At 71.5% G+C, this 53986-nt stretch carries 57 protein-coding genes and 6 tRNA genes (1 of these 63 cut by a window edge); 21 read left to right on the plus strand and 42 right to left on the minus strand.

The window, feature by feature from the left end; all coding sequences use genetic code 11:
• Window positions 1–52: 52 nt before the first annotated feature.
• Together ACZ3I3_RS31360 and ACZ3I3_RS31365 are read right to left on the minus strand one after the other, a co-directional pair.
• Window positions 53–124, minus strand: a tRNA-Val gene (locus ACZ3I3_RS31360).
• Between the two features lie 79 nt (window positions 125–203).
• On the minus strand, window positions 204–662 hold the full coding sequence (locus tag ACZ3I3_RS31365) for a TIGR02611 family protein (protein WP_356925630.1): 459 nt from the start codon (window positions 660–662) through the stop codon (window positions 204–206).
• A 191-nt stretch (window positions 663–853) separates the two neighbouring features.
• On the opposite strand from ACZ3I3_RS31365, the gene ACZ3I3_RS31370 reads away from it, so the two are divergent.
• Together ACZ3I3_RS31370 and ACZ3I3_RS31375 are read left to right on the plus strand one after the other, a co-directional pair.
• Window positions 854–1267: an SsgA family sporulation/cell division regulator gene (locus tag ACZ3I3_RS31370; protein ID WP_004002642.1), complete on the plus strand. Its 414-nt coding sequence runs from the start codon at window positions 854–856 to the stop codon at window positions 1265–1267.
• Between the two features lie 314 nt (window positions 1268–1581).
• Entirely contained in the window at window positions 1582–2142 is a 561-nt protein-coding gene (locus tag ACZ3I3_RS31375) for a CGNR zinc finger domain-containing protein (RefSeq protein ID WP_399412100.1), read from the plus strand.
• Between the two features lie 83 nt (window positions 2143–2225).
• Here the strand turns inward: ACZ3I3_RS31375 and ACZ3I3_RS31380 are convergent, their stop codons facing one another.
• Window positions 2226–2402 (minus strand): hypothetical protein, encoded by a 177-nt coding sequence (locus tag ACZ3I3_RS31380; RefSeq protein ID WP_467370596.1) that lies wholly within the window; start codon window positions 2400–2402, stop codon window positions 2226–2228.
• Between the two features lie 152 nt (window positions 2403–2554).
• The gene (locus tag ACZ3I3_RS31385) at window positions 2555–2992 is read right to left on the minus strand and encodes a hypothetical protein (protein ID WP_467370598.1); all 438 of its coding nucleotides are present in this window, start codon (window positions 2990–2992) and stop codon (window positions 2555–2557) included.
• A 163-nt stretch (window positions 2993–3155) separates the two neighbouring features.
• Here ACZ3I3_RS31385 and ACZ3I3_RS31390 point away from each other — a divergent pair, with 163 nt between their 5' ends.
• Window positions 3156–3698, plus strand: a complete 543-nt coding sequence (locus ACZ3I3_RS31390) for a DsbA family protein (RefSeq protein WP_467370599.1) — start codon at window positions 3156–3158, stop codon at window positions 3696–3698.
• 221 nt (window positions 3699–3919) lie between these two features.
• On the opposite strand, the gene ACZ3I3_RS31395 is transcribed toward ACZ3I3_RS31390, so the two are convergent.
• The 3 genes from ACZ3I3_RS31395 to ACZ3I3_RS31405 are packed head-to-tail and all read right to left on the minus strand — an operon-like array spanning window position 3920 to window position 6660.
• Window positions 3920–4744 carry a GNAT family N-acetyltransferase gene (locus ACZ3I3_RS31395; RefSeq protein ID WP_467370600.1) on the minus strand — a complete coding sequence of 275 codons (825 nt, stop codon included), beginning with the start codon at window positions 4742–4744 and terminating at the stop codon, window positions 3920–3922.
• A gap of 54 nt (window positions 4745–4798) precedes the next feature.
• Window positions 4799–5620 (minus strand): aminotransferase class IV, encoded by an 822-nt coding sequence (locus ACZ3I3_RS31400; protein ID WP_467370602.1) that lies wholly within the window; start codon window positions 5618–5620, stop codon window positions 4799–4801.
• On the minus strand, window positions 5617–6660 hold the full coding sequence (locus ACZ3I3_RS31405) for a chorismate-binding protein (protein WP_467370604.1): 1044 nt from the start codon (window positions 6658–6660) through the stop codon (window positions 5617–5619). Before ACZ3I3_RS31405 ends, ACZ3I3_RS31400 begins: the two co-directional genes overlap by 4 nt.
• Window positions 6661–6837: 177 nt before the next feature.
• Here ACZ3I3_RS31405 and ACZ3I3_RS31410 point away from each other — a divergent pair.
• The 5 genes from ACZ3I3_RS31410 (at window position 6838) to ACZ3I3_RS31430 (ending at window position 7305) form a co-directional block, all read left to right on the plus strand.
• Window positions 6838–6910: transfer RNA gene (locus ACZ3I3_RS31410), tRNA-Gly, on the plus strand.
• Window positions 6911–6946: 36 nt separating this feature from the next.
• Window positions 6947–7020 (plus strand) — tRNA-Cys (locus ACZ3I3_RS31415).
• A 1-nt stretch (window position 7021) separates the two neighbouring features.
• Window positions 7022–7093, plus strand: a tRNA-Val gene (locus ACZ3I3_RS31420).
• Window positions 7094–7118: 25 nt separating this feature from the next.
• A tRNA-Val gene (locus ACZ3I3_RS31425) sits at window positions 7119–7190 on the plus strand.
• A gap of 43 nt (window positions 7191–7233) precedes the next feature.
• Window positions 7234–7305, plus strand: a tRNA-Val gene (locus tag ACZ3I3_RS31430).
• A gap of 64 nt (window positions 7306–7369) precedes the next feature.
• On the opposite strand, the gene ACZ3I3_RS31435 is transcribed toward ACZ3I3_RS31430, so the two are convergent.
• The 4 genes from ACZ3I3_RS31435 to ACZ3I3_RS31450 form a co-directional block, all read right to left on the minus strand.
• A complete protein-coding gene (locus ACZ3I3_RS31435; RefSeq protein ID WP_467370605.1) occupies window positions 7370–7660 on the minus strand; it encodes a TFIIB-type zinc ribbon-containing protein in 291 nt (96 codons plus the stop codon).
• A 79-nt stretch (window positions 7661–7739) separates the two neighbouring features.
• Window positions 7740–8681, minus strand: a complete 942-nt coding sequence (locus ACZ3I3_RS31440; protein ID WP_467370607.1) for a phosphotransferase family protein — start codon at window positions 8679–8681, stop codon at window positions 7740–7742.
• Window positions 8682–9086: 405 nt separating this feature from the next.
• The gene (locus ACZ3I3_RS31445; protein ID WP_467370608.1) at window positions 9087–9296 is read right to left on the minus strand and encodes a hypothetical protein; all 210 of its coding nucleotides are present in this window, start codon (window positions 9294–9296) and stop codon (window positions 9087–9089) included.
• 234 nt (window positions 9297–9530) lie between these two features.
• A complete protein-coding gene (locus ACZ3I3_RS31450) occupies window positions 9531–9770 on the minus strand; it encodes a hypothetical protein (RefSeq protein WP_184981801.1) in 240 nt (79 codons plus the stop codon).
• Between the two features lie 195 nt (window positions 9771–9965).
• Between ACZ3I3_RS31450 and ACZ3I3_RS31455 the strand changes: the two genes are divergently transcribed.
• Entirely contained in the window at window positions 9966–11408 is a 1443-nt protein-coding gene (locus ACZ3I3_RS31455; protein ID WP_467370610.1) for a serine/threonine-protein kinase, read from the plus strand.
• Between the two features lie 39 nt (window positions 11409–11447).
• Here the strand turns inward: ACZ3I3_RS31455 and ACZ3I3_RS31460 are convergent, their stop codons facing one another.
• The 10 genes from ACZ3I3_RS31460 to ACZ3I3_RS31505 all read right to left on the minus strand — a co-directional run bounded on the left by ACZ3I3_RS31460 (window position 11448) and on the right by ACZ3I3_RS31505 (window position 24451).
• A complete protein-coding gene (locus ACZ3I3_RS31460) occupies window positions 11448–11840 on the minus strand; it encodes an NUDIX domain-containing protein (RefSeq protein ID WP_467370611.1) in 393 nt (130 codons plus the stop codon).
• 10 nt (window positions 11841–11850) lie between these two features.
• A complete protein-coding gene (locus ACZ3I3_RS31465; protein WP_307174128.1) occupies window positions 11851–12669 on the minus strand; it encodes a TrmH family RNA methyltransferase in 819 nt (272 codons plus the stop codon).
• A gap of 63 nt (window positions 12670–12732) precedes the next feature.
• Entirely contained in the window at window positions 12733–13974 is a 1242-nt protein-coding gene (gene cobA, locus ACZ3I3_RS31470; RefSeq protein ID WP_467370613.1) for a uroporphyrinogen-III C-methyltransferase, read from the minus strand.
• Window positions 13975–14105: 131 nt separating this feature from the next.
• The gene (cobT, locus tag ACZ3I3_RS31475) at window positions 14106–18257 is read right to left on the minus strand and encodes a nicotinate-nucleotide--dimethylbenzimidazole phosphoribosyltransferase (RefSeq protein ID WP_467370614.1); all 4152 of its coding nucleotides are present in this window, start codon (window positions 18255–18257) and stop codon (window positions 14106–14108) included.
• 366 nt (window positions 18258–18623) lie between these two features.
• Complete coding sequence (gene cbiE / locus ACZ3I3_RS31480) at window positions 18624–19844, minus strand: precorrin-6y C5,15-methyltransferase (decarboxylating) subunit CbiE (protein WP_467370615.1); 1221 nt, start codon at window positions 19842–19844, stop codon at window positions 18624–18626.
• Window positions 19845–20022: 178 nt separating this feature from the next.
• Window positions 20023–20655 carry a GNAT family N-acetyltransferase gene (locus ACZ3I3_RS31485; RefSeq protein WP_467370617.1) on the minus strand — a complete coding sequence of 211 codons (633 nt, stop codon included), beginning with the start codon at window positions 20653–20655 and terminating at the stop codon, window positions 20023–20025.
• A 141-nt stretch (window positions 20656–20796) separates the two neighbouring features.
• Window positions 20797–21615: a MetQ/NlpA family ABC transporter substrate-binding protein gene (locus ACZ3I3_RS31490; RefSeq protein ID WP_467370619.1), complete on the minus strand. Its 819-nt coding sequence runs from the start codon at window positions 21613–21615 to the stop codon at window positions 20797–20799.
• Between the two features lie 60 nt (window positions 21616–21675).
• Window positions 21676–22383: a methionine ABC transporter permease gene (locus tag ACZ3I3_RS31495; RefSeq protein ID WP_467370620.1), complete on the minus strand. Its 708-nt coding sequence runs from the start codon at window positions 22381–22383 to the stop codon at window positions 21676–21678.
• Window positions 22380–23414, minus strand: a complete 1035-nt coding sequence (locus tag ACZ3I3_RS31500; protein WP_467370622.1) for a methionine ABC transporter ATP-binding protein — start codon at window positions 23412–23414, stop codon at window positions 22380–22382. The genes ACZ3I3_RS31495 and ACZ3I3_RS31500 overlap by 4 nt, the downstream gene beginning before the upstream one ends.
• 386 nt (window positions 23415–23800) lie before the next feature.
• Window positions 23801–24451 carry an HAD family hydrolase gene (locus ACZ3I3_RS31505; RefSeq protein WP_467370623.1) on the minus strand — a complete coding sequence of 217 codons (651 nt, stop codon included), beginning with the start codon at window positions 24449–24451 and terminating at the stop codon, window positions 23801–23803.
• Window positions 24452–24520: 69 nt separating this feature from the next.
• Between ACZ3I3_RS31505 and ACZ3I3_RS31510 the strand changes: the two genes are divergently transcribed.
• Together ACZ3I3_RS31510 and ACZ3I3_RS31515 are read left to right on the plus strand one after the other, a co-directional pair.
• Window positions 24521–24880, plus strand: a complete 360-nt coding sequence (locus tag ACZ3I3_RS31510) for a hypothetical protein (RefSeq protein WP_356925610.1) — start codon at window positions 24521–24523, stop codon at window positions 24878–24880.
• Window positions 24861–25292, plus strand: a complete 432-nt coding sequence (locus tag ACZ3I3_RS31515; RefSeq protein ID WP_467370625.1) for a hypothetical protein — start codon at window positions 24861–24863, stop codon at window positions 25290–25292. The genes ACZ3I3_RS31510 and ACZ3I3_RS31515 overlap by 20 nt, the downstream gene beginning before the upstream one ends.
• 66 nt (window positions 25293–25358) lie before the next feature.
• Here ACZ3I3_RS31515 and ACZ3I3_RS31520 read toward each other — a convergent pair whose 3' ends face one another.
• The 3 genes from ACZ3I3_RS31520 to ACZ3I3_RS31530 form a co-directional block, all read right to left on the minus strand.
• Window positions 25359–25856, minus strand: a complete 498-nt coding sequence (locus tag ACZ3I3_RS31520) for a GNAT family N-acetyltransferase (protein ID WP_467370775.1) — start codon at window positions 25854–25856, stop codon at window positions 25359–25361.
• Window positions 25857–25913: 57 nt separating this feature from the next.
• Window positions 25914–26408 carry an RNA polymerase sigma factor gene (locus ACZ3I3_RS31525; protein WP_467370626.1) on the minus strand — a complete coding sequence of 165 codons (495 nt, stop codon included), beginning with the start codon at window positions 26406–26408 and terminating at the stop codon, window positions 25914–25916.
• Window positions 26409–26496: 88 nt separating this feature from the next.
• Window positions 26497–27678, minus strand: a complete 1182-nt coding sequence (locus ACZ3I3_RS31530; protein ID WP_467370628.1) for a glycerophosphodiester phosphodiesterase — start codon at window positions 27676–27678, stop codon at window positions 26497–26499.
• Between the two features lie 414 nt (window positions 27679–28092).
• Between ACZ3I3_RS31530 and ACZ3I3_RS31535 the strand changes: the two genes are divergently transcribed.
• The gene (locus tag ACZ3I3_RS31535; protein WP_020269491.1) at window positions 28093–28767 is read left to right on the plus strand and encodes a lysophospholipid acyltransferase family protein; all 675 of its coding nucleotides are present in this window, start codon (window positions 28093–28095) and stop codon (window positions 28765–28767) included.
• A gap of 106 nt (window positions 28768–28873) precedes the next feature.
• Here the strand turns inward: ACZ3I3_RS31535 and ACZ3I3_RS31540 are convergent, their stop codons facing one another.
• The 5 genes from ACZ3I3_RS31540 to ACZ3I3_RS31560 all read right to left on the minus strand — a co-directional run bounded on the left by ACZ3I3_RS31540 (window position 28874) and on the right by ACZ3I3_RS31560 (window position 34837).
• Window positions 28874–30397, minus strand: a complete 1524-nt coding sequence (locus ACZ3I3_RS31540) for an MFS transporter (RefSeq protein ID WP_467370629.1) — start codon at window positions 30395–30397, stop codon at window positions 28874–28876.
• A complete protein-coding gene (locus ACZ3I3_RS31545) occupies window positions 30394–30945 on the minus strand; it encodes a TetR/AcrR family transcriptional regulator (RefSeq protein WP_381039583.1) in 552 nt (183 codons plus the stop codon). Before ACZ3I3_RS31545 ends, ACZ3I3_RS31540 begins: the two co-directional genes overlap by 4 nt.
• An 82-nt stretch (window positions 30946–31027) precedes the next feature.
• Window positions 31028–31999, minus strand: a complete 972-nt coding sequence (locus ACZ3I3_RS31550) for an aldo/keto reductase (RefSeq protein WP_467370631.1) — start codon at window positions 31997–31999, stop codon at window positions 31028–31030.
• A gap of 137 nt (window positions 32000–32136) precedes the next feature.
• Window positions 32137–33570: an argininosuccinate lyase gene (gene argH, locus ACZ3I3_RS31555; protein WP_467370632.1), complete on the minus strand. Its 1434-nt coding sequence runs from the start codon at window positions 33568–33570 to the stop codon at window positions 32137–32139.
• 70 nt (window positions 33571–33640) lie between these two features.
• Window positions 33641–34837, minus strand: coding sequence for an argininosuccinate synthase (locus ACZ3I3_RS31560; RefSeq protein WP_467370633.1), 1197 nt, complete (start codon window positions 34835–34837; stop codon window positions 33641–33643).
• Between the two features lie 218 nt (window positions 34838–35055).
• Between ACZ3I3_RS31560 and ACZ3I3_RS31565 the strand changes: the two genes are divergently transcribed.
• The 6 genes from ACZ3I3_RS31565 to ACZ3I3_RS31590 all read left to right on the plus strand — a co-directional run bounded on the left by ACZ3I3_RS31565 (window position 35056) and on the right by ACZ3I3_RS31590 (window position 40860).
• Window positions 35056–36009, plus strand: coding sequence for a hypothetical protein (locus tag ACZ3I3_RS31565; RefSeq protein WP_467370635.1), 954 nt, complete (start codon window positions 35056–35058; stop codon window positions 36007–36009).
• A gap of 117 nt (window positions 36010–36126) precedes the next feature.
• Window positions 36127–36714: a pyridoxamine 5'-phosphate oxidase family protein gene (locus ACZ3I3_RS31570; RefSeq protein ID WP_467370636.1), complete on the plus strand. Its 588-nt coding sequence runs from the start codon at window positions 36127–36129 to the stop codon at window positions 36712–36714.
• A 3-nt stretch (window positions 36715–36717) separates the two neighbouring features.
• Entirely contained in the window at window positions 36718–37416 is a 699-nt protein-coding gene (locus ACZ3I3_RS31575) for a L,D-transpeptidase family protein (RefSeq protein ID WP_467370638.1), read from the plus strand.
• 136 nt (window positions 37417–37552) lie between these two features.
• Window positions 37553–38935 (plus strand): ferredoxin reductase family protein, encoded by a 1383-nt coding sequence (locus tag ACZ3I3_RS31580; RefSeq protein ID WP_467370639.1) that lies wholly within the window; start codon window positions 37553–37555, stop codon window positions 38933–38935.
• A 40-nt stretch (window positions 38936–38975) separates the two neighbouring features.
• Window positions 38976–40064 (plus strand): FMN-binding protein, encoded by a 1089-nt coding sequence (locus ACZ3I3_RS31585; protein ID WP_467370641.1) that lies wholly within the window; start codon window positions 38976–38978, stop codon window positions 40062–40064.
• Window positions 40057–40860, plus strand: coding sequence for an FAD:protein FMN transferase (locus ACZ3I3_RS31590; RefSeq protein ID WP_467370643.1), 804 nt, complete (start codon window positions 40057–40059; stop codon window positions 40858–40860). Before ACZ3I3_RS31585 ends, ACZ3I3_RS31590 begins: the two co-directional genes overlap by 8 nt.
• 97 nt (window positions 40861–40957) lie before the next feature.
• Here the strand turns inward: ACZ3I3_RS31590 and ACZ3I3_RS31595 are convergent, their stop codons facing one another.
• The 6 genes from ACZ3I3_RS31595 to ACZ3I3_RS31620 form a co-directional block, all read right to left on the minus strand.
• Window positions 40958–41503: an arginine repressor gene (locus tag ACZ3I3_RS31595; protein WP_059422875.1), complete on the minus strand. Its 546-nt coding sequence runs from the start codon at window positions 41501–41503 to the stop codon at window positions 40958–40960.
• A gap of 7 nt (window positions 41504–41510) precedes the next feature.
• Entirely contained in the window at window positions 41511–42713 is a 1203-nt protein-coding gene (locus ACZ3I3_RS31600; protein WP_467370776.1) for an acetylornithine transaminase, read from the minus strand.
• Window positions 42714–42721: 8 nt separating this feature from the next.
• Window positions 42722–43651 (minus strand): acetylglutamate kinase, encoded by a 930-nt coding sequence (gene argB, locus ACZ3I3_RS31605; protein ID WP_467370645.1) that lies wholly within the window; start codon window positions 43649–43651, stop codon window positions 42722–42724.
• Window positions 43648–44799 (minus strand): bifunctional glutamate N-acetyltransferase/amino-acid acetyltransferase ArgJ, encoded by a 1152-nt coding sequence (argJ, locus tag ACZ3I3_RS31610; protein WP_467370647.1) that lies wholly within the window; start codon window positions 44797–44799, stop codon window positions 43648–43650. Before argJ ends, argB begins: the two co-directional genes overlap by 4 nt.
• Window positions 44796–45824: an N-acetyl-gamma-glutamyl-phosphate reductase gene (argC, locus tag ACZ3I3_RS31615; RefSeq protein WP_467370649.1), complete on the minus strand. Its 1029-nt coding sequence runs from the start codon at window positions 45822–45824 to the stop codon at window positions 44796–44798. The genes argJ and argC overlap by 4 nt, the downstream gene beginning before the upstream one ends.
• 227 nt (window positions 45825–46051) lie before the next feature.
• Window positions 46052–46444: an ester cyclase gene (locus ACZ3I3_RS31620; RefSeq protein ID WP_467370651.1), complete on the minus strand. Its 393-nt coding sequence runs from the start codon at window positions 46442–46444 to the stop codon at window positions 46052–46054.
• 125 nt (window positions 46445–46569) lie between these two features.
• Between ACZ3I3_RS31620 and ACZ3I3_RS31625 the strand changes: the two genes are divergently transcribed.
• Entirely contained in the window at window positions 46570–47148 is a 579-nt protein-coding gene (locus ACZ3I3_RS31625; RefSeq protein ID WP_467370652.1) for a PadR family transcriptional regulator, read from the plus strand.
• 20 nt (window positions 47149–47168) lie between these two features.
• Window positions 47169–48149 carry an NADPH:quinone reductase gene (locus ACZ3I3_RS31630; protein WP_467370654.1) on the plus strand — a complete coding sequence of 327 codons (981 nt, stop codon included), beginning with the start codon at window positions 47169–47171 and terminating at the stop codon, window positions 48147–48149.
• A 138-nt stretch (window positions 48150–48287) separates the two neighbouring features.
• Here the strand turns inward: ACZ3I3_RS31630 and ACZ3I3_RS31635 are convergent, their stop codons facing one another.
• The 7 genes from ACZ3I3_RS31635 to ACZ3I3_RS31665 form a co-directional block, all read right to left on the minus strand.
• Entirely contained in the window at window positions 48288–48737 is a 450-nt protein-coding gene (locus ACZ3I3_RS31635; RefSeq protein WP_467370656.1) for a 2OG-Fe(II) oxygenase, read from the minus strand.
• A gap of 190 nt (window positions 48738–48927) precedes the next feature.
• On the minus strand, window positions 48928–49644 hold the full coding sequence (locus ACZ3I3_RS31640; RefSeq protein ID WP_467370658.1) for a hypothetical protein: 717 nt from the start codon (window positions 49642–49644) through the stop codon (window positions 48928–48930).
• Between the two features lie 5 nt (window positions 49645–49649).
• Window positions 49650–50378 carry a hypothetical protein gene (locus ACZ3I3_RS31645; RefSeq protein ID WP_467370659.1) on the minus strand — a complete coding sequence of 243 codons (729 nt, stop codon included), beginning with the start codon at window positions 50376–50378 and terminating at the stop codon, window positions 49650–49652.
• A 220-nt stretch (window positions 50379–50598) separates the two neighbouring features.
• The gene (locus ACZ3I3_RS31650) at window positions 50599–50937 is read right to left on the minus strand and encodes a hypothetical protein (protein WP_467370661.1); all 339 of its coding nucleotides are present in this window, start codon (window positions 50935–50937) and stop codon (window positions 50599–50601) included.
• A 254-nt stretch (window positions 50938–51191) separates the two neighbouring features.
• Entirely contained in the window at window positions 51192–52265 is a 1074-nt protein-coding gene (locus ACZ3I3_RS31655; protein ID WP_467370662.1) for a sensor histidine kinase, read from the minus strand.
• Window positions 52258–52935: a response regulator transcription factor gene (locus ACZ3I3_RS31660; protein ID WP_467370663.1), complete on the minus strand. Its 678-nt coding sequence runs from the start codon at window positions 52933–52935 to the stop codon at window positions 52258–52260. Before ACZ3I3_RS31660 ends, ACZ3I3_RS31655 begins: the two co-directional genes overlap by 8 nt.
• 9 nt (window positions 52936–52944) lie before the next feature.
• Window positions 52945–53631 (minus strand): VanZ family protein, encoded by a 687-nt coding sequence (locus tag ACZ3I3_RS31665; RefSeq protein ID WP_467370665.1) that lies wholly within the window; start codon window positions 53629–53631, stop codon window positions 52945–52947.
• A gap of 111 nt (window positions 53632–53742) precedes the next feature.
• Between ACZ3I3_RS31665 and ACZ3I3_RS31670 the strand changes: the two genes are divergently transcribed.
• Window positions 53743–53986, plus strand: the start of a protein-coding gene (locus ACZ3I3_RS31670) for a VOC family protein (protein WP_467370667.1). Its footprint extends 500 nt past the window's final position; only the first 244 of its 744 coding nucleotides appear in the window; it begins with the start codon at window positions 53743–53745; its stop codon lies beyond the right edge, outside the window.

Genomic DNA, 53986 nt, shown 5'->3' on the forward strand with positions numbered 1-53986 from the left:
GGGCGGGGCGCCCCCCCCCCGGGCGTGCGGGGGGGCCCCCCCCCGATCCGGGTGGGCGATACTGGGTTCGAACCAGTGACCTCTTCGGTGTGAACGAAGCGCTCTCCCACTGAGCTAATCGCCCGGACGCAGGAAGAACATTACCCCATGTCAGGGGGTGCCTGTGACCAGCGCCGGGCCGGCCTCGGCACCCCCGCCGCGGCTCACTGGTCCTTGATCTTCCACGGCATGACGATGCCGAACTTCCACAGGTAGATACCGACCAGTACGGCCACGATCACCAGCCCGATGCTCGTCAGGATGATGTTCCGGCGCCGCACCTTGGGATCGAGGGCGCGCTGCGCGGCCTCCGTGACCTTCCGCTTGGTCCAGCGCAGCACCAGCTGGGCCCACACGAATTCGGTCGCCCAGATCGCCATGCCGCCGAAGATCACCACCCAGCCCGGTCCGGGCAGGGGCAGCATGATGATGCCCGCCACGACGACCGCGAGCCCGATGATGAAGATGCCGACCTGCCAGCTCACATGCAGCAACCGGCGCGCTTTGACGAATTCCGGTGCCCGCGAGCCGAGCGCCCGCTCCTGCTCGCTGCGCGCCTCGTCCGTCCCCGTCTCGTCCGCCGCCACGGCCACCTCGCCCGGCTCGTCACTCCCCGTATTCATACGGCCAAACACTACCCGAGCGAAACCAGTCACCGGAATGGACGCACGGCGCGAACGATCTCTCGGCCGGAAGAGTTACGTAAAGGCACGCAAAACACTCAGAGGGGTTTACAACGGCACCGTAGGTGGCATGTCGATTTCGCCGACGTGCGAATCCCCGAGCGCACACTGAGCGAAAGGCCCTGGCGCTTATGAACACCACGGTCAGCTGCGAGCTGCACCTGCGCCTCGTTGTGTCGAGCGAGTCCTCCCTGCCTGTCCCCGCAGGCCTGCGGTACGACACGGCCGACCCCTACGCCGTGCACGCCACCTTCCACACCGGAGCCGAGGAGACCGTCGAGTGGGTGTTCGCCCGCGACCTCCTCGCCGAGGGACTTCACCGCCCTACGGGCACCGGCGACGTCCGCGTCTGGCCGTCGCGCAGTCACGGTCAGGGCGTCGTGTGCATCGCCCTGAGCTCACCGGAGGGCGAGGCCCTGCTCGAGGCCCCGGCACGGGCTCTGGAGTCCTTCCTGAAGCGGACCGACGCCGCCGTGCCGCCCGGCACGGAACACCGGCACTTCGACCTCGATCAGGAGCTCTCGCACATCCTGGCGGAAAGCTAGGGCGAGGCGCTCACCGAGCAGCCCGGCGCCGTCGACTCGGGGAGACGGCTCGGGCCAGAACAACCGCATACGGGATACACCGGCGCCGGCACCGCGGATCACGCGGTGCGGCGCCGGCTCGCGTGGGCCGCCGGGTGGAGGCCCGCGGCGGGAGCCCTTCGCCGCCCCAGAGGCGGGGCGGGAACGATGGCTTGCCCGGCGTCGTTGTATTCGAAGCCATGTACGGGCATGAGGGCGGTCCGGCGGGGGTGGAGCCGTTACCATCGGCCAGCATCGGCGGGCGCCCGCCCGACCCCCAGGCCAGGGAGCGAATCGTGCTGATCACCCACGACACCCGGTGCGCCCTCGACACCGTGGTCGATCTGGTGAACACCGCACCGGACGACGACACGGCGCCGGACGGGCTGCCGGACGTGGCGACACTCGCGGATTTCGTACGAAACCACGAGATCAGCGATGTGGGAGTGCTGTCGGAGTTCGATCTCTCGGCGGTGCGGAAGATCCGCGGGCGGTTCGCCGCCGTCTTCGCCGCCCCCGACGCCCGGGCCGCCGCCGGCCAGATCAACGAGCTGGTCGCCGCCGCGGGCACCACACCCCGGCTCACGGACCACGACGGCTACGACTGGCATGTCCACTACTTCGCACCCGGCGCCTCCATCGCCGACCACCTGGCCGCCGACTGCGGGATGGCCCTGGCCTTCTTCGTGGTCGCCGGGGAGCAGGAGCGGCTGCGGCGGTGCGAGGCGCCCGACTGCCGGCGGGCCTTCGTCGACCTGTCCCGCAACCGCTCGCGGCGCTACTGCGACAGCCGGACCTGCGGGAACCGCCTGCATGTGGCCGCGTACCGGGCGCGGCGCAAGGAAGCGGCGGGCTGACCGCCACCGGCGGGGCGAGCGGCGGGCGGATCATCGATGCCGACGCGGTCCCGGCGGGTGGCGCCGGGTACCGCGGGTACGGCTCACAGCAACAGCAGATCGTGCAACGAGGCCATGAGCAGCAGAGTCCCGATCACCGCAAGGAAGATCATGAGCGGTGGCTGGGATAGGGCGAAGAGGCAACCACGTGGCTCGTCCTGCCGGGGACGTGGCTCGTCCTGCGGCGGCGCGTGATCGCTCTGTTCCGTCGTGTCCAGCATCTCGCGGCGATGATGACGCAGTCGCCCGGCCGGACGCGATCAGCGGCCTCGTTCCGTACGGGTGTGCGCCGATTCCGCGAGGTCCGGGTCAGGTTGTGATCGCTTCCGCGCGCCCTCGGACGCACTGTGACGATTCGGCCGACACGCGGTCGTCATATGCCGTGCTTCTTGAGGATGGCCTCGATGTCGCTGAAGTCTTCGTCGCCCCGGGACGACGCGGCGGGCCGGGCGGCCGGGCCGGCCCCCTGCCCCAGGGAGGGCGCCGAGGCCGCCGGAGCCACCGCCTCCGGCCGGGCCGCCGCGCGGGCCGCCCTGCGCTCCTTGCGGGTGCCGCCGCGGCGGCGCTCCACGACACGTGTGGTCATGAACAGCACCCACGCCACACCGAGCACCCCGAAGCCCGCCCAGGCGGTCAGGCTCAGCGCGGTGTCGGCCAGCCACTCGATGACGCCCGTCATCACCAGGCCGATCGGCACGAGCGAGTACGCCGCGATCCGGGTCGCCGCGAGGAAACGCTTTCGGTACGCCGTCACGGCCGCGATGCCCAGGCCCGCCGCGGACACGGCGGAGCAGACGGTCTCGGCAATCATCCGGTCCTCCAGGCGTGGCGCGGTCGGGAAGGGGCACTTCGTCCCTTCCATCCTGCACCCGCCGCACCCCGGGCGGCCATGCCCCGGCCCGACATCAGGGAGATCTCCGGGTCGTCTCCTCCGCAGGTGCCGGTGCGGGTGTACGGCCTGGAAGAATGTCGGCATGAGTGACTCCTCCCCTGCTCCTGCCGCCGCCCCCGTCCTCGAGGTCTGGTGCGACCTCCAGTGCCCGGACTGCCGCACCGCGCTGGACGACCTCCGTGCTCTGCGCGCCCGTTACGGCCACCGTCTGGAGCTGCGGCTGCGGCACTTCCCCCTGGAGAAGAACAAGCACGCCTTCGCCGCCGCCCAGGCCGCGGAGGAGGCCTGGGAGCAGGGCCGGGGATGGGAGTACGCCGAGGCGCTCCTGGGGCGGGTCGAGGAGCTGGGCCGTAAGGGAGAACCCTTCCTGGTCGAGCTGGCCCGCGAACTGGACCTGGACGCCGAGGAGTTCGACACCGCCCTGATCGACGGCCGGCACACCCTGATCGTGGACGCCGACCAGGCCGAGGGCAAGGCGATCGGCGTGACCGGCACCCCGACGTACGTCATCGGCGGTGAGCGGCTCGACGGGGGCAAGAGCCAGGAGGGGCTGCGCGAGCGGATCGAGCAGATCGCGGACGGGCTGCTGGGCGGGCCGGAGCAGGACCAGGAGCAGCAGGGCTGACCCGACGGCCCGTGGCCCGGCCGGTTCGGGGCCTGCCGGAGCCGCAGGGCGGGACCGACGAGTTCCGCGACCCGGCACGTCCGGAATCCGGGCCGGGCGGGTGACGGCGGGGAGCGGCGGGTCAGCCCAGTGCGTCGCCCCCACTGGTCCGCGAGCCCAGCTCCGGCCCTGAAGCGTCGACGGCGTCCCGCAGGCCCCGTTCCTGCCCGGCCGCCGGGCCGTTACAACAGCGGCTTGTACATCGCGTACAGCTTCGTCTCGTAGCCGAGCGACGCGTAGAGGCGTTCCGCCGGGGTGTTGCCGGCGAAGACGTTGAGGCCGATCGTGCGCCTGCCCTCGACGATCGTCTGGGCCTCGGCCAGCAGCATGAGGGTGCGGCCGTGTCCCTTGCCGCGGTGGGCGGCGTGGACCTCGACGTCGAAGACGAAGGAACTGTCCGCGCGCAGCGCGAGCCACAGCTCGCCCACCGCCGTCCCCTCGTGTTCCAGGACGCTGATGAGCGTGCCCGGGGTGGCGAGGCCGTCGGGCAGCAGGGTGGCGTGGTCCCGCTCCGACTTGGCGCGGGCCTCGGCGTCCGGGACGCCCCGCTCGATCCAGCTCTGCGCGTAGTCCTCCTCGCCCTTCTCCAGCCAGGGGCCGAACTCCGCCTCGGTCATGGGACGGGCGCGGCTGCCCTCAGGCAGCTGTGGCGGCGTGTCGCCGAGGGGTTTCTCCATGCTGCGGTTGCGGACGACGTAGCCGAGGGCGGTGGCGAGCCGGAACGCCGCTTCGGAGTCTGCGCGCACGGTCGCCTCGATGCGGCGGCACCCCCAGCCGCGCGCCACCTCCTCGGCGGCCAGGGCGGCCACCGTGCCCCGGCCGCGCCTGCGGTCCGGTTCCTCGATGCGCAGCTTCATGATCCGGGCCACGGCGTCGCCGAACACGGGATGCGTGCCGAGGTGTATCGCCCCTACGGGACGGCTGTTCACGCACACCTGGTAGCGGCGTGAGCGCGTCCCGTCGGCGTTCTGCTGAAGCGGCTCGGTCGGCCGCAGGGTCGTGGTCATCAGGGGTGTTCTACCCGCAACCACGGCCCTGGTCAGCCGAATAAGCGGCAGCGGTCAGGGGTCGAGGTCGTCCCCGGACCGCTCCTCGAAGATCCGCATGGCCTTGGCGGTCACCGGACCGGGCGCGCCGGGCAGCTCGCGGTCGTCGACCCGGTGCACGGCCTGCACGTCCCGCAGGGTGGACGTCAGGAAGACCTCGTCGGCCCGCTCCAGGACGTCCAGCGGCAGGTCGGTCTCCTCGGCGCCGGTCCATTCGATCGCGAGCGCGCGCGTGATGCCCGCGAGGCAGCCCGAGGCGAGCGGCGGGGTGCGGATCTCGCCGTCGAGGACGACGAAGACGTTGGACCCCGTGCCCTCGCAGAGCTGTCCCACGGTGTTGCCGAACAGGGCCTCGGAGGCGCCCTGTTCGCGGGCGCGGGCGAGGGCGACGACGTTCTCGGCGTACGAGGTGGTCTTCAGGCCGGTGAGCGCGCCGCGCTCGTTGCGCGTCCAGGGAACCGTGATCACGGCGGTGGAGTCGGGGCGGCGGGTCGTCTCGCCGAGGGCGACGACGAGGGTCGGGCCGTGCTCGCCGCGGTCGGAGCCGAGCGGACCGTGGCCGCCGGTGTAGGTGATGCGCAGGCGTCCGAGCGGCATGGGGTTGGCCTCCAGGACGGCGGCACAGGCGCGGCGCACCTCGTCGTGGTCCGGGTCGGGCAGTCCGAGGCCGCGCGCCGACCGGGTCAGCCGGTCGAGGTGCCGCGTGAGCGCGAACGGCCGGCCGTCCACGGCCTTCACCGTCTCGAAGATGCCGTCGCCCACGGTCAGCCCGTGATCGAAGACGGAGACGCGGGCGGACTCGATGTCCTGCAGCCCGCCGTCGAGCCAGATCTTCACGTCAGGTCCTCTCCACTCACCTCATACGCTCCCGACGCTATCGCGAGCAGCCGGGCAGCCTTCAGCTCGGTCTCCCGCCACTCCCCCTCGGGATCCGAGCCCCATGTGATGCCGGCGCCGGTGCCGAAGCGCAGCATGCCGTCGGCCCGGTCGATCCAGAAGGTACGGATGCCGACGGCCAGCTCACCGGCCCGCCGGTCGGCGTCGACCCACCCGATCCCTCCGCAGTACGGTCCTCTGGGCGCGGTCTCCAGCGCGTCGATGATCCGCAGCGCGCTCGACTTGGGCGCGCCGGTGACCGAGCCGGGCGGGAAGGCGGCGGCGAGCAGCTCGGCCCAGCCGGCCCCCTCTCCCAGCTCACCGCGGACCGTCGACACGAGATGGACCAGTCCGGGGTGTTTCTCGACGGCACACAGGTCGGGCACGGTCACCGTACCCGTGGCGCACACCCGTCCGATGTCGTTGCGGACGAGGTCCACGATCATGACGTTCTCGGCGTAGTCCTTCTCCAGCAGGTCCGTCTCGGTGCGGCCGGTGCCCTTGATCGGTCCGGACTCGACGACGCGTCCCTCGCGCCGCAGGAACAGTTCGGGGGACGCGGTGGCGATCTCCACACCGTGACCGGGCAGGCGGATCGTTCCTGCATACGGTGCCGGGTTGCCGCGGGCCAGCAGCGACGTGAGGGCGTCCACGTCGGCGCCGGGCGCGACGGGCGCGGACAGTACCCGGCACAGGTTCGCCTGGTAGACCTCGCCGGCCGCGATGTGCTCGCGGATCCGCCGCACCGCCGCCGTGTACGCGGTGCGGTCGAGCGACGACGTCCAGTCACCCGCCGCCGGTCCCCGCCACGCGCCGGGCACGGGGGCGGGAACGGCCGCGTGCCGCACGTCCCGGAAGCGTGCGCAGGTCAGACGGCCCTCGAAGTCGGCGCAGACCGCCCAGAAACCGCTGGACTCCAGGGCTGCGGGATCGTCGGTGACATCGAGGAGCCCGGTGGCGACACGGTCGCCGAAGCGGGCGAGAGGAGGGAGGTCGAGCACGCAGTCGAGTCTATGGCGGTGTCCCGTGGGTGACCGGCGGATGTCCCTTCGTGAAGCCCTGCGACCGCCCTGAGCAGGGGAAGCGCAGCACGCTGCACAAACGCGTTTTTGTGCTGGCCCCGGAATCCGCTAGAGTTCAACTCGTCGCCGGGCCGCGAGAGCGGACCGAAACGACAAGCGGACGTAGCTCAGTTGGTAGAGCGCAACCTTGCCAAGGTTGAGGTCGCGAGTTCGAACCTCGTCGTCCGCTCGAGGAACAGGGGGCTTCCCGGCCCCTTGCACTCCTGGTGGAGTGGCCGAGAGGCGAGGCAACGGCCTGCAAAGCCGTCTACACGGGTTCAAATCCCGTCTCCACCTCCAAGGACGATTAGCTCAGCGGGAGAGCGCTTCCCTGACACGGAAGAGGTCACTGGTTCAATCCCAGTATCGTCCACTGGATCTGCTCCAAGATCCGACCCGCGCGATTAGCTCAGCGGGAGAGCGCTTCCCTGACACGGAAGAGGTCACTGGTTCAATCCCAGTATCGCGCACGCAGTGCCCATGATCCGCTGCAGTCAGTGGTCATGGTCCCGAGGACGATTAGCTCAGCGGGAGAGCGCTTCCCTGACACGGAAGAGGTCACTGGTTCAATCCCAGTATCGTCCACATCACACCGGAGCCCCCGGCCGTATGCATCGGCCGGGGGCTTCGTCGTGCGGGGACCGCCGTGTCAGGACGAGAACAGCATGCGCCCGAAGCCCTTCTGCCGGTGGTGACCGTGGTGGCCATGGTGTCCGTGACCGCCGTGCGGGGCGCCCCAGGCGGGGGCCGGTGGGGCGGGGTACGCCTGCGGGGCAGGCGGGGGCGGCGGGGCCGACTGGGACCATTGGGCCTCCAGACGCGTCAGCGATTCCAGCTCGCCGTAGTCGAGAAAGATCCCGCGGCAGCCGCTGCACTGCTCGATCTGGACACCGTTGCGGTTGTAGGTGTGCATGGGGGCATGGCACTTCGGACACTGCATGGTGGTTCAACTCCTCGCCGGTCGGTCCTGCTTCGTGTGTCGCCAGGACAGACTCTGTCCGGCTGTGGTCGGTTGCACCCTACTTCGCGTGCTCCTGCGCCAACTGCGGCGGGACGGTAGCCATTCGGTCACAGGCGTCCACGACCGACTGCTCCACCTCGTCCAGGGCGCGACCTGCCGCGACGGCCTTGGCGACGGCCCGGGCCGCGGTCTGCACGGTGAGGGCGCGGGCGGGGACGTCCAAGGCGGGCCAGGGGTCGCCATCGGCCGGGACGGCGGGGCCGCCCTCGGCGCGGTAGGCGGCGAGGAACCGGGTCCATTCGCCGGGCGGGAGCAGTCCGCAGGCGTACCAGGCGGCGGGGCGGGCGAGATCCCAGGCCGGGACGCCGACACCGAGGTCGTCCACGTCGATCAGCAGCCAGGGGCCTTCGGGGGCGGGGTGGCGTACGAGCTGGCCGAGGTGGAGGTCGCCGTGGCACAGGGTGCCGGTCCGCGGCATCGGGGCGTCGGCCCGGGCCCAGGCGGGGAGGGTGTCCCAGGCGCGCAGGACGGGGAGCGCGGCGGGGTGCGGGCCGGCGTCCCGGAGCCGGGCGATGGCGAGGGCGGCCTTGGCGGGGCCTCGCATGGTGGGCGTCCCCGGCGGGGACGGGGTGCGGTGCAGTCGGGCCAGGAGGGTGGCGGCGGCTTCCCAGGGGGCGGCGTCGGGGGTGTCCGGGTCGACCGGGGTGCCGTACGGCCAGAACGTCACGAGGCGGTCGTGCAGGTCGGCCGGGGCCGGGGTGAGTGGGGGCAGGAGGATGCCGGGGTGGTGGGCGGCGAGGGTGAGGCGGGTGGTCAGTTCGGTCGGGTCGGTGTCCTCGGGGTGGGCCTTCGCGACGGTGTCCGCGTGCCGTACGACGATGCCGTCGGGGCGGTCCGCGAGGGTGGCTGCGCCGCAGGGGCAGGACGAGGAGCGTGCGTGAGCGGTGGCTCGGGCCTTGGCGGTGAGTTGTTGTATGAGCAGGGCGGGGGCGGGGTTCACCGGGGCGAGCGTACGCGCAGGTGGGGCCGGGGTGTAAGGCACTGTTGGCTTCAGGTGCTCGGCGTCGGTGCCGGGGCGGGGTTCGTCCGCAGCCCGGCGGAGCGGGGTGCCGCTGCGCCCACCCGTGCCGCCCCAGCGGCACGACTGCCCGCAGCGGCGGCCGACGGTACGACTGCCCGCAGGGGCGGGTGGCGGTACGACTGCCCGCAGCGGCGGGTGGCGGTACGACTGCCTGCAGCTCAGCGGGCCTGCGTCCGCGCCCGCGCAGGTACGTGGAAAGGGTAATGCCGGCGCAGCTCCCCAGCTGCGCCGGCATTTGTGCCGTCCGCCGCACCCCCGTCCCCACGGGGTTTCATGGGTGGGATGTCCCCGCCCGGACCGCTCTTCCGGGCCTGGGGTCGCCGCTCAGCGCCCCAGCATCTCTCCCACGGACGACGCCTGTGTGGCCACTGTCTCCCACCCGTCGAAGACGAGGAGGAGCAGGACCGCCAGGGGAAGGGCCATCAGCGTCGCCACCACGGGGTGGCGACGGCCCTGACGGCGGGAACGGAACGCTGCGGCGTACACCTTGCGTCCCTCCTCGCGGATCAGTGCCCGCGGTGCCGTATGGGCCATGGTCCCTCTCCTGACCGTTCTCCGTTGTCGTTTGCAGCGGCGGGTGTCTGACCTCGGGGGACGAGTGCTGCACCCGCCGCTTGACCTCAAATCTAGGTGTCCGGCCCCTCCCGGGCGTCATGCCCTCGTACCGATTGCCGGGCCTCCCGGAGGATGAGCCGTCACCTGCGATGTACTCCCCTGGGTGGAGACGGAGACCGGGGTCTCAGGGTCTTCCCCGAAGGGACGCCCGGCTCACCCCGCTTTGTCCGAGCTTTCCTCCCTCGGAATCGGCTGTTCGACCAGGGCCAGCACCCGATTCGCCATGAAGCGGGCCGTACGCACGACTGTTCCGCTCCTGGTGACTTCGCTCACTTCCACGACACCTCGGCGTACCGCCGTCTCCACCCTGCGGCCCGCCCTGCTCGCCACCACCTCGTACGTGCGCGTCGTGTCGCCGGCGTCCACGACTATCTCCACACGGTCACCCTTCACGGGTCCAATCCCCCTTCCGGGCCAGGCGGTTGGGGTCGTCCCCCGCGCGAACACGGCCTGTTCGCGCGCCCCCTGACCACCCTTCAAGTCTCCCACCCACCACTGACAATCCATCGCCCCGAGAGGGCGCGGCCTCTGCGCGCGGGCGGCCGTGGAAACGTAAGCTGTGGCTCGTCACAGGACCGGGCAGCGGGGATGAACATGGCGATGATGCGCCTGAGGCGCGAGGACCCGCGCGTCGTCGGCTCGTTCAGGCTTCACAGACGGCTCGGCGCGGGCGGGATGGGCGTGGTCTACCTGGGCTCCGACAAGAAGGGGCAGCGGGTCGCGCTCAAGGTCATCCGGCCTGATCTGGCGGAGGACCAGGAGTTCCGCTCGCGGTTCGCCCGTGAGGTCTCGGCGGCCAGACGAATCCGCGGCGGGTGCACGGCACGGCTCGTGGCCGCCGACCTCGACGCGGACCGGCCCTGGTTCGCCACGCAGTACGTACCCGGCCCCTCCCTGCACGACAAGGTCGCCGCAGAGGGACCGCTCGGCGCGGCCGACGTCGCCGCCGTCGGTGCCGCCCTCTCGGAGGGCCTGGTCGCCGTGCACGAGGCCGGGGTCGTACACCGGGACCTGAAGCCGTCCAACATCCTGCTGTCCCCGAAGGGACCGCGGATCATCGACTTCGGCATCGCCTGGGCCACCGGCGCCTCGACGCTCACCCACGTGGGGACGGCGGTCGGCTCGCCGGGCTTCCTCGCACCGGAGCAGGTGCGCGGGGCCGCCGTCACACCGGCCACGGACGTGTTCTCGCTCGGTGCCACGCTCGCGTACGCCTCGATGGGCGACTCGCCCTTCGGGCACGGCAGTTCCGAGGTGATGCTGTACCGCGTCGTGCACGAGGAACCGCAGCTGCACGGCGTACCCGACGCGTTGGCGCCGCTCGTCCGGGCATGCCTGGCGAAGGACCCCGAGGAGCGGCCCAGCACGCTCCAACTGTCCATGCGGCTCAAGGAGATCGCGGCCCGGGAGTCGCAGGACCTGGCCGGCGTCCGGCCGCCCGCACCGCGCGGCGCCGAGACCGACCGGCCCACCGACACCTACCCCGAGCGCGGCCGGCGTCCGCAGGGACAGCAGGGCGCGGGGACTGCCGGGGCGCAGCGGGGCCGGGGTACTCCCCCGCCGCGGCGCTCCCCCGGGCCCGGGGACGGCGCTCCGTCGCCGGACGGCCCGGCTTCCCAGAGCGGAGCCGGCGCGCGGGGCGGAGCCCGGGCGGCGGGCGGCGGGAACCGGGGCCGGACTCCGGTGCGCGGCTCCGGCGCCTCGCGCGGCGGCACCCCGTCGCGGTCCGGGGCACGGCCGACGCCCACCGGGCGCAACGGGACCCGGTCGGGCAGCGGCAGCCGCCCCACGCCGCACAGCGGTACCGGACGTCCGGCGTCCAGGAACACGGGGACCGGGCTGCGGCCCGCCAATCCCCGGCTGCTGCGGCAGCGGCTGTTCGTGTTCGTCGTGGTCACGCTGCTGGTGGCGGTCGGCATCGCCCTGGTGCAGGGCTGCCAGGGCTCAGCGCGGGGACTGGGCGACGACGGGGGCGGGGCCCGGCAGGAGCATGTCCAGCGGGGCTACGAACCGCAGGGGTTCGAGCCGTAGAGGTTCGAGCCGTAGGGCCTGGTCACTTGAGGTTTGCCCTCACAGTTCCGGCAGGATCCGTTCGAAGAACTCGCGGTCACCGTCGAAGACCGGGTCCAGGCTCAGGAACTCCTCCGGCGTGACCCAGCGGGTCTCGGCGACCTCGCCGGGGTCGGGGACGACCTCACCCGTGTCCGCGCGGGCGGTCCACCAGTGGAGGCGGAAGAGGCGGTCGTCGGTCTCCGACTCCCACACCTTCGCCAGCGGCAGGACCGTGAGGCCGACCTCCTCGCGTACCTCGCGGACGACCGCCTGCTCCTGGGTCTCGCCCGGTTCGAGCTTGCCGCTCAGTGGCTGCCAGTAGCCGGGACGGGCGACCCGCGGGCCGCGCCGGATCGCGAGGACGCGGTCCCCGCGCCGCAGTACGGCGACGATCGCCTGGCGCTGTTCCACGTACGGCCCCCTAGGACTGGGGGCGGCCGGTGGCCACGGCGTAGAAGGCGACGGCGGCCGCCGCGCCCACGTTGAGGGAGTCGACGCCGTGGGACATGGGAATGCGCACCCATTCGTCGGCGGCGACCAGGGCCTGGGTGGACAGGCCGTCGCCCTCGGCGCCGAGCATGAGGGCCACGCGGTCCATGGTGTGCGGGGCGGCCTCGTCGAGGGGCCGGGCCTTCTCGTCGGGGGTGAGGGCGAGCAGCGTGAAGCCGGCCTCGCGGACCGACTCCAGGCCCTTGGGCCAGGTGTCCAGACGGGCGTACGGCACGGAGAAGACCGCGCCCATGGAGACCTTCACGCTGCGGCGGTACAGGGGGTCGGCACAGTCCGGGGAGAGCAGGACCGCGTCCATGCCGAGGGCCGCGGCGGAGCGGAAGATCGCGCCGATGTTGGTGTGGTCGTTGACCGACTCCATGATCACCACGCGGCGGGCGGTCTGGAGGAGGTCGGCGGCCGTGGGCAGGGGCTTGCGCTGCATCGAGGCGAGCGCGCCGCGGTGCACGTGGTAGCCGGTGACCTGCTCGGCGAGCTCCGGGCTGACGGCGTAGACCGGCGCGGGGAGTTCGTCGATGACGTCACGCATGACGTCGACCCACTTGGCCGAGAGCAGCATGGACCGCATCTCGTAGCCCGCTTCCTTGGCCCTGCGGATGACCTTCTCGCCCTCCGCGATGAACAGGCCCTCGGCGGGTTCGCGCTTGCGGCGCAGCTCCACGTCGGTCAGGCCGGTGTAGTCGCGCAGGCGCGGGTCGTCGGGATCCTCGACGGTGATGAGATCGGCCACAGGGTGATACTGCCTTGTCCTGGGTGCGGTGCCAACGGCTTGGGACGGTTGTGTTACCCCGGGTTACTCGCGGGGTGCGGCGGCCGTGGGGCCGACCTTCACGACCTCGCCGATGACGATGACCGCCGGGGGCTTCACGTCCTCGGCACGGACCGTCTCCGCGACCGTCGCGAGGGTCGCGTCGACTCGGCGCTGAGCCGCCGTCGTGCCCTCCTGGACGAGGGCGACGGGGGTGTCGGCCGGCTTTCCGTGCGCGACGAGCGTCTCCGCGATCTTTCCGATCTTGTCGACTCCCATGAGGATCACCAGCGTGCCGGTCAGCCGGGCCAGGGACGGCCAGTCGACCAGGGAGCGCTCGTCGTCCGGTGCGACATGGCCGCTGACCACGGTGAACTCGTGGGCGACGCCGCGGTGGGTGACCGGGATGCCGGCCGCGCTCGGGACCGAGATCGAGCTGGAGATCCCGGGGACGACCGTGCAGGTGATGCCGGCCTCGGCGAGCGCCTGGAGTTCCTCCATGCCGCGGCCGAAGACGTACGGGTCGCCGCCCTTGAGGCGGACCACCGACTTGCCCTGCTTCGCGTGCTCGATCAGCGCGTTGTTGATGGCCTCCTGGGCCATGAAGCGACCGTAAGGGATCTTCGCCGCGTCGATCACCTCGACATGGGGCGGGAGTTCGGCGAGGAGGTCGCGCGGGCCGAGGCGGTCCGCGATGACGACGTCCGCCTCGGCGAGGAGGCGGCGGCCGCGCACGGTGATCAGATCCGGGTCGCCGGGGCCGCCGCCGACCAGGGCGACTCCGGGTGTGCGGGTGCGGTGGTGCGGGGCGACGAGCGTGCCGTCGCGCAGGCCCTCGACGACCGCGTCGCGGATGGCGGCGGTGTGGCGGGGGTCGCGGCCGCGGGCGTCCGTGGTCAGCACGGCGACCGTGACGCCCTCGCTGTGGCCGGTGGCCGGGGTCCAGGCCGTCGCCTCGTCGGCGTCGTCGGAGCGGACGCACCAGACGCGGCGGCGTTCCGCCTCGGCGGAGGCCCTCGCGTTCGCTTCCGTGTCGCCGGTGGCGATCAGGGCGTACCAGGAGTCCGCGAGGTCGCCCTCCTCGTAGGGGCGCCGGCGCCAGGTGATTTCGCCGGCGTCCGCCATGGCCTCTACGGAGGGGGTGACCTCGGGGGACACCAGGAGGATGTCCGCGCCCGCGGCGATGAGCGCCGGGAGGCGGCGCTGGGCGACCTGGCCGCCGCCGAGGACGACCACGCGGCGGCCGGTGAGGCGGAGGCCTACGGGGTAGGCGGGGTGTTCGGCCATGGGGTGCGGCTCCTGTTGCGGCGGGTGCGATGCCCTGACGTGCGGATTTTAAGGTGCGAGTCGCTGTGGGGGCACAGGTGTCCGGTGGCTGGGCGTCCTTGCCGGACGCGGACCACCGGAGCCACAGGTGCCTACTTCTCGGTCACTCCCGCCGAATCGAACGTCGCCACCTCGTGCATCGCCCTGGCCGTGCTCTGGACCAGGGGCAGGGCCAGGAGGGCACCCGTGCCCTCACCGAGCCGGAGGTCGAGGTCGACCAGGGGGCGCAGGCCGAGCTTGTTCAGGGCGGCCACATGGCCGGGCTCGGCACTGCGGTGGCCTGCGATGCAGGCCGCCAGGACCTCCGGGGCGATGGCGCGCGCCACCAGGGCGGCGGCGCCGGCGCTGACGCCGTCCAGGATCACCGGCGTGCGCAGCGACGCGCCGCCGAGGAGGAGGCCGACGATGGCGGCGTGCTCGAAGCCGCCGATCGCGGCGAGCACGCCGATCGGGTCGGCCGGGTCCGGCTGGTGGAGTTCGAGGGCACGGCGGACGACCTCGGTCTTGCGGGCGAGGGTCTCGTCGTTGATACCGGTGCCCCGGCCCGTCACCTCGGCCGGGTCCACCCCCGTGAAGACGGAGATCAGGGCGGCGGACGCGGTCGTGTTCGCGATGCCCATCTCGCCGGTGAGGAGCGCCTTGTTGCCGGCGGCGACCAGGTCGCGGGCGGTGTCGATGCCCACCTCGATGGCCTGCTTGGCCTCCTCGCGGGTCATCGCGGGGCCGGTGGTCATGTCGGACGTGCCGGCCCGGACCTTGCGGGGCAGCAGGCCCGGCGTGGCCGGGAGGTCGGCGGCGACGCCCACGTCGATGATGCAGACCTCGGCGCCCACCTGGGTGGCGAAGGCGTTGCAGACGGCCCCGCCGCCGAGGAAGTTGGCCACCATCTGGGCCGTGACCTCCTGCGGCCAGGGGGTGACCCCCTGCGCGTGCACGCCGTGGTCACCGGCGAAGATCGCGACGGCGGCGGGCTCCGGGATGGGCGGCGGGCACTGACGGGACAGGCCGGACAGCTGCGCGGAGATGATCTCCAGCATGCCCAGCGCACCGGCCGGCTTGGTCATACGCTTCTGGCGCTCCCACGCCTCGCCGAGCGCCTTGGCGTCGAGCGGGCGGATCTGCGCGACGGTCTCGGCGAGCAGGTCGTGCGGTTCCTCTCCGGGCAGTGCGCGTCGGCCGTACGTCTCCTCGTGCACGACCCAGGACAGCGGGCGGCGCTTGGACCAGCCCGCCTGCAGCAGCTCGGGCTCGTCCGGGAACTCGTCGACGTAACCGACGCACAGGTAGGCGATGACCTCGAGGTGCTCGGGCAGGCCGAGGGCGCGGACCATCTCGCGCTCGTCGAAGAAGCTGACCCAGCCGACGCCGAGGCCTTCGGCGCGGGCGGCGAGCCAGAGGTTCTCCACGGCCAGGGCGGCCGAGTACGGGGCCATCTGGGGTTGAGTGTGGCGGCCGAGCGTGTGGCGGCCGCCGCGGGTCGGGTCGGCGGTGACGACGATGTTCACCGGCGTGTCGAGGATGGCCTCGATCTTCAGTTCCTTGAACTGCTTGGCCCGGCCCTTGGGGAGGGACTTCGCGTAGGCGTCACGCTGGCGCATGGCCAGTTCGTGCATCGCGCGCCGGGTGTCGGCGGAGCGGATGACGACGAAGTCCCAGGGCTGCGAGTGGCCTACGGAGGGCGCGTGGTGGGCGGCCTCCAGGACACGGAGCAGCACCTCGTGCGGGATGGGGTCGCTGCGGAATCCGTTGCGGATGTCGCGGCGTTCGCGCATGACCTTCAGTACGGCCTCGCGCTCGGCGGGGTCGTAGCCGGGGGCGGCCGGACCGGTGGACTGCCGTGCTTCTCCCACTGCGGCCGCACTCTCTGCTTCGTGGCGTTCCTGGTCCGCCAGGTCTTCTTGTTCGGCGCCCCGGGTGTCCAGGTCGTCGGCGTTCTGTGCGAGTTCGGCGTCGCCTTCGCGGGGTGCGGGGACGATGACCACGGATTCCGCCTCGGGCTGGGCCGGCTGGGGGACGACGGCCTGGGACTGCTGCGGGCCCTGGACATGCTGTCCGGCCTGCTCGTCCGGGGCCGGGCCGGGGAGTACGACGGTGACGTCCTCGGCGGATGCCGGGGGGGTCTGCGGGGGCTGGGGGGCCTCGGGGGCCTCCGGTGCGGCGGGGGCGGGGGTGGCTTCGAGGGCCTCCGGTGCCGTGGGGGCCGGGGTGGCTTCGGCGGGCTCGGGGGCGGCGGCTGCCGACTCGGGCGCGGCGGGCGTCGGCTCGGGGGCGGCGGGCGTCGGCTCGGGCGCGGCGGGCGTCGGCTCGGGTGGGGTGACCATCGGCCCGGGCGGGGTGACCATCGGCTCGGGTGGGGTGGCTACCGGCTCGGGTGCAGGCGTCGCCGCCTCGACTGTGGGGTCGGGCGCGGTCGTTTCGGGGGCCTGAGCCGGTACCGCTGCCGCTGCCTCGGCGGTCGCGGCCGGTGCCGCCTGGGCAGGTGCGGGAGCCTCTGCTCCGGAGTCCGGGGTGACCGTCTCGGTGGGCTGAGGAGGCGCCGCTGCGGCAGGGGGCTGGGTCGGTTCGGTGGTCTCCGGTGCGGCGGCGGTTGCGTCCGGGGTGGGCGTTTCGGCGGGCGCGGGGGCGTCGGCAGCCGGAGCGTCGACTGCTGGGGCGGGCGCTTCGGGGGCAGGGTTAGGCGCTTCCGGGGCGGCAGGTGCGGTCTGTGGTGCCGTCATCTCGGGTTCCTGCGCGGCTGCCTCGGCGTCAGTTGCCTGCGGAGCCTGGGGGGCGGCTTGCGATGCGATCGGCTCAGCAGCTTGTGCGGCGGCCTCGTCAACCCTGGCCTCCGGCTCCTGCGCGGCGGCGTTGGGGGCGACCCCCGCTGCCGGTGCCTGGGCATTCGCCTCCGGCGCCTGGGCAGCGACGGTCTCCGCCGCATCCGCCTCGGGCGGAGTTACGACAGCAGGCTCGGGCGCGGCAGCGGCCTCCGGGGCCGGGACCGCCTCGGGCACCGGTGCAGCCTCCGGGGCAGGGGCAGAGGCAGGGGCAGAAGCCGGGGCCTGCTCAACACCGTCGGCGGGTGCGTCGGCGGCAGCCGGCCCGGGTACGTCGTGAGCACCCTCGGCGAGCACCGGTTCACCGTCCTGGCCGGAACCGTCCACGACCGGCGCCGGCGCATCCTCCGGAACCGGCTGCGAAGCGGCCACGGCCTCGGCCACGGCGGCCTCCTGGCCGACGTCCGGTGCGACGCCCGCGCCGGCGGGATCGCCCACAACACCCGCGCCCTGCTCGGGTTCACCCTGCTCCGGCTCCGCCGCGACCACCGGCTCACCCACCGGACCGTCACCTGCACCAGCCGGCTCGGCCTCAACCGCCGCGCCCTGCACGGGCTCGGCCACGGTCACGGCCACCGGCCCACCATCCGGGCCACCGCTCACACCAGCGGGCTCACCAGCGCCCCCGGGCTCAGCCGCACCCTCAGCGGGAACGGCCTGCTCCGGCTCGCCGGTAGCCACCGGCGCACCGGCGACCTCGCCCGGCAGCGTCGCACCCTGCGCGGGCTGCTCTGCGTAGGCAGCCTGCTGCACCGGCTGCTCCGCGTAAGCCCCCTGCGCCGACCCGGCCGGGGCTGTCGCTGCCGCAGGCGCCGACGCCGGCTCCGGGGCGACGCCGGTGGCGACGGCCTGGGCCGTGCCCGCCTGCTCCGCTGCCGGAACAACCGTTTCCGCAGGCGCCGCCCCGGCGCTCACCGGGGCCTGGGCCGGAACTTGCGCGCCCCAGGGCGCGGCGGCCGGCGCGGGCGCCTCAGGGGCGCGCGGGGCGTCGAGGTACTCGGGGCCGGGCGCCGCGCCCGCGGGCTGTCGTGCCGGCGCTTCTGCCGGGCCGCGGTCGGCGAGCGAGCGGACCGGGCTGGCGGAACTGTCGGGCAGGGGCGGGCCGAGGTGCAGCGGTCGGCGCGGGGTGATGGGCGGAATCGGCGGCGGGTCGGGCAGGCGGACGCCGCCGAGGTCGACCGAGCCGCTGTCGCGGCCGGAGATCTCGTGCGGGCCCGGCTGGTGCACGGCCTCGACGACCGGCTCCGGCGCGGGCGGGGCGACCTCGTTGCCCCAGGCGCCATGCGAGCCCGGCAACAGCAGGTCCTCGTCCTCGACGGTGTCCTCGGAGAGGTAGGCGTACGCACCGTGCGCGGGGGCGCCCGGCTGTTCCACCATGCCTGCGCTCTCCGGCAGTCCCTCGCCCGGGACCTGGCCGGTGTCGGTCATGCGTACCCCTCGCCCATCGGTTAGTGCTCCTACGACCAGCTCACCCGGAACGGCGCACCGACCGCCCCGTAGTGAAGAACGAGCGTGCGTCCCCAGCGGCACGAACGGCCCGCCGTAAAAGGCGACAAAGCCACTCACTGGCATTGTTGCGGCCGAAGCACCGTCACGGCACGTTGATCCGCGACGGTTCCGCTGTGGACTGCGCCACGTTGCGCGTCCTCCGGTTCTGCCGTACCACACACCCCCCAAAACGGGCGGGTTTTCCGGACATTGGCCGACGAACTGCCGGACGTCCGCGTGCGGTGCAGCGATCGGCCAGCCTACCGCGCGCAGTACGACAACCCGATCACGGGGACGGCGGCGGTGTCAGCCGCTGCGGCGGGGCAGCACCCCGCTGAGCAGGAACGCGACGCTCCGTTCCTTCTCCGTCCAGGCCCGGGTGTCGAGTTCGACGGACTGGAGCAGGGCGCACTCGACGCCGTAGCCGTGCTCCGTCAGGTCCCGGCCGATGAGTTCGGCGGCGTCCCGGGTGGCCGCGTGCGTGACGATGCGCTGCGGGCGGCGGTCGGCGACGGCCGAGACGACGGCCGCTCCCCCGCCACCGACACGGACGACGTCGGGTTCGGGGAGGTCCTCCAGGACGTGCGGGGCGGTGCCGTGCACGATCTGGAGCTGGACGCCGAGGCGCCGGGCGGCCGCGTCGGTGCGGGCGCAGGCCGCCCGGTCGCTGTCGACGGCGAGGACGGCGGCGCCGGCGCGCGCGGCCTCGACGGCGAAGGCGCCGCTGCCGCAGCCGATGTCCCACACGAGGTCGCCGACACGCGGTCCGAGACGGGCGAGTTGGGAGGCGCGCAGCAGCTGGGTCTCGCCCTCGCCGAGGTCACCGCCGTACGCCTCGGCGGGCAGGGACCAGCCGCGCGGTCCGGCGGACGGGTCGCGGCCGGCGATCCAGCCGCCGCTCTCCCCCGTGGTGCCGGGTCCGGCCGGGCCGCCGAGGACGATGACGACGTTGGGGTCGCGCCAGGTGAAGTCGGCGGCCTTCTCGGAGGTGACAACGCTGACCCGCTCGTGCGCGGTGCCGAGTTCCTCGCAGATGACGAAGGAGCGGTGGACTCCTTCGAGGAGCAGGCCGAGTTCGGCGGGTCCGGCGCCGGGTGAGGTGAGAACCGCCACCTTGGTGTGGGCGCGGCACACGTTCACCGCGCGGCGCAGGGTGCGTCGGTGTGCGACGACCACCTGTGCGTCGTCCCAGGGCATGCCGGCGCGGGCGAAGGCGGCGGCGACCGAGGAGACGGCGGGGACGACCTCCACTTCGAGGCCGAACTCGGGGGCGCGCAGGGTGCGGACGACACCGAAGAAGCCGGGGTCGCCGTCGGCGAGCACGACGGCCGTGCCGCGGTGGGCGGCGATGCGGCGGGCGGCGAGTGCGACGCTGCCGAGGCGGATGCGCTCGGCGCCGGCGGGTACCTCGGGGAGCGCCAGGTGGTGGGCGGCGCCCGCAACGAGCGTGGCGGCACCCAGGGCGGCGCGTGCCGCGGCGGTCAGCGGCGAACCGTCCCAGCCGATCACCGTGACCCGGTCGGCCATCGTCGTCAGTCTCCAGAGGTTTGCGCAGGTCGTCTGTGTCAGGTCGGCTGTGCCGTGTGATGAGCTGCCCGCGTGCGGGCTCCGTGAGAGTACCCGGTGAAGCCGGTGGAGGGGACGGCGGTGCCGTCGCGCGCGGTGTCCGTTCCGGTCCGTTCCGGTCGGTTTCCGGTCGCCGGCGTCAGTTCCAGTCGCCGAAGGACGTGAAGCCGCCGGGCAGCTGGTCTCCCACGCCGTCGAGGTCCTCGGGGAGCAGGCTCCAGACGATCAGGTCGGTGCGTACCTCGGTCCACGCGCCGTCGTCCCTCCGTGCCCGGGCTATCCAGGCGCCGCGCAGCACTCCCTCGCTGATGCAGCCGATCTTCTGGGCCACCTGCTGGGAGGCGGTGTTGTCGGCCGGGGTGCGCAGTTCCAGGCGCTCGAACTTCTGGTCGTTGAAGAGCCACTGCGCGGTGATGAGCGCCGCCTCGGAGGCGTAGCCCTCGCCGCGGGCCCAGGGAGCGATGACGTAGGAGATCTCGCTGGAGCGGATCCGCCAGTCGGTGTTCCGGAGGTGGACGACGCCGACGAGGCGCTGGGTGAGGAACTCGGTGACGGCGAAGACGATGCCGCGGCCCTCGGCCCGTTCGGCGGGGGCCTGTTCGGTGATCCAGGAGCGCGCGTGGGCCTCGGTGTAGGGGTGCGGGACGGTGGTCCAGGCGGTGACGAGCTCGTCGTTCATCATGTCGGCGAACGATGGGACGTCCGGCTCCTCGAAGGGGCGCAGGACCAACCGCTCCGTGCTGATGGAGACGTTGGGAAAGGTGCTCGTCATGCGCCGCTCCGTAACCTTCGGTGAACCTTCAGGGCCTGCTGAACTGCCCAGCATGCAGCATGAAAGCACTGCTCCGCACCACGGGGTCCTCCCCCACCGGGTGAGGGAGGACCCCCTGCGGGGCGGGTGCCGGGCGTGCGCTCAGAAGGAGGCGAGCACGGAGCCGGCGTACTTGTCCTGGATGAACTTCTTCACCTCGGGCGAGGTGAGGAGCTTCGCGAGCTTCTTCACGCGCGGGTCCTTCTCCTGGCCCTTCTTCACGGCGAGGAAGTTGCCGTAGGGGTTGTTCTTCGGGGACTCCAGGACGAGGGCGTCCTTCGACGGCTTGAGGTCGGACTCGATGGCGTAGTTGCCGTTGACGACGGCGGCGTCCACGTCGTCGAGGGAGCGCGGCGTCTGGGCCGCCTCCAGCTCCTTGAACTTGAGCTTCTTCGGGTTCTTGGTGATGTCGGAGGGGGTCGCCTCGTTGCCGACGCCCGCCTTGAGGGTGATGAGCCCGTTTGCGGCGAGGAGCTTGAGGGCGCGGGCCTCGTTCACCGTGTCGTTGGGGATGGCGACGGTCGCACCGCTCTTGAGGTCGTCGGCCTTCTTGGCCTTGTGGGAGTAGAGGCCGAGCGGCTCCAGGTGCACCGTGACGACGGGCACGATGTCGGTGCCGTTCTTCTTGTTGAAGTCGTCGAGGTACGGCTTGTTCTGGAAGTAGTTGGCGCCCACGGAGCCGTCCTGCGTCGCCGTGTTCGGCGTGACGTAGTCGGTGAACTCCTTGACCTGGAGGTCCAGGCCCTCCTTCTTCGCCAGGTTGTCCTTGACGTAGGTGAGGATCTCGGCGTGCGGGACGGGGCTCGCGGCGACGATCAGGGGTCCGTCGGAGCCGGAGTTGCCCGCGCCGCAAGCGCTGAGCCCGAGGGTGAGGGCTCCGGCGGCGAGAACGGCGGTGGTGATCTTGGCGGTGTTACGCACGAAAAGTGCCTTTCCTTATGACCTTGCGTGGTGCGACCCCGTCATGGGTGAACGGGGAGTTCAGGAGGCGGCTTTGAGCAGCCGCAGTTTCGGGGCGGGGCCCGAGTGGGCGCCGCGGCGGTGCAGGGAGCGGGCCGCGTAGTCGCCGGCGAACTGGATGACCGAGATGACGACGGCGAGGATCGCGACGGTGATCCACATCAGCTGGGTCTCGAAGCGCTGGTAGCCGTAGCGGATGGCGATGTCGCCGAGGCCGCCTGCGCCGACGGTGCCCGCCATGGCGGAGTAGCCGATGAGGGCGACGATCGTGGTGGTGGTGCTGGAGATCAGCGACGGCAGGGACTCGGGGACGAGGACCTTGCGGACGACGGTCCAGGTGTTGCCGCCCATGGCCTGCACGGCCTCGACGAGTCCGTGGTCCACCTCGCGGACGGCCGTCTCGACCAGCCGCGCGAAGAAGGGGATGGCGCCGATGGCGAGCGGCACGATGGCGGCCTCGCGGCCGATGGTGGTGCCGGTGATCCAGCGGGTGAAGGTCATCAGCGCGACCATCAGGATGATGAACGGCAGGGAGCGGGCGATGTTCACGATCTGCCCGATGACCTTGTTGGCGGCGAGGTTCTGGAGCAGGCCGCCGCGGTCGGTCAGGACCAGCAGGATCCCGAGCGGCAGTCCGCCGACGACGGCGATGAGCGTGGACCAGCCGACCATGTAGAGCGTGTCCCAACACGCCTGCTCCAGCAGGGGCTGCATCTCGGACCAGGTCACTTGACGCCCTCCTTCACCAGCGCGGACTCGCGGCCCGGCACGTCGATCTGCAGACCCTTTTCGCGCAGGAAGCCGATCGGCACGACGTTGTCCTCGTAGCGGCCGGGCAGTTCGATGCGCATCCGGCCGACCTGGAGACCGCCGACGGTGTCGATGGCCGCGCCGAGGATCGATATGTCGATGTTGTAGGTCCGGGCGAGCTGCGAGATGACGGGCTGGGTCGCGCTCTCGCCCTGGAAGGTGACGTCGACGACGGTGCGGTCCTCGCCGGAGGCCTCGCCGTCGAGCGGGAACAGCGCGGCGGCCAGTTCGGAGCCGGGGGTGGCCAGGAGCTCGCTGACCGTGCCGGATTCGACGATGCGGCCGTCCTCCATGAGCGCGGCGGAGTCGCAGACCGACTTCACGACGTCCATCTCGTGCGTGATGAGCAGGACGGTCAGGCCGAGCTGCCGGTTCAGGTCGCGCAGCAGCGCCAGGATCGAGCGGGTGGTCTCCGGGTCGAGGGCGCTGGTGGCCTCGTCGGACAGCAGCACCTTCGGGTCGCCGGCCAGGGCGCGGGCGATGCCGACGCGCTGCTTCTGGCCGCCGGAGAGCTGCGCCGGGTAGGCCTTCGCCTTGTCGGCGAGGCCGACCAGGTCGAGCAGTTCCAGCGCCTTGCGGGAGCGTTCCTGCCCGGACTTACCGAGGATCTCCAGCGGCAGTTCGACGTTGTCCTGGACGGTCCGGGAGGACAGCAGGTTGAAGTGCTGGAAGACCATGCCGATCCGGCTGCGCGCCTGCCGCAGTTCCCTTCCGGCGCGCGGGCCGCGGCCGGCCAGGGCGGTGAGGTCCTGCCCGGCGACCGTCACGGTGCCGGAGGTGGGCCGTTCCAGGAGGTTGACGCAGCGGATGAGCGAGGACTTGCCGGCGCCGGACTGGCCGATGACGCCGTACACCTCGCCTTCGCGGACGTGCAGGTCGACGCCGTCCAGGGCGGTGACCTCGCGGCCGCGCGAACGGTAGACCTTGGTCAGGTCCGTTGTGGTGATCACGTGGGTTTCCGTCACTGTCGAGTGCGCGGGCGTGGGTGTGCCCGGGCACAGAGGCATTCGTTCAGGGACGCGACACGGTTCTCGCTGAGGCGTGGAACCGGGGAGAACATGTGCGCGGGCGGCTTGGTGTCACGCACGGCTCAGGGCGTGCGGACATGCCGCGGTCTCGCTTCGGGGCGCGAGCTCAGGGGGTGGTGCGGGGGCCCTCTAGAAGGCGCACATTCGACACATACAACGAGCACCGGGCGTCATGGTCGCCTCGGTCGCGGGGATGCGGTCGCTCGTCGTGGTCATGCCGTCAGTAAAACACGCGTACGGTCCTGACCGGCCGCCGCTGTCCGGATGCTGGACAGCGGTGGACAGGGGCCGGGATCCGCCGTCGTCCGTCAGCCGCGCAGGGAGATCTCGACACCCTGCTCGGTGACCAGTGCGGACAGGGCGGAGAGGTTCTCGACCACCAGGTCGGCCTGGAGCTCGTGGGCCTGGTGGGTTGTGGTCAACGCCACGGTGGTCATGCCGGCGGCGCGGCCGGCCGTCAGGCCCGCGGGGGCGTCCTCGAAGACGACACACCGGGCGGGGTCGACGCCGAGGGTGCGGGCGGCGAGCAGATAGGGCTCGGGGTCGGGCTTGCCGTGGGTGACGTCGTCGGCGGCGACGAGCGTCTTGGGCAGGATGCCGACGGCGTCGAGCCGGGCCTCGGCCAGCCGCCGGGTGGCGGAGGTGACGACGGCCCAGCGCTCGGCGGGCAGGGCGTCGAGGAAGGCGCGGGTCCCCGGCAGCAGGTGCACCCCGCCGGCCGGCACGTCCTCCACCTCGAGGTCCTCGATCCGCGCGACGGCTTGCGGCACCACGTCGGCGGGCAGCAGGTCGGCGGCTATCTCGGCGGCCGGCCGGCCGTGCAGCTCGACCCGGGCGAACTCCTCGGCCGTGATCCCGTACTCCGTGGCCCACCGCGTCCAGCAGCGGTCCACCGAGGCGAGGGAGGAGACCAGGGTTCCGTCGTTGTCGAACAGCAGGGCGTGCGCGTGGATCTTCATGCCCTCGACCCTACGGTGCAGGCCAGGGCCGCAGGCACCGGGCCTTTTCGGCCGTAATAAGGTCGCAGCATGCTTGATGCCCTGACGCTGGTGACCGGTGTCGCCGCGCTGCTGCTCGCCGCCTGGTGCGGCTGGGCCGCCTACCGTGACCAGCCGACGAAGGACTGGCACTTCATCGGGATGGCCGTGGTCACCCTGCTGACGCTGGTCCAGCTGGTGGTGGGGATCGTGCTGCTGGCGCAGGGCGAGAAGCCGGAGCAGGGCACGACGATCTTCGTGGCGTACCTGCTCGGGGCCTTCGCGTGTGTCCCGGCGGCGGGGTTCATGTCGCTGGCCGAGCGCACCCGGTGGGGTTCGGTGACGGTCGCGGCCGGCGGTGTGGTGCTGGCTGTGCTGGAGGTGCGGCTCTATGACATCTGGGGAGGCTGAGGTGAGCCGGCGGCGGCTGACCAGTGGGCCCGGCACGCTGCTGGTGTGGCTGTACGGCGTGATGGTCGTGGGCGCGGTGTCGCGGTCCGCGTATCAGATCGCGACGGAGTTCGACCGGGCGCCGCTCGCGTACTCGCTGTCGGCGGTGGCGGGTGTCGTGTACGGGTTCATCACGTACTCGCTGGTGCGGGGTGGGGAGACGGCCCGGCGGGTTGCGCTTGTGTGTTGTGTCGCGGAGTTGGTGGGTGTGCTGACGGTGGGGACGTGGACGCTGGTCGAGCCGTCGGCGTTTCCGGACGCGACCGTGTGGTCGGACTTCGGGATGGGGTATCTGTTCATCCCGGTTCTGTTGCCGGTGTCGGCGATCTACTGGCTGCGGCGGTCGCGTGCGCGGCAGGGGGACGCGGGCTGAGGGGCGTGGGCGTGTGCGGGCCGTATGTGGCTGGTCGCGCAGTTCCCCGCGCCCCTTAGGGCATCACTAAGCCGTCGCCGCGTAGGTACTGACCGGCTTCTCCAGGACGATCATCGGTACGCCGTCCGCGCCCTGGGACGTGCCCACCGTTTCGTAGCCGACCTTGCGGTAGAGGCGGAGGTGTCCCTCGCTGCGGTGGCCGGTGTGGAGGCGGAAGCGGGTGGCGCCGTGCTGGTCGGCGAGGGCCGCTTCGGCCGCTCGGAGCAGGCGGGCGCCGATGCCGTGCCCCTGGAGGCGGGGGTGGACGCAGAGCTTGCCGATCGCGGCGGCGCCGTCCTCGGTGACCGAGCCGCGCACCGAGCCGACGACCTCGTCGCCGAGCCGGGCCACGAAGACGCAGTCGCGGGCGACCTCCTCGCGGACCGAGTCGAGGGTTTGGACGAGCGGGTCGATGCGGTAGTTCCCGTACAGCGCCGCCTCCGACTGGAAACACAGGTACTGCAGCCTGAAGATCTGCTCCGCGTCCTGCTCGGTCGCCGCAGAGATGGTCACGCTCATGCCCATGTGCGCACGCCTCCCGCTCATCTGATCACCTGTCGTTCCTCACTCCTATCCCCGTCCTCAGCGGGCCGCAACCTCCGGCGTGAGTAATCTCCGCAGACATCCCAGGCATCTGGAACGTTCCGGGCCAAGACTCCCCTGTGAGATACCCAACTCCCCTGCGATTTCCCGGTATGTCAGGTCTTCGGGAGAGAGCAGGGCCTCCATCAGGCGGGGGCAGCGGCCCGGGAGGCGGCGTACGGCCGCGCGCAGGGCACGGCCACGGGCCGCGGCGAGGGCGAGCTGTTCGGGTCCGTCGTCGCCGTCGTCGACCGGTTCGACGACGTACGGCCGTTCGAGGCGGCCGGTACGGCGGGTGCGGCGCACTTCCGAGCGGACGGCCCGGCGGAGCCACTCCTGCGGGTCGAGCGGCGGGCCCTCGGCGTCGAGGCGCTCCAGCAGACGGAGCCAGACCGCCTGCTCCAGGTCGCCCTCGTCGACTCCGGCGGCATATGCCTCCGCGGAGGCCTCGGCGGTGAGCAGCGGGCGCAGGGCGGAGACCAGGTCGGGCGTCATATGCGGAGCGACGCGACCGCCCGGGCCGTGGGTTGCCCGGGCGGCCGAAGCTCACCCGACCGAGGGGTGTGAACTCAGAGGTTGACGCTCAGTCGCCGACGAAGTCCTCGCGGGCCAGCACGCCCGTGTCGGGCTGGTCGGTGAAGACGCCGTCGATACCGGTCGCGAAGTACGCCTTGTACGCGCCGAAGACGTCACCGTAGGCGTCCGCGTCCGTGCCCTTGCGGAAGTTCGCGGGCAGGAAGGGGTTCTCGTTGCGCAGCGTCCAGGGGTGCAGGATCAGACCCACCTTGTGGGCGTCCCGGACGAGTGTCGTCGGCTGGGTGAGGTTGCCCTTGGCGTCGCGCGGGATGACCAGGTCCAGGGTCGGGCCGATGCCCTGCGCGTAGGAGGCGATCTCCCGCAGGCCGGCCGGCTTGACCAGGTCGGCGACGGTGCGCGGGTCGCCCGTCTCGACGAAGTCCCAGGGGCGGCTGTCCGCCGAGGACAGCAGGACGACCAGGGGGTTGTCGACGAGCTTGTTGAGGCGCTCGATGCTGGTCGGCTCGAAGGACTGGATGATGACCGGGGAGGTGCGCCGGTCCTTGCGGTGCTTGCGCAGCAGCTTGGCGACCCGCTCCTCCAGGGGGAGGCCCTGCTTGCGGAAGTACGTGGGGTGCTTGAGCTCGGGGTAGATCCACACCTGCTTGCCGCGTGCGCGGGTCTGCTCGTCCTGCCACTTCAGGACCTCTTCGAAGGTGGGGATCTCCCAGCGGCCGTTGTAGAGGGTGTTGTGCGGGCGGTTGGCCGGGATGCGCTCGATCGCCCGCAGGGTCTTCAGCTCGGCGAGCGTGAAGTCCTCGGTGAACCAGCCGGTGGTGGACGCGCCGTCGAGGACCTTGGTCTTCTTGCGGTCGGCGAACTCCGGGTGGTCGGCGACGTCCGTGGTGCCGCCGATCTCCGGCTCGTGACGGCAGACGAGGTGACCGTCCTTCGTCGGCACCAGGTCGCCCGCCTCGACGATGTCGGCGCCCAGGTCGAGGGCCAGCTGGTACGAGCCGAAGGTGTGCTCCGGGCGGTAGCCGCTGGCCCCGCGGTGGCCGACGATCGTCGGCTTGGGCAGGCTCTTCAGCCCGCCGCTCCCGCCCTGTCCCCCGCCGGCCCGGGTGCTGTCGGCTCTCGCCGTGCCGGTCATGCCGAGGACCGCTCCCCCGGCACCGAGGACCGCCGCGCCGAGCAGGGCCCGCCGTCCGGTCCCGCTCGCTTCCTCGTTCGGCCTCTGCGTTCCCATGAGCGCCCTCCCTGCCGTGAGCTCGTCCGTGCGGGCCGATCGTACGGGCGCGTACATGACGAGTGGGAGACGCCGGGCGGAACACGCGGGTGACGACGGATGTCGTAGTGGCTGGTGGGGGCGGCGAACTGACGGCTCGTCGGCGGCATGTGGGCGGCGCGTCGGGTCCGTGGCGTCCCGGCGATTCGGTGCCGCGGTTCTGGGAACGCGTCCGATACGCCCGCGGAGCGACGTCCGTCACACGAGACGGTCGGGTCACGCATCGTCCCCGGCGCGTCACCGCAGGTAAACACGCGTCAACAGGACGTAAGACCTCGGTTAAGTCGCCGTGCCCGATGTGCGCGATCCCCCGCGCCGCGAGTATCGTCCTCACCTGCACAGACTCATACAGAATCCTTGACACCGGAGGGTCCGTTGTCCCGCTTCGCGCTCATCAAGGCAGTGCTCGGCCCGATCATGCGCCTGATGTTCCGCCCTCAGGTGGAAGGTGCGGAGCACATTCCCGGCGACGGTCCGGTCATCCTGGCCGGCAACCACCTGACGTTCATCGACTCGATGATCCTGCCGCTGGTCTGCGACCGTCAGGTCTTCTTCATCGGCAAGGACGAGTACGTGACCGGGAAGGGCTTCAAGGGCCGGCTGATGGCCTGGTTCTTCACCGGCGTCGGCATGATCCCCGTGGACCGTGACGGTGGCCGGGGCGGGGTCGCCGCGCTGATGACCGGGCGCCGGGTGCTGGAGGAGGGCAAGGTCTTCGGTATCTACCCGGAGGGCACGCGCTCGCCCGACGGCCGGCTGTACCGGGGGCGTACCGGGATCGCCCGGCTCACGCTGATGACCGGGGCCCCGGTGGTGCCGTTCGCGATGATCGGCACGGACCGGCTTCAGCCGGGCGGGGCGGGGCTGCCGCGGCCGGGGAAGGTCACGGTCCGGTTCGGTGAGGCGATGGAGTTCTCCCGCTACGAGGGGATGGACCGGGACCGGTACGTGCTGCGCGCTGTGACCGACTCGGTGATGAGCGAGGTCATGCGGCTGTCCGGGCAGGAGTACGTGGACATGTACGCGAGCAAGGCCAAAGAGGCCGCGTAGCGCCGTTCGGCCTCTCAGGTACGGCCCCGCAGGGCTTCACTGGTACAGCCCCACAGGGCTTCACAGGTACATCCCCGCAGGCTTCGCAGGTACGGCCCCGCGCCCCTCAAGGCCGGCTGTCGAGCCGTTGGCCGCGCAGCATGAACCATGCCGCCACCGCCGCGGCGAGCAGTACCGCCGCGCCTGCCCCCGCCGCCAGCGCCAAGCCGTCCACGAAGGACGTGCGGGCCGCGTCCAGCATCACGGCGGAGGTGTGGGCGGGCATGCTCCCGGCCGCCTCGACGGCGCCCCCCAGTGACTCGTGGGCCGCGGCCGGTGTGCCCGCCGGGCCGGTGAAGTCGCTGTAGACGCCGGTCACGATCGAGCCGAGCACGGCGATGCCGAGGGCCGCGCCGAGTTCGTACGCCGTCTCGGACACGGCGGACGCCGAACCCGCCTGCTCCTTGGGCACGCTGGAGAGGATCACGTCGGCGGTCACGGTGAACGAGAAACCGGCTCCGACACCGACCACCAGCAGCGCGGCCCCGAGCAACGGGTAGCCGGTGGACTGGTCGATCACCGTGAGCGCGGCCAGGGCGAGGCCGATCGCCGCGAGCCCCCCGGAGACGACGGCCCGCACCGAGTAGCGCCGGGCCGCACGTCCCGCGAGCAGACCGGCCACCACCGCGCCGACCGCGGCGGGCAGCTCCGCCAGGCCCGCCTCGAACGGGCGCCTGCCCTGGACGAGTTGCAGGTACTGGGAGAGGAAGAACACCAGCCCGGACAGGCCCAGGATGGTCAGCAGGTCAGCCAGCACCGCACCGCTGAAGCCGCGGTGGCGGAACAGCCGCATGTCCAGCAGCGGGGCCGGAAGCGTGAGCTGGCGGCGCACGAAGCCGTAGAGGGCGGCGGCACCCAGCAGGCCCGCGGCCAGGGTGCTCCACGCGAAGCCGTGTGCGGCGGCCTCCTTGACCGCGTACACCACACCGACCATGCCGACCAGCGAGAGCACGACACTGACCAGGTCCCAGGGACCGGGGTTCGCCGTGCGCGACTCGGGCAGCAGCTTGATGCCGACGAGGACCAGGACGGCCATCACGGGCAGGTTGATCAGGAAGACCGAGCCCCACCAGAAGTGCTCCAGCAGGAACCCGCCGACGATCGGCCCGACGGCCGTACCGGCGGAGGCGGTGGCGCCCCAGATGCCGACGGCGAGACTGCGTTCGCGCGGGTCGTGGAAGAGATTGCGGATCAGGGCGAGCGTGGCCGGCATCAGGGTCGCGCCGGCGACGCCGAGCAGCGCCCGCGCCACGATCATCATCTCGGGTGTCGTGGCGTAGGCGTTGAGCACGGATATCGCGCCGAACGCCGTGGCCCCGACGAGCAGGATCCGCTTGCGGCCGATGCGGTCGCCGAGGCTGCCCATGGAGACGAGCAGACCCGCGATGACGAACGAGTACACGTCGCCGATCCACAGCAGCTGCGTGCCGGAGGGCTTCAGGTCCTCGCTGATGTAGGGGGTCGCGAGACCGAGGACGGTCGCGTCGACGGCCACCAGCAGCACGGCGAGGACGAGTACGCCGAGCGCGAGCCAGCGGCCCGGGCGCTTCACCGCCTCGGCCGTCTCGGCCGGCTGCAGGGTGCTGGTCATGATTCCTCTCTCCGGAGTGCGCCGCCGAGCAGCAGCTCGACGATCATGTGCTGGAAGTCCTTGGGGGCGCCCTTGCCGCTCTGCACCATCCAGGCGCCGGAGGCCAGCAGGCCGTAGAGCGCCTCGGTGAGCCAGGCCGGCGTGAGGTCGATGCGGAACTCGCCGCTGAGCTGGCCGCGCCGGAACAGGGCGGAGATCCGGTCGTCGATCAGGGTCCAGCCGGGGTTCTGCTCCTCGCCCTCGAAGAGCTGGTTCTCGGTGTAGAGGAACCCGAGCAGTCCGGCGGCGGGCTCGATGGCCCCGACCAGTCGGCGCACGGCCTCGCTCGCCGTGCCCTCGTCGAGCCGGGCGGCGTCCAGCGCGGCCTCGCACTCGGCGATGCCCAGCGACTCCAGCGCTCGGACGAGGGCGTCCCGCCCGGCGAAGTGGCGGTGCAGCGTGGCGCGGCTGATCCCGGCGGCCTTGGCGACCTCGTCCATGGTCGCGGTGGCTTTGTGGGTCAGCAGCGCCGCGGCGCTGCGCAGCACGTGGTCAGGATCGACAGCCATGAGACAACCGTACCCCATATGAGACATCAATGTCTCATGCTGGGCATGCGTGACTCACGGCTGTCGCTCGGGAGTGTGGGTATCAGTGCCAGGGCAGCTGCCCGCGCCGCTCCCAGTAGGCCTGCGGTGCCTCGGCCAGCGTGGCCAGGCGGGTCAGCTGGTCGTCGTCGAGGTCGACGACCGCCGCGTGCAGGTTGGAGGCGAGCTGGTTGGCGGTGGCCGCGCCGGAGAGGACGACTCCGGCCCAGGGCTGCCGCAGGACCACCGCCAGGGCGACGGCGTCGCAGCCCAGCCCGGTCTCCTCGGCGATCTGCCGGAGGACGTCCGGCGCCTGCGGCCCGGCGAGCCGGCCGTTGGCCATGGCCTCCTTGACGATCACGGTGAGTCCGGCGTCGTGGGCCTCGGCGAGGGCGGGCGCGGCGGAGGTCTCCAGCGCGTTGTACGTCGACTGGACGGTACGGAAGAGGGGTTCGCCGTCGACGGTCACGGCGAGGGCGGCGCGGATGGCCTCCGCCTGGGCGGGGCCGCTGGTGGAGAAGCCGATGGTGAGTCCCTGGGCGGCGGCCTCCGCGAGCTTCGCGTGCAGTTCCTTGTCGGTGAGGGCCGGGCTGTCCGGGGTCACCGAGTGGATCTGGTAGAGGTCGAGCCGGTCGCCGAGCAGGGCGTCGCTCTCGGCGCGCTGCCGTTCGTAGGTGGCGAGCGTGTGGTCCTTGACCTCGTGCGTCTCGGCGTCGGTGGACCAGTCGGCGGTGTAGGTGTAGCCCCACTTGCTGCCGACGACGATGTCGTCGAGGCCGGGCCTCGCGTTCAGCCAGTCGGCGAGGAACTCTTCCGAGCGGCCGTAGGAGCGGGCGGCGTCGAAATAGCGGACGCCCTGTGCGTAGGCGGCGTCCAGGAGTTCGTGTGTGCGGTTGCGCAGCGTCTCGACGCTGCGGTCGTCTCCGAGGTCTTCGTCTCGGCCGAGGTTGATGTAGCCGGGGCGTCCGACGGCGGCGAGGCCGAGGCCGATGTGGCAGGTGGGGGTTGTCGCATGGGCCAGGCGGGCGAAGGGCATCCGGGGGCTCCGTTCGGTCGGCTGTGGCTTTCGACCAACGTAACCCTCGGGATGACCTTCGCCTCAGAGCTCGGGGCCTGCTGTGTCTTCGGCGAGTGCGGGGAGTCTGTGGCTTGTCGCGCAGTTCCCCGCGCCCCTCAGGATCCTTGCCGTGCCGTCGCCCAGGAGTGCTGAGCCGCCACATCGGCCTTGACCTCTGCCAGCTGGATCGCCACCGCGCTCGGGGCCGTGCCGCCCCTGCCGTTGCGGGAGGCCAGGGCGCCCGGGACGTTCAGGACCGAGCGGACCTCCGGGGTGAGGTGGGAGGAGATCTTGGCGAACTGCTCGTCCGTCAGCTCGTCCAGTTCCTTGCCCTCGCCCTCGGCGACCTTCACGCACTCGCCGGCCACCTCGTGGGCGACGCGGAACGGGACGCCCTGCTTGACCAGCCACTCGGCGATGTCCGTGGCGAGGGAGAAGCCGGCGGGGGCCAGTTCCTCCATGCGCTCGCGGTGGACCGTGAGCGTGGCCATCATGCCGGTGAAGGCCGGGAGCAGGATCTCCAGCTGGTCGATGGAGTCGAACACCGGCTCCTTGTCCTCCTGGAGGTCGCGGTTGTACGCGAGCGGGAGGGCCTTGAGCGTGGCCAGCAGGCCCGTCAGGTTGCCGATCAGGCGGCCGGACTTGCCGCGGGCCAGCTCGGCGATGTCCGGGTTCTTCTTCTGCGGCATGATCGACGAGCCCGTCGAGAACGCGTCGTGCAGGGTCACGAAGGAGAACTCCTTCGTGTTCCAGAGGATGACCTCCTCGGCGATCCGGGAGAGGTTGACGCCGATCATCGCCGTGATGAACGCGAACTCGGCGACGAAGTCGCGCGACGCCGTGCCGTCGATGGAGTTGCCGGAGCTGCCGTGCTCGAAGCCGAGGTCCTTCGCGACCGCCTCCGGGTCCAGGCCCAGGGAGGAGCCCGCCAGCGCACCCGAGCCGTAGGGCGACACCGCCGTGCGCGCGTCCCACTGGCGCAGCCGCTCCGCGTCCCGGGACAGGGACTGCACGTGGGCCAGGACGTGGTGCGCGAACAGGACCGGCTGGGCGTGCTGGAGGTGCGTGCGGCCGGGCATCGCCACGTCCGGGTGGGCCTCGGCGAGGCCGATCAGCGCGTCCTGGAGCTCGGCGATCAGGCCGCCGATGACACGGGCGTGGTCGCGCAGGTACATGCGGAACAGGGTGGCGACCTGGTCGTTGCGGGAGCGGCCCGCGCGCAGCTTGCCGCCGAGGTCGGGGCCGAGCCGCTCCAGCAGGCCGCGCTCCAGGGCGGTGTGCACGTCCTCGTCGGCGATGGTGCCCACGAAGGAGCCGTCGGCGACGTCCGCCTCCAGCTGGTCGAGCCCGGCGATCATCCGGGTCAGCTCGTCCTCGGTGAGCAGCCCCGCCTTGTGGAGCACGCGCGCGTGCGCACGCGAACCGGCGATGTCGTACGGCGCGAGCCGCCAGTCGAAGTGGACGGACGCGGACAGCTTGGCCAGGGCCTCGGCGGGACCGTCGGCGAAACGGCCGCCCCAGAGCCGTACGTCACCGCTGTTGCTGCTCACTTGCGTTGCTCCTAGAGAGGTTTTGGATGTGACGCGGACCTTTATATGCCCACGCCTGGTTCCCGTCCTGCTACGCCCGCAGCTGACGCTGTGCCGCGATCTTCGACGACAGGCTGTAGATGTCGATGAATCCCTTGGCGGCGGACTGGTCGAAGGTGTCGCCCGTGTCGTAGGTGGCGAGGTCGAAGTCGTACAGCGACTGCTCGGAGCGCCGGCCGGTGACGACCGCGCGGCCGCCGTGCAGGGTCATCCGGATGTCGCCGGTGACGTACTGGTTCGCCTCGTTGACGAAGCCGTCGAGAGCGCGCTTGAGCGGGGAGAACCACAGGCCGTCGTAGACCAGCTCGCTCCAGCGCTGTTCGACGCCCCGCTTGTAGCGGGCGAGTTCGCGCTCGACGGTGACGTTCTCCAGCTCCTGGTGGGCGGTGATCAGGGCGATCGCGCCCGGAGCCTCGTACACCTCACGCGACTTGATGCCGACGAGGCGGTCCTCGACCATGTCGATCCGGCCGATGCCCTGGGCTCCGGCGCGCTCGTTGAGCTGCTGGACGGCCTGGAGCACGGTGACGGGCCTGCCGTCGATGGCGACGGGGGCGCCCTCCTTGAAGGAGATGACCACCTCGTCGGGCTCGCGGGCGACGGCCGGGTTCTGCGTGTACTCGTAGATGTCCTCGATCGGCGCGTTCCAGATGTCCTCGAGGAAGCCGGTCTCGATGGCGCGGCCGAAAACGTTCTGGTCGATGGAGTACGGGGACTTCTTGGTGGTCGCGATCGGCAGGCCCTTGTCCTCGCAGAAGGCGATGGCCTTGTCGCGGGTCATGGCGTAGTCGCGGACCGGGGCGATGCACTTCAGGTCGGGGGCGAGGGCGGCGATGCCCGCCTCGAAGCGGACCTGGTCGTTGCCCTTGCCGGTGCAGCCGTGGGCGACGGTGGTGGCGCCGTGCGTGCGGGCGGCTGCGACGAGGTGCTGGACGATCACCGGCCGGGACAGGGCGGAGACCAGCGGGTAGCGGTCCATGTAGAGGGCGTTGGCCTTGATCGCCGGGAGGCAGTACTCCTCGGCGAACTCGTCCCGGGCGTCGGCCACTTCGGCCTCCACCGCGCCGCACGCGAGGGCGCGCTTGCGGATGACGTCCAGGTCCTCGCCGCCCTGCCCGACGTCCACCGCGACCGCGATGACCTCGGCGCCCGTCTCCTCGGCGATCCAGCCGATGGCGACGGAGGTGTCAAGACCGCCGGAGTAGGCGAGTACGACGCGCTCGGTCACGGGTTCTTCCCCTCATCCTGCGATCACTGACCTGCATGATTATGCAGACCTCCGCATGATTCGTCAATGCACCCCGTATCGAGCGGCTGATTCCGGCCATGCCGAGATGACTTTGAAGATCCTTTGAACGCGCGAAACCGCTTACTCGTACCTCTCGCCGAACGCAGGCGCCGCGTTTTGACACCGACGACACCCCCGACCCCTAGTGAGGCATCCGCATGTCCAGGGCTCTTCCGAAGTACAACAAGCGTCGCGTCGGCTTCATCGGCGGCGCCGCCGCGGTGGCACTGTCCGGCACGGTGATCGCCGGCTTCGCCCTCGCCGGGGAGACGCCGGACAGCGGCGCGACGAACGCCCGGACGCTGGCGGGTCCCGGCACCATCACGTGCCCGGACGTCACCGGCCAGCTGCCGGCCGTCCCCGCCTCGGCGCAGGCGGAGGTCGACCGCAATCTCGGCGATCTGCAGAAGCAGATCGCGGAGGCCAACAAGCGCCTCGTCGACACCGTCGGCCAGGGCGGGCCCAACTTCGTCCAGAACGCCATCCTCGGCCCGCTGGAGGACAAGCGCGTCGCCGCCCTGAACCGCATCGAGACCGCCATCGGGCGTGCCGCCGAGAAGCCGGAGGGGCTGGAGGCCTTCGCCGCCTGCCAGCTCAACGCCGACGGCGCCGGAGCGGGCGAGGCGGCGGGTGGCGAGGCGGGCGCCGGTGAGGAAGCCGGTGCGGGCGCCGAGGCCGGTGCGGGCGCCGAGGCAGGAGCCGGTGCCGAGGCGGGCGCGGGCGCGGAGGCCGGTGCGGGCGCCGGAGAGGAGGCGGGTGCCGGCCAGGACGCGGGTGCCGGCGAGGACGCGGGTGCGGGCGAGGCGGGCAACGCCGGTGCCGGCACGATCAGCTGCCCGGACGTCGCCTCCCAGCTGCCGGCGGTCCCGGCCTCCGCCAAGGCCGAGGTCGACCGCAACCTGGCGCTGCTGGACACCCAGGTCGCGGAGGCCAACAAGCGTCTCGTCGACACCGTCGGCCAGGGCGGCCCGAACTTCGTCCAGAACGCCATCCTCGGCCCGCTGGAGGACAAGCGGATCTCCACCGTCAACCGCATCGCCACGGCCATCGGCCGCACGGCCGAGAAGCCGGCCGGCCTGGACTCCCTGGCCGCCTGCACGCTCACCAAGTGAGCTGACAGGCGCCGTGGCCGCCCCGCGTGAGCGCCGGCCGGGGCGGCCACGGGTCCCGCAATTCCTTGGACGGGCCATTTTTTAGGCAGTCGAAAGACCTGCGTCATAATCGGCGGCATGGGAAAAACTCATGAGCGCATAGAAGGCCGGCTCCGCTCGTTCATCGAGGCGCAGCCGGTCTTCTTCACCGCCACCGCTCCCCTGTCCGCCGACGGCACGGTCAACCTCTCCCCCAAGGGCCTCAAGGGCTCGTTCGTGGTGCTCGACGACCACACCGTCGCCTACCTCGACTTCGCCGGCTCCAACGCCGAGACCATCGCCCATCTGCGGGAGAACGGGCGGATCACCCTGATGTGGTGCGCCTTCCAGGGCCCGCCGAACATCGTCCGGGTGCACGGCCGCGGGGAGCCGGTCTTCCGGGACGACCCCCGTTTCGGGGAGCTGCTCGGCCACTTCCCGGACATCGACCCGACCCAGCACGGGCTGCGCGCGATCATCGTCGTCACGGCGGAACTCATCCGCGACACCTGCGGCTACGCCGTGCCCTTCATGGCGTACGAGGCGGAACGCGACCTGCACGGCAAGCGTTTCGCCCGTGAGGACGACGCCTCGCTCAGCGCCTACTTCACCAAGAAGGAGCACATCGCGACCAGCCTGGACGGACTGCCCGGGCTGCCGTTGCCGCTGCCGCCCTCTACGGTCTGAGGCATGCGCCCCGGTGCCGTCGCCCTCGCCGTCTCCTGTCTCGTCGTGCTCGGCGCCGGGCCGCCCGCCCCCTCGCGCCCGCTGCCGGCCCGGATGGCCGACACGGGCGGCGGCACCCAGCTGATCACCGCGGTGGCCCCGCGGACGGCCTCGACGACGGGCACGGTCACCTGGTGGGACCGCGAGGACGGGCGGTGGGTGCGCGCGGGTTCGGCGCCCGCGCGCTTCGGAGCGAACGGGCTGGTGGAGGGCGCCTCCCGCACGCAGGGCACGAACACGACACCCACGGGGCTGTACGGCCTGCCGTACGCCTTCGGCATCGAGGCGGCGCCGCGCGGGACGGCGTACACCTACCGCCGGGTGCACCGGGACTCCTGGTGGTGCCAGGACAACGACTCCCGCTCCTACAACCGCTGGACCGAGCCCCGCGCGGCCGACTGCCGGGCCGCCGAGTCCGAGCAGCTGATCACCTACGGCGAGCGGTACGCGCACGCGCTCGTCATCGGCTTCAACTACGAGCGTCCCGTGCGGGGACGCGGCGCGGGCATCTTCCTCCATGTCAACGGGCGCGGGGCGACGGCCGGTTGCGTGTCCGTGCCGAAGCGCGCCATGCGGACGATCCTCCGCTGGGCCGACCCGGCGAGGCGCCCTCACATCGCCGTCGGGACGGCGACCGGGACCACCGCCGTGACCCGCTACTAGGGCCGGGAGGCCGCCGGGGAACCTGTTCGGGTTACCGCCGGTCACGCCCGCAAGCACGCGACTCGGTGCACGGCTGAACACTCCCGCGTCCCGGCACGTATCTGTGGGCCAAGGGTCAAGTCCCCACGGAGGAACCGTGACCACCACGCTCGCAGGCGGCCGTGCCGCCCGCCGCCAGACGATGCGCCGCATCCGCCCGCGCCGCTCCCCGGCCGTACCGCTGCTGATCGCCCTGTGGGCCGGTGCGGCGGCCGTGCTGTGGCTGTGGTGGGACAACACAGCGTCCCTCGCGGACACCTCGGCCAAGATCCTGGCCGCGGGCCGGATCACCGGCCTGCTCGCCGGCTACCTCATGGCGCTGGTGGTGCTCCAGATGGCCCGGGTGCCCGCGCTGGAGCGGCGGGTGGGCACCGACCGGGTCGCCCGCTGGCACGCCATGACCGGCCGCTACACGCTCTGCCTGGTCCTCGCCCACGTCTTCCTCACCATGTGGGGCTACGCCCTCCAGGCGGGCAAGGGGCTCGGCGACATCGTCCAGCAGACGATCGACTCCATCAACCAGCTGCCGGACATGGGCAAGGCCGCCATCGGCACGGGCCTGCTGTTCGTCATCGGGATCCTCTCGATCGGCGGCGTCCGCCGTCTGATCGGGTACGACACCTGGTACCACGTGCACCTGCTCACCTACGCGGCCGTCTACATGACGTTCTGGCACCAGATCACGACCGGCAACGAGTTCGCCGTCGAGCCCGCCGCGAAGACCTTCTGGTACGGGCTGTACGGCGCGGTGACGGCGCTCGTCCTGTGGTTCCGGATCCTCACCCCGATCCGGCTGAACCTGCGGCACCGCATGCGGGTCGAGGCGGTCATCGAGGAGACCCCGGGCATCGTGTCCGTGCTGATCGGCGGGCGCAAGCTGCACCGGATGGGCGCGGAGGCGGGCCAGTTCTTCCGCTGGCGGTTCAAGGCGCCCGGCATGCGCTTCAGTTCGCACCCGTACTCGCTGTCGGCGGCGCCCCGCCCGGACATGCTGCGGATCACCGTCAAGGCGATCGGTGACCACACCTCCCGGCTGCGCGAGCTCACGCCCGGCACCAAGGTGTGGGCGGAGGGCCCGTACGGTGCGATGACCGCGCAGCGCCGCAGCCGCGGCAAGGTGCTCCTGGTCGCGGGCGGTGTCGGCATCACCCCGATGCGGGCCCTGTTCGAGACCCTGCCGGGCGCGTCCGGGGACATCACGCTGCTCTACCGGGCCAACAGCACCCAGGACCTGGCCCTGTGGGGCGAACTCGCCAAGATCGCCGACGAACGCGGGGCGCGGTTGATGTACGCGGTCAACAGCCCCGACGGGGAACGCCCCGACATCTCCGCCGAGTCACTCCAGCGGAAGATCCCGGACATCGGCGACCACGACGTCTTCATGTGCGGGCCGCCCGGCTTCGCGCAGTCGGTGTACGAGGCACTGCGCGGCGCGGGAGTCCCCGCACGCCGTATCCATCACGAGTCGTTCGAGATGTGAGCGACGGGACATCAACGGCCCTTCAGGAGCTTGAGAAACGATGAGGAAGTCTCACCCCGTCCGGCGTGCCGTGCTCGCCGGCGCAGCCACCGTCTCCGGGATCGTGCTGCTGCTGTCACTGAAGCCGGCCTCCGACCCGGGCTCCGCCCAGGCCGCGGGCGGTCAGCTGCCACCCGCGGCCGCCGGGCAGGCCCCGCAGGGCGGCGTGAACGGCGCGGTCACCGGTGACGCGGTGCAGACGCAGTACGGCCCGGTGCAGGTACGCCTGACCATGAACGGCGGCAAGATCACCCAGGCCGAGGCGGTGCAGGCCCCCAAGGGCGGACGCAGCGACCAGATCACCGCCAGCTCCGTGCCCCGCCTCAACCAGGCGGCCGTCGCGACGGGGAGCGCGGACATCGACGCCGTGTCCGGGGCGACGTACACCAGCGCCGGCTACAAGAAGTCCCTCCAGTCCGCCCTCGACAAGGCCAAGGCCTCGGCCGGCGGCGCGCAGGGCTCGGGCAACGCGCAGACCCTGACGGGCGATGTGGCGCAGACGCAGTACGGCCCGGTCCAGGTCCGGATCACCGTCGCCGGCGGCAAGATCACCAAGGCCGAAGCCGTCCAGGCCCCCAAGGGCGGACGCAGCGACCAGATCACCGCCAGCTCCGTGCCCCGCCTCAACCAGGCGGCCGTCGCGACGGGGAGCGCGGAGATCGACGCGGTCTCGGGCGCCACCTACACCAGCGCGGGCTACAAGAAGTCCCTCCAGTCCGCCCTGGACAAGGCCCCGGCAGGGGGCGGCTCGTCCCAGGCCGCCGGCTCCGGGGGCGGTTCGTCCCAGGGCGCCGGCTCCGGGGGCGGTCAGGCCCAGACGCAGACCCTCACCGGCAGCGTGGCGCAGACCCAGTACGGCCCGGTCCAGGTCCGGATCACCGTCGCCGGCGGCAAGATCACCAAGGCCGAAGCCGTCCAGGCCCCCAAGGGCGGACGCAGCGACCAGATCACCTCCTCCTCCGTCCCCCGCCTCAACCAGGCGGCCGTCGCGGCCGGAAACGCCCAGATCGACGCCGTCTCCGGAGCCACCTACACCAGCGCGGGCTACAAGCAGTCCCTCCAGTCGGCGCTGGACCAGGCCGGTGGCTGACACGGTGGCCGACTCCGCACAGGCTCCCGCCGCGGTACGTCATGCGGAGGAGACGATGGGGACCGTCTTCTCCTTCGACGTCCGCGGCGGGGAACCCGGCGTCGTGCGCGCGGCGGTGGACGAGGCCGTCGCCGGGCTGCACCGGGTGGACGAGGTGTTCAGCACCTATCGCGAGGACAGCCAGATCTCCCGGCTGCAACGCGGCCGGCTGACGGTCGAGGAGTGTGATCCCGAGGTCGCCGAGGTTCTGGAGCTGGCGGCCGAGGCGGAGCGGCTGAGCGACGGCTGGTTCAGCACGTCGTACGGGGGCCGCCTCGATCCGACCGGCATCGTGAAGGGCTGGGCGGTCGAGCGGGCGGCGCGGCGGCTGGCGACGGTGCCCGGGGTGAGCGGGGTGAGCGTCAACGGCGGCGGTGATGTGCAGTTGCTCGGGGTTCCGGGGGCGCAGCGGCCGTGGCGGGTCGGGATTTCTGATCCCCTGCGGCCGGGGGGTCTCGCGGCGGTGATCTCCGCGGCGGGGGTGGACGAACTGGCCGTGGCCACGTCCGGGACCGCGGAGCGGGGGGCGCACATCGTCGACCCGCGGACCGGGCGTTCGGCCGTGACCGACCTGGTCGCCGTGACGGTGGTGGGGCCTCGGCTGACATGGGCGGACTGCTGGGCCACGGCGGCGTTCGCGATGGGGTCGCGGGAGGGGCTGGCGTGGCTGGAGTCGCTGCCGGGGGTCGAGGCGCTGTTGATTACCGCCGGCGATGAGGTGCGCTGTACTGGGGGGTTGGCGGCGCGGCTGGGGTGAGTGGCGGCTGGGGCGGATGCCCCAGGGGCGCGGGGAACTGCGCGACCAGCCACAGCGCACCCGCACACGACCACCACCGGCACCCCCCACGGCGTGCTCAGTGCCCGTTCTGCGCCAGCCTCAGCAAGTGATCCGCCAGCGCCTGCCCCCCGTCAGGGTTCCGGCTGATCAACAGCAACGTGTCGTCACCGGCGATCGTCCCCAGAATGTCGTGCAGCTCGGCCTGGTCGATGGCCGACGCCAGGAACTGCGCGGCCCCCGGAGGAGTCCGCAGGACCACGAGGTTCGCCGAGGCCTCCGCGGAGATCAGCAGCTCCTGCGAGAGCCGCCGCATCCGCTCCTCCTTCGCCGACCCGCCCAGCGGGGCGCGCGGCGTGCGGAAACCGCCCTCGCTCGGCACCGCGTAGATCAGGTCGCCGTCGGAGTTGCGGATCTTCACCGCGTTCAGCTCGTCCAGGTCCCGGGAGAGCGTCGCCTGCGTGACGCTCAGCCCGTCGTCGGCGAGCAGCTTCGCCAGCTGGCTCTGCGACCGCACGGGCTGCCGGTTGAGGATGTCCACGATCCGGCGGTGGCGTGCGGTGCGGGTCTGCGGCACGGCGGGCCCGTTCGCCCCCGGCTGCTCGTGGTCCTGCGCCTGGCTCATCGTCGTCTCATTCCCCGGATCGTCCGTCCCCGTCGGCTGCGCTTGCGTCGAGGACGCCGGGCAGCGCCCGGAGGAAGGCGTCCACCTCGTCGTCACCGATGTTCAGCGGCGGCATGAGCCGTACGACATCGGGAGCGGGCGCGTTCACCAGGAGGCCGGCGTCCTGAGCCGCCTGCTGCACCTGGGGCGCGAGCGGCTCGGTGAGCACGATACCCAGGAGGAGACCCGCGCCCCGGACGAAATCGATCAACTCGTGGCCGAGGCCCTCGATCCCGTCCCGCAACTTCTCGCTCTGCCGCTTGACGTTCTGCAGCAACCCCTCGTTCTCGATGGTGTCGAGGACGGCGAGCCCGGCGGCGCAGGCGACGGGGTTGCCGCCGAAGGTCGTGCCGTGGTGGCCGGGCTGCAGCAGTTCGGCGGCGCGTCCGAAGGCGACGGTCGCGCCGAGCGGCAGTCCGCCGCCGAGACCCTTGGCGAGGGTGACGACGTCGGGCAGCACACCCTCGTGGGCCTGGTACTCGAACCAGTGCCCGGTCCGGCCGACGCCGGTCTGCACCTCGTCGAGGACGAGCAGCGCGCCGGTGGCGGCGGTGATGGCCCGGGCGGCCTTGAGGTAGCCGGCGGGCGGGACCACGACCCCGTTCTCGCCCTGGACCGGCTCGATGACGACCAGGGCCGTCTCGTCCGTCACCGCGGCGGCCAGCGCCTGCGCGTCGCCGTACGGGACATGGGTGACGTCGCCGGGCATGGGCAGGAAGGGTTCCCGCTTGCCGGGCTGGCCGGTGAGCGCGAGGGCGCCCATGGTGCGGCCGTGGAAGCCGCCCTGGGTCGCGACCATGTGGGTCCGCCCGGTGAGCCGGCCGATCTTGAAGGCGCCCTCGTTGGCCTCGGCGCCGGAGTTGCAGAAGTAGACCTTGCCGTCGCGGCCGAAGAGCTGGAGCAGCCGTTCGGCGAGCGCGACGGGCGGCTCGGCGACGAACAGGTTGGAGACATGTCCGAGGGAGGCGATCTGCCGGCTCACGGCCTCGACGACGGCCGGGTGGGCGTGGCCGAGCGCGTTGACCGCGATGCCGCCGACGAAGTCCAGGTACTGCTTGCCGTCGGCGTCCCACAGCTTGCTGCCCTCACCGCGGACGAGCGGGAGCCTCGGGGTGCCGTAGTTGTTCATGAGCGCGTTCTGCCACCGCGCGGTCAGTTCCTGATTCCCCACGACGTTGTTCACGACTCCCCCTGTTCGCCCGGTCCCTCGGGCTTCTCGTCGGCGACGACCATCGTGCCGATCCCCTCGTCGGTGAAGATCTCCAGCAGGATCGAGTGCTGGACCCGGCCGTCGATGACCCGGGCCGTGGTGACGCCGCCGCGCACGGCGTGCAGGCAGCCCTCCATCTTCGGCACCATGCCGGAGGAGAGGTCCGGCAGCAGCCGCTCCAGCTCGGAGGCGGTGAGGCGACTGATCACCTCGTCGCTGTTCGGCCAGTCCTCGTAGAGTCCCTCGACGTCCGTGAGGACCATGAGGGTTTCGGCGCCCAGTGCAGCAGCGAGTGCCGCAGCCGCCGTATCAGCATTGACGTTGTAGACATGTCCGTCGTCCTGGGAGCGGGCGATCGACGAGACGACCGGGATGCGGCCGTCGGCGAGCAGCGCCTCGATCGCGCCGGTGTCGATCGCGGTGATCTCACCGACCCGGCCGATGTCGACCAGTTCGCCGTCGATCTCGGGCTGGTGCTTGGTGGCGGTGATGGTGTGCGCGTCCTCGCCCGTCAGTCCGACGGCGAGCGGGCCGTGCTGGTTGAGCAGCCCGACCAGCTCGCGCTGCACCTGACCGGCCAGCACCATCCGTACGACGTCCATGGCGTCCTCGGTGGTCACCCGAAGGCCCGCCTTGAACTCGCTGACGATGCCGTGCTGGTCGAGGGCGGCGCTGATCTGCGGGCCGCCGCCGTGCACGACGACGGGCTTGAGGCCGGCGTGGTGCAGGAACACCACGTCCTGGGCGAAGGCGGCCTTCAGGTCCTCGTCGACCATGGCGTTGCCTCCGAACTTGATGACGACCGTCTTGCCGTTGTGCCGGACCAGCCAGGGCAGCGCCTCGATGAGGATCTGCGCCTTGGGCAGCGCGGTGTGCTTGCGTGTCGCTCCACTGCTCATGACGAGTACGCGCTGTTCTCGTGGACGTAGTCCGCGGTGAGGTCGTTGGTCCAGATGGTGGCGGTCTCGGACCCGGCGGCGAGGTCGGCGACGATGTGCACCTCGCGGTAGCGCATGTCGACCTTGTCGCGGTCCTCGCCGACACCGCCGTTCTTGCACACCCAGACGCCGTTGATGGCGACGTTGAGCCGGTCGGGCTCGAAGGCGGCGCTCGTCGTGCCGATCGCCGACAGCACCCGGCCCCAGTTGGGGTCCTCGCCGTGGATCGCGCACTTGAGGAGGTTGTTGCGGGCGATGGAGCGGCCCACCTCGACGGCGTCGTCCTCGGTCGCGGCGTTGATCACCTCGACCTTGATGTCCTTGCTGGCGCCCTCGGCGTCCCGGATGAGCTGCTGCCCGAGGTCGTCGCAGACCTGCCGGACGGCCTCGGCGAACTCCTCGTACTCCGGGGTGACTCCGGCCGCGCCGGAGGCGAGCAGCAGCACGGTGTCGTTGGTGGACATGCAGCCGTCGGAGTCGACCCGGTCGAAGGTCGTGCGGGTGGCCGCCCGCAGCGCCTTGTCGAGTACGTCGTCGTCCACGTCGGCGTCGGTGGTGAGGACGACGAGCATGGTGGCGAGGCCGGGGGCGAGCATGCCCGCGCCCTTGGCCATGCCGCCGACGGTCCAGCCGTCCTTGGTGACGACGGACGTCTTGTGGACGGTGTCGGTGGTCTTGATGGCGATGGCGGCCTTCTCACCGCCGTGCTCACTCAGCGACTCGGCTGCCTTCTCCACGCCCGGGAGCAGCTTGTCCATCGGCAGGAGGATGCCGATCAGGCCGGTCGAGCAGACGGCGACCTCGATGGCGCCCCGCCCGAGGACCTCGGCGACCTTCTCGGCCGTCGCGTGCGCGTCCTGGAAGCCCTTCGGGCCCGTGCAGGCGTTGGCGCCGCCGGAGTTGAGGACGACGGCGGAGACCTGGCCGCTCTTCATGACCTGCTCGGACCACAGCACCGGGGCGGCCTTCACACGGTTGGAGGTGAAGACGCCGGCGGCGGCGCAGCGGGGCCCGGTGTTGACCACGAGGGCCAGGTCGGGGTTGCCGTTCTCCTTGATCCCGGCGGCGATGCCCGCCGCCGTGAATCCCTTCGCTGCCGTCACACTCACGGCGCAACTCCGATCGTCGTCAGTCCGGTGGTCTCGTCGAGCCCCAGAGCGATGTTCATGCTCTGGACGGCACCGCCGGCGGTGCCCTTGGTGAGGTTGTCGATGGCGCTGATCACGATGATCCGTCCGGCAGCCGTGTCGTACGCGACCTGTACCTGAACGGCGTTCGAACCGTAGACGGACGCCGTGGCGGGCCACTGGCCCTCGGGCAGCAGGTGCACGAAGGGCTCGTCGGCGAAGGCCTTCTCGTAGGCGGCGCGCAGGGACTCGGCGGTGACGCCGTCCGCCGCCTTCGCGCTGCACGTGGCGAGGATGCCGCGGGGCATCGGCGCGAGGGTCGGTGTGAAGGAGACGGAGACCGGCTCGCCGGCGGCCGCGCTGAGGTTCTGGGTGATCTCGGGGGTGTGCCGGTGCCCGCCGCCGACGCCGTACGGGGACATCGAGCCCATGACCTCGCTGCCCAGCAGGTGCGGCTTGGGCGCCTTGCCCGCGCCGGAGGTGCCGGACGCGGCGACGATCACGGCCTCGGCCTCGGCGAGCCCGGCGGCGTACGCCGGGAAGAGCGCCAGCGACACGGCCGTGGGGTAGCAACCGGGCACCGCGACGCGCTTGGACCCCTCCAGCGCGGCGCGGGCGCCCGGCAGTTCGGGAAGGCCGTAGGGCCAGGTTCCGGCGTGCGGCGAGCCGTAGAACCGCTCCCAGGCGGCGGCGTCCGTGAGCCGGAAGTCGGCGCCCATGTCGATCACCAGCACGTCCGGCCCGAGCTTCTCGGCGACGGCGGCGGACTGCCCGTGGGGCAGCGCGAGGAACACGACGTCGTGCCCGGCGAGAACCTCGGGGGTGGTCTCCTGGAGCACTCGCCCCGCCAGGGGCAGCAGGTGCGGCTGGAGCGCACCGAGCGTCTGCCCCGCGTTGGAGTTGCCGGTCAGGGCACCGATCTCGACCTCGGGGTGCGCCAGGAGCAGACGCAGCAGTTCCCCGCCCGCGTATCCACTCGCTCCGGCCACTGCCGCACGTACCGCCATGGAACCTCCTCCTAGAGGGCATGACTATACGTTTCTCTGCAGTTTTATGCAATCGGGTCGGCCGCCATGTCCGCCCGGGTGAGTCACCGATGCCTGCGTCCGACCTCTTGCGGTTAACCCCGCCGGCCGCCCGCGCCCGTGTGTGCCTTCGCCCTCCGCCACGGCGACGTACGGGCCCCCTGGGAGCGGTAGCTCCGCGCAAAAAGAGGTACCCAGCGCGACTGGGCTCACGGCCCCGGTACGGCACCGATCTGCTGCATCACCCCGAGGAGGTCGGGCTGCCCCCGTTCGCCGACGATCCGGCCGTCGGCCAGATAGTAGAAGTTCATCGCCTGCACCGAGATCTTGTTGCCGGTCGCCGGGATCCCGAAGAATTCACCGTCGTGGATTCCCCGCATGGTGAACCGCGCGGCGACCGTGTCGCCTTCGGTGACCGTCTCCTCCAGCGTCCACTGGACGTCCGGGAAGGCGCTGCGCATCATCCCGAGGACTTCCATGTACCCATCGGGCCCCCGCAGCGGTTCCGGGTGGCTGGGTGCGTGGAACACCGCGTCCGGAGAAATGACCTCGCGAGCGAGACCCTCGTCGCCCGTGTTGATGAACTCGACGAAGCGGTTCATCACTGACTCGCTGGACTGCGCCGGCATCTTGCTGCGCCTCTCCAAAGACGATGGGTGGATCCCTGGGAGCTTAACATCGAATCGATGTTTACATCGATTCGATGTATGCATGCGAGGATGGACCCATGCTCGAACTCGCGATCCTCGGTTTCCTGGCCGAGGGACCCTTGCCCGGACACGAGCTGCGCCGCCGCGTCTCACAGCTGACCGGCTACACGCGGCCGGTCAGCGACGGCAGCCTGTATCCGGCGATCAATCGTCTGACCAGGGCGGGCTTGATCGAGCGCCGCGCCGACCCGGCCGCGGGGGCGGCCCGGTACGTGCTCAGCCTGACCGCGGCCGGGCGGGCCGAGATGCTTCAGCGGCTGCGCAAGCCCGCCGACCACGAGATCACCGACTTCACCCGGTTCTACGTCGTCCTGGCCTTCCTCTCCCACCTGCCCGACGTGGCCGAACAGCACGCGGTGCTGCGCAGACGGCTGGAGTTCCTGGAAGAACCGGCGAGCTTCTTCTACGACAACGAGCGGCCCCTGCGTGCCGAGGAGATCGCCGACCCCTACCGGCGGGGCATGCTGCTCACCGCCCGCGCCACCAGCCGCGCCGAACGGACCTGGCTGCGCGAGACCCTCGGTGAGAAGCCGCCCGCATTCGACACCACGGTCACTGACAACGATCCGCATGCGCCCGCCGCTCCCGCGAGCTGACGGCCCACGGAGGTATCTCCATGCTTGCTTCCTGGTACGACGACCAGGGCCCCGCCGCCGATGTCCTGCACGTCGGCGAACTCCCTGATCCCGTCCCCGGCCCCGGCGAGGTCCGCGTCCGCGTCACCGTCTCGGGCGTCAACCCCGGCGACACCAAGAAGCGGCGCGGCTGGCTCGGCTCGTCCATGCCGTACCCGCGAGTGATCCCGCACAGCGACGCCGCCGGAGTCATCGACGCCGTGGGCGCCGGAGTCGACGCCCGCCGCGTCGGGCAACGAGTCTGGGTGTACGGGGCCCAGTCCTACCGCCCCCTGGGTACGGCCGCCCAATACACCGTCGTCCCTGCGGATCTGGCCGTCCCACTACCCGACCACGTCAGCGACGAGCTGGGCGCGAGCCTCGGCATCCCCGGTGTCACCGCCCACCGCACCGTCTTCGCCGACGGCCCGGTCGACGGCCGGCTGGTCCTGGTCCACGGAGTTCTCGGCGGCGTCGGCTCACTGGCCGCCCAGCTCGCCCACTGGGCTGGCGCCACCGTGATCGCCACCGTCCGCCGAACAACGGACCTCGACCACGTCGACCCGGCCGTCGTCGCCCACGCCGTCGCCTTGGACACCGGCGACCCCGCAGCGGCCATCCGCTCGTACGCGCCGCGGGGCGTCGACCGCATCGTCGAGGTCGCGCTGTCCGAGAACGCCGACCTCGACAACGCCGTCGCCGCCAACGAGGCCGTCATCGCCGCCTACGCCACCCGCGCGGACCGCACCGAGATCCCCTTCTGGCCCCTGCTGTTCAACAACGTCACCCTGCGACTGCTCGGCAGTGACGACTTCCCTGCCGAGGCCAAGCTTCAGGCAGCCCGCGACCTCGCCTCTGCAGCCGCCGTCGGCGCCCTTACCGTCACCGTCGGTGACCGTTACCCGCTGGACGACATCGCCAAGGCCCACGACCACGTCGACGCCGGCGGTGGCCACGGCCGCATCCTGCTCACCATCCCGTAGAAACGACCGGGTTCGCTGTCAACGCGGTTGCGCACTGGCATGGCGCCACAGACACCACCCTCATGCCCCAACCGGCAAAATCTGCCTGCCCAGTTCCGCCAGGTCATGTGCTCAGTCCGCCAGATCGGCTGCCCAGTCTCAGCCGTTCCAGAACCAGGTGACCACCGTCAGGCGTGGACCGACCCGTACCGGTGGCACTTCATGGACGAGGTGGGCGGGGAAGGCGATCACGGATCCCGGAGGGAAAAAGATCCTCTTCCGGCAGGTCTGCCACGTGACGGTCGGTGACGTATCGAAGAACGTCAGGTTGCCATGTGCCGCCGTCGGCTCGGCCCCATCGCAGGCAGGGCCCCCGCCCCGGACTGCGGCAGCCTGCGCGACGTGCAGGACCGCTGTCACCCTTCGCCCCACGGACCGACGAGCCTGCGACTCGGAGACGTCGGCGTGCGGCACGAAACGGTCGCCCCGCTCGTACCGGAGGAACTGCGGTGTCTCGCAGCCACCCAACCGCTGGCCGAACCGCTCCTCGATCCTGTCGTGCAGCCCTTCGAAGCAGAGTCGGATCTTGTCCGACAGTGCCTGCGGCACCTGCACCCTGCTGGTCCGCCTGATACGCGGATCGACCCGGAGGCCCGTGGGCGCGCAGACGTCGGCCGGACACCCATCGGCGGCCTGCATGCTCCGGGTCAGGGCGTCAAGGAGCGCCGGGGCGAGTACGGACTCCCAGACGACGACGTCATGGATCGGCGAAGGCATCCCTCTCCTCAATCCTGGCCGCTCAACGGCCGAGTACCCGCAGTTCACATTCGACGGCCGGGGTGATGCCGGACCAACTCCAGAAGACCCGGGTCCATGTCTCTTCGTAGGCCGAGCTCGGGTGCAGAATCCACGAGAAGGCGTCACGGTGGCGCTCATGCGCGTAGGCGCCCATCACGTTGAATTCGGAGAACCCCAAAGGCGGCTGGGCCACGATGTACTCCGCCAGCTCCACACCGTGTCGGCGCACAGCGTGCTCGCGCAGTTCCGGATAGATCCACCGCGGGTACACCAGTGGCTGGCGGCGCATGTAGTCGCAGGTGACCGGCCGGCCCAGGAAGCGCTCGGTGGCCGCTTGCCACGGGACACCGCGGCGGAAGTAGCCGCCGGGGGTGTACAGGAGCCGCGGGCGTCCCGCATCGTCCACCAGGTCGGCGGGGGTGAGGGGGCGGCGCACGACACAGTCCGAGTCGAGGTGGGCGATGAAGTCCGCGTCCGTGAAGGTGTCGGCCAGTATTTTGGTCACTTGCTGGCCCAGATAGTCGTCGGCGTAGTCGGAGCACAGGACGATGCGGTCGGCCTCGATGCCGTATCGGGCAAGCCGGTGCTCGCACCTGCGCGGGACCACCACGACGACGTCACGAAAGCCGGTGCACCAGCGCCGTACACCGGCCAGGCAATGCCGCAGCCAGGCGAAGTCCTTGGCATAGCTGCGGATCACGATGTCGACGCTGCCCATGAACGCTACTGCTCCAGGGCGGGAGGTCCGCCCGGCGGCAGGCACGCCGCGACCATGCCGGGACCGGTGTTCGCGATGATCTCGCCGGCTGCGAGCTGCTCGTCCCAGGAGGGACCGAGTGCCTGGGCGACTCCGAGAAGGTACAGAGCGGCAGACGCGTAGGCGTCCCCCTTCAGGGCGCTACCGGTCAGAAGGTCATCGACGCCGGCCCCCTCGAGGCCGATGGCCCGCCGGTGCTCACCGATCGGGGCGTCATGCAGCCAATACCGGGAGTGCTCGGTGAGCACCAGGCTGTCACTCCGCTCGAATCCCGCGCGGGAGACCAGCCACTCGCCGAATACGGCCCCCTCCCGGACGGTCAGATGGACGCGTTCCACGCCACGCTCGGCCAGGCCGTCGAGCAGTGTCGCGTGCACGGCGGACAGAAGACCGATCTCGGTGCTCTCTTCCGGGACGGCCAGAACGCTGGTGAGGCCGGCTGTTCCTTCAGCCCGGGGAACGGCGATCTCCATCGCCGAGATGGTGCGGGCCCCGATGCCCCAGGGCGGCCACGGGCGAGTTCGCTGAGCCACGGCAACGAGTGCGGACCCTTCGTCCAGGGCCGGACGGATCAGCTCATCGAAGAGCCGCGACCGCCCGCTCCGGCGCAGGAACGCGCGCGCCGGGACTTCAAATGAAGGGTCGACTCCACTGATGCAGTCGAACTCGAACTCCTCCAGGCGATTCGTCGTCATGTGGGCCTCCATCGCTGCGTACGGCGGTCAGAGTGCCTGCCGAGGGATGTACTGACGCTTTCCCGTCCATCGGGTGTTCCGTCTCTTCTTTCAGCGCATGTACGCACAACGGCCTACGCGGGGCGGGGGCGGCACTCTGAGGACGTCTCGTCATTCCGCGAGCGGCGAGTCGGGGTCCCAGCGTGACTTGCGGGCTCGCGTGGTGAGGGCGTGGCCTTCTTCAGATAGAGCAGCGACCAGGCCATGAGGCGAAGGCGTCCACGGCAGCGTCGATATCGGCGTCGGCTCCGCTCAGCCGATACCGGGTGGCCAGCCCCTCCCCCAGCAGGCGCAGGACCTCGGCGGCCGCGTCGAGGTCGGCACGGACCTGCGAACGAAGAGATCGCCGGTACAGCGACAGGCCGAGATTCGCCAGCCGGCGGCCGTGGTCGGCAGCGTCGGGCTCCAGCAGGTCGACCGCTTCCCGCCCGTACCGGATGGCGTCGTCGAGGTCGCCGGGGTCGTCCGAGAGCTTTGAGCGTGCCTGCAGCGCATCTGTGAGATTCAGCAGGCTTGTCAACGGGGTGGTAGTCGGCCGGCCTCGGTGCGGCCGCAGCGGCGCGCAGTGCCTCGATGGCCAGGTCGAGATCTGAGGTAGCACGAAGGCCCTTTGGGGGTCGTCGGGCGCGAGCACCGAGAGTGCTTCGCGGAACAAGCGCGACGGCCCGTGTGAAGTCCGCCTCCGACTGGGCCTGACCGGGTCCGGTGCGCTCCGCTCTGCCTTCCGTCCCCGCGAGGAAGCACGGTGTGTACGCCCAGACGGCGTTCAACAGGTCATCCGGGAAGCCGGACCGTGACGAGGAGGCCGCCGGCGGGCCGTGGGGCGAGGTCGAGGGTGCCGTCGTGGGCGCGGACGACGCTGTCCACGATGGCCAGGCCGAGGCCTACGCCGGCGTGCTCGTCGGTGCGTGCGCGTTCCGTTCCGCGCTGGAAGGGCTCGGTGAGGGTCGGTACCAGTTCCGGCGGGAGCCGGCGGCCCGTGTTCTCGACCCGCACCAGGCTCGTGCCGCCGCGCGCCTCGGTGTGGACCGTCACGGTGCCGCCTGCGGGGAGATTGTGGACGAGGGCGTTCTGGACGAGGTTCGTCACCATCCGCAGCAGGAGTTCCGCCGAGCCGACGGCCCGGGCCGGCCCGCCGGTGACGTCGAGCGTGATCCCGCGCTGTTCAGCGAGGGGGAGCAGGGTTTCGGCGGCCTCTTCCGCGATGAGGGAGAGGTCGACGCTCTCCCGGGTGAAGGTCCCGCGGTCGCTGCGGCCGAGCAGCAGGAGGGCCTCGGTGAGGCCGATCGCGCGCGTGTTGACGGCGTGCAGGCGTTCGATGAGTTCGCCTCGGTCCCGCGTGGGGTCCTTGCGGGCGACGTCGAGCAGCGTCTGCGAGATCGCCAGCGGGGTGCGCAGTTCGTGGGAGGCGTTCGCGGCGAACCTCTGCTGCTCGGCGACGTGCGACTCGAGTTGTTCGAGCATGGTGTCGAAGGTGTCGGCGAGTTCGCGGAATTCGTCCCGGCGGCCCTCCATGCGGACGCGGTGGGACAGTGATCCGGTCCCGGCCAGCCGTGCCGCGGCCGTGATCCGGTCGAGCGGTGCGAGCATCCGGCCCGCGAGGACCCATCCCCCGACGAGGCCGAACACGAGCAGGAAGGCCATTGCCACGGCCGCGGCGCGACCGAAGATGCGCGAGAGGAGGTACCGGTTGGGTGAGATGCCGAGCAGACCCTGGGAGTTGTCGGGTACGTAGCGCAGCAGGAACACCCACACCACGGCCAGCAGGACAGCGCCGGTGACGAGGACGAGTCCGGCATAGCTGAGGGTGAGTTTCAGGCGGGCGCTGAGCCCTGGGCGTCTATTCATCGCCACGGAGCCCGGCGTCGATCCGGTAGCCGACACCGGGCACCGTGGCGATGATCCATGGCTCGCCGAGCCGTTTGCGCAGTGCGGAGACGGTGATGCGCACGGCGTTGGTGAGGGGGTCGGCGTTCTCGTCCCAGGCCCGTTCCAGCAGCTCTTCCGCGCTGACGACACCGCCCTCGGCGGCGACGAGGACGTCCAGCACGGCGAACTGTTTGCGGGTGAGCGGGACGTAGCGTCCGTCGCGGAAGACCTCCCGGCGGAACGGGTCCAGCCGCAGGCCCGCGATCTCGCGGACCGGCGGCCGGGCGTGGGCGCGTCGGCGGTCGAGCGCCCTCAGCCGCAGGACGAGCTCCCGCAGCTCGAACGGTTTGGTGAGGTAGTCGTCGGCGCCGAGCTCGAACCCGGAAGCCTTGTCGTCGATCCGGTCGGCCGCGGTGAGCATGAGGATCGGGATGCCGCTGCCGGAAGCGACGATGCGCCGAGCGACCTCGTCGCCGGACGGGCCGGGGATGTCACGGTCGAGGACCGCGAGGTCGTAGGAGTGGACGCTGAGCAGTTCCAGGGCGGTTTCGCCGTCGACGGCGATGTCGGCGGCGATCGCCTCCAGCCGCAGACCGTCCCGGACGGCTTCGGCCAGGTAGGGCTCGTCCTCCACGATCAGTACGCGCATGCCCGAAGCCTAAGCAGCACGGCATATCGCAGGCGTATGCGACGAGGTGTGCCACCAGCGGCGCGACGCCAGCGCGGCCAGCACGGCGCCGGTGGTGTTGACCAGGACGTCGTCCACGGAGGAGACCCGGTCCAGCCGCAGCACGTACTGCGCGGTTTCTACGAGGACCGAGCAGCCCGCGGCGAGCGCCAGGATCCGCGGCAGGGACGCCAGCGCCGCGAACCGCATCGGGGCGAAGAAGCCCAGCGACGCGAAGACGAGCAGGTTCCCGGCGATCCCGAGCGGCCCCATGGTGACCAGGTCCCGCAGCGGTACCAGGCTCAGCCGGCCGGGGACGATGCCGGCACCGGCGCCCGGCATCATCGTCAGCCACAGGAACGGCACCGTCCCGTGGACCATGCCGACCTCGGCCAGCGACCTCCGCCATGCCGACGTGACGCCCGCGGCACGCCGACGGCGCGCCAGGGCCCACACCACCAGCGCGGCGAGCGGCAGCGCGACCAAGGTCATGAGCACCACGCCGTTGAACGTGTCGAAGCAGCCGTGCCACCGCCCGGCCATGCACACCGGAGCGGACATCATGAGCGGCCGCCGCACGACGAACAGGGCGCTCGCCAGGCCGAGGACGGCCAGAGCGAGGAGCACGATCCCGCGCGTGCGGCGGGGCGGTGCTGACAGGGATGTGTGGGAGTTCATGCCCACCATGGGAGGCGAAGGGCCGTTGCGACGGCGTATGCGATTTTCGATACGCCCGCGACAGACGAAAATCCGGATGCCGTTGCCGAGCGAGTCCATAAGATCACCGGCATGGCACTGCGACCTGTTCAGGTGAACATAAAGGCCCTCGACGACGCGGCGGTCGGCCGGTTCTGGGCGGAGGCGCTCGGCTGGGGTGTCTCCAGCGAGGGGCCCGGCGTGACCAACGTGGAACCCGGCGACGGCTTCGTCTGGCCGGACCCGGTCGCCGTCTGCATCGATGTCGTCACCGTCCCGGAACCCAAGACAGCCACGAAGAACCGTGTGCACCTCGATCTCGCCACCACCTCCGCGG

It is taken from the genome of Streptomyces sp. NPDC016851 (assembly GCF_055562795.1).

What these genes read in the sequence shown, in the direction of transcription:
- cbiE (WP_467370615.1), bottom strand. Translation starts at nt 19,844, where the DNA reads ATGGCCGACCGGGTCACGGTGATCGGCTGGGACGGTTCGCCGCTGACC.
- ACZ3I3_RS31620 (WP_467370651.1), bottom strand. Translation starts at nt 46,444, where the DNA reads ATGAACCGCTTCGTCGAGTTCATCAACACGGGCGACGAGGGTCTCGCT.
- ACZ3I3_RS31575 (WP_467370638.1), top strand. Translation starts at nt 36,718, where the DNA reads ATGCGCCCCGGTGCCGTCGCCCTCGCCGTCTCCTGTCTCGTCGTGCTC.
- ACZ3I3_RS31445 (WP_467370608.1), bottom strand. Translation starts at nt 9,296, where the DNA reads ATGGCCCATACGGCACCGCGGGCACTGATCCGCGAGGAGGGACGCAAG.
- ACZ3I3_RS31365 (WP_356925630.1), bottom strand. Translation starts at nt 662, where the DNA reads ATGAATACGGGGAGTGACGAGCCGGGCGAGGTGGCCGTGGCGGCGGAC.
- ACZ3I3_RS31385 (WP_467370598.1), bottom strand. Translation starts at nt 2,992, where the DNA reads ATGATTGCCGAGACCGTCTGCTCCGCCGTGTCCGCGGCGGGCCTGGGC.
- ACZ3I3_RS31550 (WP_467370631.1), bottom strand. Translation starts at nt 31,999, where the DNA reads ATGCCCTTCGCCCGCCTGGCCCATGCGACAACCCCCACCTGCCACATC.
- ACZ3I3_RS31545 (WP_381039583.1), bottom strand. Translation starts at nt 30,945, where the DNA reads ATGGCTGTCGATCCTGACCACGTGCTGCGCAGCGCCGCGGCGCTGCTG.
- ACZ3I3_RS31380 (WP_467370596.1), bottom strand. Translation starts at nt 2,402, where the DNA reads ATGCTGGACACGACGGAACAGAGCGATCACGCGCCGCCGCAGGACGAG.
- ACZ3I3_RS31640 (WP_467370658.1), bottom strand. Translation starts at nt 49,644, where the DNA reads ATGGGCAGCGTCGACATCGTGATCCGCAGCTATGCCAAGGACTTCGCC.
- ACZ3I3_RS31630 (WP_467370654.1), top strand. Translation starts at nt 47,169, where the DNA reads ATGCTTGCTTCCTGGTACGACGACCAGGGCCCCGCCGCCGATGTCCTG.
- ACZ3I3_RS31455 (WP_467370610.1), top strand. Translation starts at nt 9,966, where the DNA reads ATGAACATGGCGATGATGCGCCTGAGGCGCGAGGACCCGCGCGTCGTC.
- ACZ3I3_RS31570 (WP_467370636.1), top strand. Translation starts at nt 36,127, where the DNA reads ATGGGAAAAACTCATGAGCGCATAGAAGGCCGGCTCCGCTCGTTCATC.
- ACZ3I3_RS31370 (WP_004002642.1), top strand. Translation starts at nt 854, where the DNA reads ATGAACACCACGGTCAGCTGCGAGCTGCACCTGCGCCTCGTTGTGTCG.
- ACZ3I3_RS31665 (WP_467370665.1), bottom strand. Translation starts at nt 53,631, where the DNA reads ATGAACTCCCACACATCCCTGTCAGCACCGCCCCGCCGCACGCGCGGG.
- ACZ3I3_RS31510 (WP_356925610.1), top strand. Translation starts at nt 24,521, where the DNA reads ATGCTTGATGCCCTGACGCTGGTGACCGGTGTCGCCGCGCTGCTGCTC.
- ACZ3I3_RS31595 (WP_059422875.1), bottom strand. Translation starts at nt 41,503, where the DNA reads ATGAGCCAGGCGCAGGACCACGAGCAGCCGGGGGCGAACGGGCCCGCC.
- ACZ3I3_RS31660 (WP_467370663.1), bottom strand. Translation starts at nt 52,935, where the DNA reads ATGCGCGTACTGATCGTGGAGGACGAGCCCTACCTGGCCGAAGCCGTC.
- argB (WP_467370645.1), bottom strand. Translation starts at nt 43,651, where the DNA reads ATGAGCAGTGGAGCGACACGCAAGCACACCGCGCTGCCCAAGGCGCAG.
- ACZ3I3_RS31565 (WP_467370635.1), top strand. Translation starts at nt 35,056, where the DNA reads ATGTCCAGGGCTCTTCCGAAGTACAACAAGCGTCGCGTCGGCTTCATC.
- ACZ3I3_RS31520 (WP_467370775.1), bottom strand. Translation starts at nt 25,856, where the DNA reads ATGGGCATGAGCGTGACCATCTCTGCGGCGACCGAGCAGGACGCGGAG.
- ACZ3I3_RS31525 (WP_467370626.1), bottom strand. Translation starts at nt 26,408, where the DNA reads ATGACGCCCGACCTGGTCTCCGCCCTGCGCCCGCTGCTCACCGCCGAG.
- ACZ3I3_RS31645 (WP_467370659.1), bottom strand. Translation starts at nt 50,378, where the DNA reads ATGACGACGAATCGCCTGGAGGAGTTCGAGTTCGACTGCATCAGTGGA.
- ACZ3I3_RS31585 (WP_467370641.1), top strand. Translation starts at nt 38,976, where the DNA reads ATGAGGAAGTCTCACCCCGTCCGGCGTGCCGTGCTCGCCGGCGCAGCC.
- ACZ3I3_RS31485 (WP_467370617.1), bottom strand. Translation starts at nt 20,655, where the DNA reads ATGACGAGCACCTTTCCCAACGTCTCCATCAGCACGGAGCGGTTGGTC.
- cobA (WP_467370613.1), bottom strand. Translation starts at nt 13,974, where the DNA reads ATGGCCGAACACCCCGCCTACCCCGTAGGCCTCCGCCTCACCGGCCGC.
- ACZ3I3_RS31505 (WP_467370623.1), bottom strand. Translation starts at nt 24,451, where the DNA reads ATGAAGATCCACGCGCACGCCCTGCTGTTCGACAACGACGGAACCCTG.
- ACZ3I3_RS31515 (WP_467370625.1), top strand. Translation starts at nt 24,861, where the DNA reads ATGACATCTGGGGAGGCTGAGGTGAGCCGGCGGCGGCTGACCAGTGGG.
- ACZ3I3_RS31530 (WP_467370628.1), bottom strand. Translation starts at nt 27,678, where the DNA reads ATGGGAACGCAGAGGCCGAACGAGGAAGCGAGCGGGACCGGACGGCGG.
- ACZ3I3_RS31625 (WP_467370652.1), top strand. Translation starts at nt 46,570, where the DNA reads ATGCTCGAACTCGCGATCCTCGGTTTCCTGGCCGAGGGACCCTTGCCC.
- ACZ3I3_RS31435 (WP_467370605.1), bottom strand. Translation starts at nt 7,660, where the DNA reads ATGCAGTGTCCGAAGTGCCATGCCCCCATGCACACCTACAACCGCAAC.
- ACZ3I3_RS31655 (WP_467370662.1), bottom strand. Translation starts at nt 52,265, where the DNA reads ATGAATAGACGCCCAGGGCTCAGCGCCCGCCTGAAACTCACCCTCAGC.
- cobT (WP_467370614.1), bottom strand. Translation starts at nt 18,257, where the DNA reads ATGACCGACACCGGCCAGGTCCCGGGCGAGGGACTGCCGGAGAGCGCA.
- ACZ3I3_RS31395 (WP_467370600.1), bottom strand. Translation starts at nt 4,744, where the DNA reads ATGACCACGACCCTGCGGCCGACCGAGCCGCTTCAGCAGAACGCCGAC.
- ACZ3I3_RS31540 (WP_467370629.1), bottom strand. Translation starts at nt 30,397, where the DNA reads ATGACCAGCACCCTGCAGCCGGCCGAGACGGCCGAGGCGGTGAAGCGC.
- argC (WP_467370649.1), bottom strand. Translation starts at nt 45,824, where the DNA reads ATGGCGGTACGTGCGGCAGTGGCCGGAGCGAGTGGATACGCGGGCGGG.
- ACZ3I3_RS31390 (WP_467370599.1), top strand. Translation starts at nt 3,156, where the DNA reads ATGAGTGACTCCTCCCCTGCTCCTGCCGCCGCCCCCGTCCTCGAGGTC.